Consider the following 40,554-nt stretch of genomic DNA (forward strand, 5'->3'; position numbering starts at 1 on the left):
CAAAGTTCTGCTTTCGCTACTCATGCTTGCTCGTCCGGGCCGCGATGTCATCAAACGTACGCAACTCACTTTTGAGAGTAGAAATCTGGCTGGCCTTCGTTTTATGAATCGCGACTTGTCCGGCGTTTCATTTAGACAATCCGATCTTTCGCATGGGGTATTCAGGGACTGCGATCTTCGGGGAGCGCTATTTGAGGGGACGTTTCTTCACCGCACGCGTTTCGAAGGCGATAATGATTTAAGGGATGCGCGGTTTGGGGACTCAAGCCGTGCTTTTTCCATCTTCGTTGGCTCCAAGCTCCTCGATGACCCGGGACAAATCAAGGAATGGTTGGCCGCCCGGACGGGCAGGCCGGTTCCTACTGCAGAGTCTTGTCCAACGGCATTGCAACTGCGATATCTCTTCGGCAAATACATCACGCCTCTCGGCACGCCCAAAAGAGATTATCTAAAGCACGATGCCCTGGTTGCCGGAAGACAATATCCCGGTGCCGCCAGACCGGAGGCTTGTTTAGATGAAGCGGTGAGTGAGGGATACCTTACCGGGCCGGATTTCCGCAATAGGTTCCGGCGAGCCGAAGGTGACAAATATGCCGAAATGGTTAGGCTCGTCCGCGACGGCAGCATTAGTGATCATTTGGGCCAGATCATTTCACGCGTATGCCAGCGACGCGCCTGCTTGCATGAAATTCACGCATGAGGTTGGATGTAGGCCGCTAGAGGTTTCACGAACTTGGCAGGTCGATACTACCCCTATCGGTTTAGGCCGGATCCGGCGCGTGGCGCAGCGGGGTACCGGCGTTTTTGTTCCCATCTTGCAACCTTTGGGTGGTACCACATTCGGGTGTCCATTCGAGTTGAGGGATTGGCTACACCTAGGCTACAGAACGTGGTGTCTGTGTCGCCGTGAGCAATCGCAAAGGCTTGATAAATCTGGAGCGGGAAACGGGATTCGAACCCGCGACCCTCTGCTTGGGAAGCAGATGCTCTACCACTGAGCTATTCCCGCTCGCCCTGTAGTGCCGGATACGGCGTCTTCATTATATTCCCTGCCGAAGGCGAGCGTCAAAGGGTGCGGGCCGCGAACCCCGGCCCCGCGGCCCGTTTTGGCCTCCTGAGGACATGAGTACATCGAACCGGTTTGGGGTATTATCCTAGTGCTGATTTTTGTCCCGCCGTTGTCAGATCAAGAGAAGACACTGAGAACACAAAGGAAGGTGCAGACGTGACGAGAGCCGGGTCGCTCTTGTTGACGGGGTTGATGATCGCCGCCCTTGCGGTCTTGCCGGCCGCGGCCGGGCCTGGACCGAAGGGCGCGCCGGGCACTCCGGGCGCTTCCGAAGCGCCCTCCAAAGTTGTAGTCCGTCACGCGGGGCAGCTGTTCTGTCCGACGACGCGGCTCGGCGCCGGGGGCGTCGTGATTCCGGCCGGGCAGTGCTTCATGATCTCTGTCTTGCGCGACACCGGCGGAACGTTCCTCGCGTTCGTCCCGCAGGGGACCAGGATTCCGCCGGGGCAGCTCGTGCGGCTCAACACCCCGGCCGGTCCGAAACTCAAGGGCCGCCTGTTCCTCGTCCCGTTGTCGATCACGTCGGTGCTGCTGCCGCTCAATACGATGACCCTGGTCGCCGCGACAATCCAATACCTCGCCACCCAAGTCATAATTAACGTGACGGGACTGCCGGCCCCGGTGCCGCCGATCCCCTTTCGTGACCTCCGCTGAGAGGCGCGTGCGTACGGACGCGTAGCGTGTAGGGTCCGGCACAGCCCGCCGGCGGTTTGCATCGCGCACCAAGGCCCCCGGGCCTGAGCGGGACCGGGGGCCGTTCTATTCGCGCCGGCCCGCGGGCTCGGTTCGATCGCCGAGCCGCCGTCCCAGCAGAGCGACGAGCGCGCGGGCGATCATCTCCTTGCCCTGCACGACCTGCTCCACGGTGCCGTCCGGCCGGACGAAGTGGCCCGTGTGGGTGCCGTGCTCGATGTCGCGCATGTCGTTGGCCACGACGAGATCCGCCTGCGTGCGGCGCGCCCAGTCCGCGGCGATCCCGACCAATTCGGCAGGCGACTTGGCGACCTCGAGCTTGAACCCGATGAAAAACGTCCGCGGGGCGAGATCGTGCACGAGCCCCGCCGCCTTCGGCGTGGGCACCAGGCGGACGAGCCACTCCGTTTGGTTGCTGGACACTTTCTCTTCGCGCGTCTCGGCCGGCGCGAAGTCGAGCACGGCCATCGCGTGCACGACGGCGTCGAAGCCGGTCGGCAGCTGCTGCCGGAACACCGCGACCAGTTCGTCGACGGTGTCGATCGGCAGCACGCGAAGATGATCGATGCGCCCGCCGCGGACGAGGGGCAGGGCGCTGCCCCGGCCGTAGACGAACGTGACGTCCGCGCCGGCTTCGAGCGCGGCCTCGGCGATGAGCGAACCGAGCCGGCCGGTTGACTTGTTGGAGAGAAAGCGGACGGCGTCGAGCGGCGCCCGCGTGGGGCCGGACGTGATCAGGATGCGGCGTCCCTGGAGGCTCATGGGCCCATCTTTACGCGGTCTGGACCCGTCTCCCCTCGCCGGCATCCCGCAGCGCGCCGTCGAGCTCGTCCCGCACCTCCGGATCGGGCTCATGCAGCAGCCGGTCGCGCAGGTGCCGGCGCGCGGCGTCGCCGCCGATCCGCCCCAGCGCCCACGCGGCGTGCCCACGGATCAACGCGTCGGGATCCTGGAGTGCTTCGGCGAGCGCCGGGACCGCGGCGGGGTCCCCCGCGTTGCCGAGCGCCACGGCGACGTTGCGGCGGAACCCCCGCCGCTTCGCGCGCTTCACGGGCGAGCGGCGAAACCGCCGGCGAAACTCGGCCTCGCCGATGTTGAGCAGCGGGATCAGTTCCGGCCGGGCGCCGGTGTCGGGCCGCGGCGCCAATTCGGGATGCCGCGCCGCCGCGGTCCGCGCGTTGTGGGGGCACACCGCCTGACAGATGTCGCAGCCGAAGACGTGGCCGCCGATCTGCGGCCGCAGGTCGCGCGGGATGGATCCGCGGTGTTCGATCGTCAGGTACGAGATGCAGCGCCGCGCGTCCACAGTGTACGGGGCGACGATCGCGCCGGTCGGGCAGGCGTCGAGGCAGATGCGGCAGCGGCCGCAGTCGCCCTCGGCCGCCTCATCCGGCGGGAGCGCGAGATCGGTGAGAATCTCCCCGAGAAACACCCACGAGCCGTACGCGCGCTGAGTGATGATCATCGTGTTCTTGCCGAACCAGCCGAGGCCGGCCCGCCGCGCCGCCGCCCGGTCGATGACCGGGCCGGTGTCCACGTAGTAACGTGCGATCCGCGCGCCGCGGGTGCGAAGGAACTCCGCGAGCCGCCGCAGGCGGGGTTCCATCACGAGATGATAGTCGTCGCCGTGAGCGTAGCGGCTGATCCGCCCGCGCGGCCCGGCCGCCGGCCAACAGTCGCGGCCGGCCGACAAGGGTGCCCCCGCATCGCCGTCGGTGCCGCCCGGGACGGCGTCCCCGTAGTAGAGGCCGACGACGACGAGCGATCTGGCGTCGGGGACCACGGCCGCCGGCGCCGGTGAGCGCGGGGCGTTGCGGGCCATGTAGGCCATCTCGCCGTGGTAGCCCTGCGCCACCCAATCGGTGAGCGCCCGGCCCTCCAAGGCGAACGGCGCGGCCGTTGTGATCCCGCACAGGTCGAATCCGGCGGCGCGCGCTTCGGCTTTGACGGCGGCGGCGAGCGCCGCGGGAGTGCTCACGCGCCCAGTATAGCCCGGACGCCCCGTTCGGTCCACGCACCCGGGGTCTCTCTTCCCCCTCGCCGCCTGTGCACTCGCCGTACCGGGGCTGTGAATGCCCACCGCACGGGCCGGTCTCGAGCCGCGAGTAGTTAGCCGGACCCCCAACCGCTCAACGTCAAGAACATGTCAGCCGCCCGCGGATCGAATTGCCTGCCGGCCTGCTCCCGGATGTACGCTCGAGTCTGCGCCTCCCCCCACGCGGGACGATAGAGACGATCTGAGCGCTGGGCCTCCTCGCGACGCTGCTCCGCGACCTCGTAGAAACTAAGCCCAGAAGTCAGGAAAATAGCGGTGAGCACAAGGACGATGACACGGGCGGACAATCCAAACCGCCGCGGCCGCGGATGCGCTACGCCACGGAGTCCATGACCGACGGGACGGTCCGAGCTCAAAGTCAGGGCGGTGTTTCTCGTACGGACCTCCACTGGGCCGAGAGAGGTCCTCCTCGGGCGACAGTATTGCGCTGATAAACCGCATACCCTGACAGGCCCCGATTCAGACCAAAGGGCGGCGCGACGATGTCCCGCCGCGCGTGGCGAGATCCTCAAACTGGACCTGTAACAGAACGTCACGCGCAGAGCTTTACTCCACAGACCCAAGACCAGGAACCCCGTCCACGCACCCGGGGCGGAGGACCGGTGGCCCGCGCGGCGAAGGGCTTGACGCCTCGAGCGCTGATGGCGCGAGCGCGACGGTACCCATCCGTGGGCATGGGAGGAACCGGTGCGGATCACCACCTTGGAGGCCACGCCCGTCGCCGCGCCCGATCCGCCGCTGCGCAACTCCTGGGGCGTCCACGCGCCGTACTTTCTCCGGACCATTCTCCGCCTGACGACGGACGACGGGTTCGTGGGCCTGAGCGAGACGTACGGTCCTGACAAAGTCGGTCCGCTCGCCGTCGAACGGGCCCGGCAGGTCGTGGTCGGGGAAAGCCCCTATAACGTGCAGCGGTTCATCTACCGTCTGCGCGACACCGTCCTCGCCGGCGCGATCGAAGTCGGCTGCCTCGATCTGATCGGCCGCGCCGCCGGCCGGCGCCTGTGCGATCTGCTCGGCGGACCGGTGCGCGAGCGCGTGCCGTTCAGCGCCTACCTCTTCTACAAATACGCCGACGACGATGCCTGGGGAGAGGTCGGGTCCGCGGAACAGATGGTCGGCCTGGCCGAGGCCTTCGTCGAACGGTTCGGCTTCCGCACGCTCAAGGTCAAAGGGGGCGTCCTGCCGCCGCCGGAGGAGGTCGAGACGATGCGGCTCCTCCGCGAGCGCTTCGGCCCCGGGTACGCGTTGCGCCTCGATCCCAACGCGGTGTGGTCTGTGGAGACCAGCCTCCGCGTGGCGCACGACCTGGAACGCGCCGGTGTGTGGCTTGAGTACCTCGAAGATCCGACCGAGGGCATCGAGGGCATGGCCAGGGTGCGGGAGCGCATCGCCATGCCGCTGGCGACCAACATGTGCGTGACGTCGTGGGACGAGATCGCGCCGGCGGTGTCGCGCGGCGCGGTGGACGTCGTCCTCTCCGATCACCACGCCTGGGGCGGATTGCGGGCCTGCCAGGAACTCGGCCGCGTCTGCCGGGTGTTTCACCTCGGCATCGGCATGCATTCCAACAGCCACTTCGGGATCTCGATGGCGGCCATGACGCATCTGGCCGCCGTCGTGCCGGCCATGGTGGCGGCCGCCGACACCCATTACCCCTGGCTGACCGAGGACATCGTGGCCGGCCGGCCGTTCGCGTTCGAGGACGGCACGCTCGCCGTGCCGCCGGGGCCCGGGCTGGGCGTCGATCTCGACGAAGACCGGCTCGCGGCCTGCCATGACGCGTTCCGGCGCGGTGTCGTGCGCCAGCGCGACGATACCGCCGAGCTCGTCAAGCGTGATCCGGGGTGGCTTCCGATCAAGCCGCGCTGGTAGGGCGCGTACCCGCTCCGGGGGGCCACGCCGGCCGGGGCCGGCGTGAGGGATCACAGGGGGAGGAACCGGCATGACCAGGAAGATCCCGCGACGAAAGTTTCTTCAACTCTCCGGCGTGGCCGCGGGGGCGCTCTCGGCCGCCTCCGCGTTCCGCGGACTTGCGCCGGGCGCACAGGCGAGTGCCGTGGCGGCGCCCGCAACGAAATTCCAGGAAGCCCCGATGCTCGCCACGCTGGTCCAGCAGGGCAAGCTGCCGGCGCTTGCCGAGCGCCTCCCGCATGCCGAGGACGTCCTCGTCGTCCGGCCGGTGAAGACGGCCGGCGAGTACGGCGGCACGTGGCATCGTGTCTGGAAGGGCCCTGCCGATTTTCACGCGTGGCAGCGACTAAACTACGAAGAGGTGCTGCGCTGGCCCCGGAATCCCAGGGACCCGATCCAGCAGGGGCTGGCCAAGCGCTGGACGTTCACCGACGGCGGAAAGACGCTGACCCTGTACTTCCGGCGAGGCCTCAAATGGTCCGACGGGCATCCGTGGACTGTTGATGACGTCCTGTTCTGGTGGCACGACATCGAGCTCAACAAGGAGCTGTCGGCGGCGCCGCACGCGGAGTGGGTGGTGGGCGAGAAGCTGATGGTGCCGGAGAAGGTCGACGATTATACGCTTCGGCTCTCGTTCGCCGCGGCGAACGGGATGGTCTTGCGGATGCTGGCGTTCCACGGCTGTCAGTGGCCGCTCAGCTTCGAGCGGTTCGGGTTCTACGCGCCCGCCCACTATCTCAAGCAGTTCCACCCCAAGTACAACTCCGCGGTCACGGACTACAAGCTCTTCAACCAGAAGGCGGACGACCTCAATCCGCAACGTCCGTCCATGACCCCCTGGCCGGTCTCGCAGTATACGCCCGGCAGCGCCACGCTCATCGCGGACCGCAACCCTTACTACTGGAAGGTGGACCCGGCCGGCCGGCAGCTGCCGTACATCGACCGCGTCGAGCACACCCTCGTCGAGAGCAACGAGGCCGCCGCGGGCCTCGCCCTCTCCTGCCGGATCGACATGCAGTACCGGAGCATGGACCTCAAGAAGTACCCGTTGTTTGTCGAGAAGTCCGCCGCGTGCCACTACCACGTCCTGCGGTGGGCGTCGGCGCAGGGCGGCCAGGTTGTGTTCTGGCCGAACCAGACCTATCCGCACGACCCGGTCCTGCGTAAGATCTTCCAGGACCGCAACTTCCGCATCGCGCTCTCCTACGCGATCGACCGGCAGAAGATCAACGCCGTCTCGTATCTGAACCAGGGCGTCATCAACGGCCAGCTCGTTGTGCCCGATTCCCCCTACTTCGTGCCCGACGTGAACACGCTCTACCAGCAGCACGATCCGAAGCGGGCCGGCGAATACCTGGACAAAGCCGGCCTCAAGCTCGGCCCGGACGGGAAGACCCGCCTGCGCCCGGACGGGCGGCCGCTCGAAATCACGATCGAGACGCAAATGCAGGGCGCCGACCTGGACGCGGTCCAGCTCACAGCCTCCGACTGGAACGCGGTGGGCGTCAAGGCGGTCGTCAAGACGATGTCGCGCGATCTCTACTGGCCGCGCGCCACCGGCAACGAGGTGCAGATCGCCACCTGGGGGACCGACCGCGGGATCGAGCCGTTTGTGGACCCGATCTACGTGTTCCCGTTCGATGAGCGGTCGTGGATGGCGCCGGCATTCGGCGTGTACTACAAGACCGGCGGCGCGCGCGGCGAGCGGCCGACCGGGCCGCTGGCGCGCTCGCAGCAGCTGTACGACCTGTTCAAGGTCACGGTGGATCAGGCGAAACAGGTCGACCTCGGCAAGAAACTCATCCGGATGGCCGCCGAAGAGGCGACGACCATCACCACGGTCGGCGTGGTGCCCGTGCCGGTCATCGTCAAGGACAACATGGAAAACGTCCCGGCGCACTACACGCAGGACTGGGTCATCATGTCGCCGGGGAATCTGGACCCCTGCCAGTTCTTCTTCAAGAAGGCGTAGCCGGCCGGGTTCTCGGGGACGCGGGGCATGCTCGCCTACATCGCGAGGCGGCTCGGGGCGATGATCCCGACGCTGTTCTTCGTCTCGATCGTCTGCTTCATCATCATCCAGCTGCCCCCGGGCGACTTCCTCACGTCGCTCGCGGCCAACGCCGCGAGCTCCGGGTCGGGCGCAGACGCGGCGGCGATGGCGAACCTCCGCCACCAGTACGGGCTCGACCAGCCGAAGTACGTGCGCTATGTCAAGTGGATCGCCGGCTTTCCGCGCGGCGACTTCGGCTATTCGTTCGAGTGGAAGCGGCCGGTGGCCGAGTTGATCGCGGGCCGGCTCGGGCTAACCATGGCCCTCTCGCTGCTCTCGCTGGCGCTCATGTGGGTCATCGCCGTCCCGGTCGGCATCTACTCGGCCACGCACAAGTACTCGGGCCTGGATCACCTGCTGACCTTCGTCACGTTCGGCGGCCTGTCGATTCCCGATTTCCTGCTCGGACTGGTGTATCTCTTTGTCGGCATCTTCGTCTTCGGCGCCTCGCTGAGCGGGCTCTCGGCCCCGGAGCTGGCGGAGGCGCCGTGGTCGGCCGCCAAGGTGCTCGACCTCGCGAACCGCCTGTTCTGGCCGGCCCTCATCCTCGGCGCGGGCGGCACGGCGCAACTGGTCCGGATCCTGCGCGGGAGCATGCTCGAGGTCACGGGCCAGCAGTTCGTCCGCACGGCCCGCGCGAAGGGGCTTCCGGAGCGGGTCGTGATCAACCGGCACGCCGTCCGGGTGGCAATCAACCCGCTCATCAGCGTCATGGGGATGCAGCTGCCCCAGCTGATCTCCGGCGCGACGATCCTCGGCATCGTGCTCTCCATCCCGACCACGGGCCCGATGCTCATCCGCGCGCTCACGAGCCAGGACATGTACCTTGCCGGGACGTTCCTGTTGTTCCTAAGCCTGATGCTGATGCTGGGGAACCTCCTGGCGGACGTGGCGCTGGCGTTCATGGATCCGCGCATCCGGTACCAATGAGCGCGCTCGAGGGGATGGAGGTGGAGGCCGCGCTCCCCGGCACACCGGCCGCGGTTGCCGCCGCGACGCCCGCCGCACGGTCGGGCGTGTCCCGGCGGCAGCTGGTGTGGCGGCGGTTCCTCCGCAGCCGCGCCGCGCTCGCCGGGGGGGCCGTCGTGGCGCTGTTCTACGTCATGGCCCTGTGCGCGGACTTCCTGGCGCCCTACACGGTGGATCAGCGGTTCATTCAGTATCTCTATCTCCCGCCGCAGGCCCCGCACTTCAGCCCGCGGCTCGGCTTCTACGTCGACGGCATCACGTCGAAGGTCGATCAGAACACCCTGCTCACCACGTTTGCCCCGGACGGCCGCCGCCGGATCCCGGTCCGCTTCTTCGTCCACGGCGAACCGTACCGGATGGCCGGCCTGATCGCGTCGGACGTGCACCTCTTCGGCGTCGCGGATCCGGACATGGGGGTCTTTCTCGCGGGCACGGACCGGCAGGGGCGCGACATGCTGTCGCGGCTCCTGATCGGCAGCCAGATGTCGCTCACGATCGGCCTCGTGGGCGTGGCGCTCAGCCTCGTCATCGGCTCGGTCCTGGGCGTCGTGTCCGGCTACTACGGGGGCCCGATCGACGAGCTCGTCCAACGCGGAATCGAGGTCATCCGCTCGTTTCCGGCGATCCCGCTGTGGATGGCGCTGACCGCGGCGCTCCCCCAGCACTGGCCGCCGGAGCGCGTGTACTTCGCGATCACGGTGATCCTGTCGGTGATCGGCTGGACGTGGCTGGCGCGCCAGCTCCGCGGCCGGGTGCTCGCGCTGCGGGACGAGGAGTTCGTCACGGCGGCCCGGGTGATGGGCGCGAGCGATGCGCGGATCATCTTCCGGCACCTGCTGCCCCAGGTGTTCGGGCTCATCGTGGTCATCGCCACACTTGCGATGCCCGGCATGATCCTGGCGGAGACGGCGCTGTCGTTCCTGAACCTCGGACTGCGGCCGCCGCTCACGAGCTGGGGGGTGCTGCTGCAGGAAGCGCAGAATTTGGAATCCCTGCGGCACTACCCGTGGCTGCTGAGCCCGGCCGTGTTCATCTCGATCACGGTCTTGGCGTTCAACTTCTTCGGCGACGGCCTCCGCGACGCGGCGGACCCGTACTCCGCGTAGGAGGTCGCAATGCGGATCGAAGACGTCCGGGTGATCCGGTTCCGCTACACGTCGCGCGTGGTGCGCGATGCGGAGGGCCACGGCCACCCTGGGCCCGCCCACGAGGCGGTCCAGACCCTGACCGTCGTCCAGGCCGAGAGCGGGATCGACGGCTACTGCTTTGGTGGCAGCGAGGCGCTCGCCGCCGCGGCCCGGCCGATCCTGGTGGGGCAGCATCCCCTCGACCGCGAGCGCATCTGGCAGACCCTGCGCCGCCACCAGCGTCTCGCCGGCGACGTGCTGACCGACCGCGGGATCGCCGTGCTCGACGTCGCGCTGTGGGACCTCGCCGGCCGGCTCGCGCACGTGCCGATCTCGCGGCTGCTCGGCGGCTTCCGCACCCGGGTGCCCGCGTACGCCAGCACCATGTGCGGGGATGATCTCCCCGGCGGGTTGAATTCGCCGGAGGCGTACGCGGAGTTCGCCGTGGGACTCGTCGAGCGGGGCTACCCCGCGATCAAGCTGCACACCTGGATGCCCCCGCTCGGCCCCGACCCCAAACGAGACGTCGCCGCCTGCCGGGCGGTGCGGGACCGGGTGGGCCCCGGCGTGCGTCTCATGCTCGACTGCTTCCACGACTACAGCCGGACAGAGGCGCTGTACATCGGGCGCGCGCTCGAGGAGCTCGACTTCTACTGGTTCGAGGAGCCGATGGACGAGCACAACGTCAGCTCGTACGTGTGGCTCGCGGACCAGCTCCGCATCCCGCTTGTGGGCCCGGAGACCGCCGAGGGGAAGATGTTTACCCGGGCGGAGTGGATCCTGCGCGGCGCTTCCGACATCAGCCGCTACTCCGCGAACCTCGGCGGGATTACGCCCATGCTCAAGGCGATCCACCTCTGCGAGTCGCTCGGCGTGCCGCTCGAAGTGCACGGCGGCGGCGCCGCGAATCTGCAGGTGCTCGGAGCCATGGGCTTTCCCGGCGAGTACTATGAACGGGGATTGCTGCACCCGTTTCTCGACTACGAAACCGCCACCCCGTGGCTCACCGAGGTGATCGACCCACTCGACCACGACGGCTCCGTCCGGATCTCCGAGAAACCCGGGCTCGGCCAGGACATCGACTGGGAGTACATCGAGCAACACCGCCTCGACGCGTGAGCATGCACGCCTCGCTGGCCGCCACGGACGTCGCCCGGGCGTTCGGCCGTCACCGCGTGCTGCGGGGGGTCACCTTCCGCGCGCACCCCGGCGAGATGATCGGCATCGTCGGCGAAAACGGCGCTGGCAAGACGACGCTGCTGCGCATCCTCGCCGGCCTGCTGCCGGCCTCGCACGGGCACGTGGAGGTCCACGGCCGCCTGGGGTACTGCCCCCAGGAGCCGCAGGTGCACGCCGCGCTGACGGTGGCCCAAAACCTCGAGTGGTTCGCCGCCGCGTACCGGCTCGACCGCACGGCGCCGGCCGACGCGCTTCTCGAGCGCCTGGCGTTGCAGCAATTCCGGCACGCGCTGGTGCGGGACCTGAGCGGCGGGACCCGCCAGAAGCTGAACCTCGTGCTCGCGCTGATGCACACGCCGACCGTCCTGCTGCTCGACGAGCCGTACCAAGGATTCGATTGGGAGACGTACCAGCGGTTTTGGGCGCTGGCCGAAGAATACCGCGGCGCCGGCCAGACGGTGGTGATCATCTCGCACCTCTTCTACGAGCTGGCGCGCTTCGACCGCGTGCTGCGGCTCCAGGACGGCGTGCTGACGGCGGAACGCGGCGCGTGATCGCGCAGTTTCGGGCCACGTTTCGGCTGAGCCTCATCGAGCAACGGCACAACCGGTTTGCGATCATGCTGCTGCTCGCGTATCTGCCGGCGTGGTGCGGGATTATCGCGGCCGTCTCCGAGGGCGCGATCGCCTTCAAGCTGCGCGCCTTCAACCTCTTCGTCGCCACGAGCCAGACGCGCCTCGGTCTGCTGACCGGGATGCTGAACGCGACGACGCTCATCATGGGGTTTGTGGGATTGAGCGTTATGCGGCAGTCGCAGGCCGTGGATCAGCGGCTGGTGTTGTGCGGCCACTCCCGCGCCGCGTTGGTCCTCGGCCGCCTCGTCGCGCTCGGCCTCGCATCGCTCGCCGTCGCGGCCTACGCCGCCGCGGTGCTCGGGCTGTTCTTCCCGCTGCGGCACTTCGCGGTGGTCGCCGCGGGCACGTTCGCCGCCGTCTGCGCCTACGTGGCCATCGGCATGCTGGCCGGGGTCGCCCTGGCGGGCGACCTCGAGGGCTTCTTCTTCGTCATCATGCTGAGCCTGGTGGACACGTTCCTGCAGAACCCGATCGGCAGCGCGGCGGCCAACCGCCAGGTCGTCGAATTCCTGCCGTCCTACCTGCCGATGCAGATGGTCGTCGGCGGGGCGCTGACGGAGCACGCGGCGTGGTGGCAGTTCTGGGCCGCGCTGGTGTGGGCCGCCGGCGCCGGCACCCTCGTGCTAATCGCGTTCTGGTACCGGACGCGGACGGCTCGGCCGCGCCGGTGACGGACTCGGCTCAGGCTGCGATGCCGGCGCGGAACCCGACGATGTGGAACGTGCCCAGCCGCCGGTTGGTCGTCGGCTGCCAGTCCACCCGGATCGGGGCGGCGAAGTCCGGCGCCAGGCGGCCGCGCTCGATCCAGTGCCGGGCGTGGGCGTCGTGCAGAATCGACGGGTTGGCCTTCGCCACCAGCGTGATCGGCCCGTCCACGACGTGGACTTCCGCGAGCTCGGGGAGCGCTCCGAGGGCCGCGCACAGCCGGGCCCGGATCTCCGGTCCCGGGATCGGCCGCACGTTGACGAGGCCGATGTTGCGCCCGAGCGGCCCGATGATCTTCACGTTCGCGAGGTCCGCGGCGACGCCGGCCTCTCGGAGCACCCGCAGCACCACCTCGTTGGCCCGGGCCACCGCCTGTCCGTGGTAGTCGGGCGAGACGAGCGGTTTGAGCAGATGCTTCAGTTTGCATCCCTCGCGGCCCGGGTGCTCGCCGATCCGCGGCGGCCGCACGCCCATCGCGTCGGCGAGCGCGCGGATCTCCGGCTTGCCGAGATCCAGCAGGGGTGCGTAGTAGCCGTTGCAGACCCTGAGACCCAACTGGCCCCACGTGTCGCTGCGGTTTGCCCCGGTGAGCACGAGCCGCCCGGCGGACGCGGCCTTGACCATGCCGAGTTTGATCTCGCGCGTGCAGCGATTGCACGCCGGCCCCGCGGCCTGCACGCGGTGCTGCCGGTACTGGCCGAGCAGGCACCGCTGCTGCAGCCCGAGGGACTCCGCGACCTCGAGCACGATCTCGTTGCCGCGCGCGTAGGCGTACGGCCCCATGTTGACGGTGACGAGCAGCACGTGTCCGGGGCCGAGGGCGTCGCGTGCCAGGGCTGCCGCCACGGTGCTGTCGAGGCCGCCGCTAAAGGCGACCACGACCGGCCGGCCGGCCGCGGTGGTGCGGATGTCCTCGAGCAGCCGGTTCCGGAGGCCGGAGGCGTCCGGGGCGACGGGCGTGTCCACGGGTTCAAGCCTAACGAATTCGCCGGCGGTTGTCACGCCGCGGGCGGCGGGACGAAGGAGACCCGCGGCGCCGCACTAAAGAGCACCGATGTCAGCCGGCCGTCCGCGGGGGGTCGCCGGACAGGCCGGCATCGTGGGCATCGGGGGTGACGCATGCGTAGGCGGATCTGGGGGGCGCTGGCCGCGGCGGTGCTGGTGGCCGGCCTCTGGCCGGCCGCGGTCGTCGGTCAGGGGACGGCCGCGATGACGTTCTGGAGCTGGCGGGGCGAAGACCGGGCGTTTTACGAGGGCATGATCAAGAAGTTCGAAGCGCAGAACCCCGGGGTGTCGATCCAATTCCAGACGTACAAGCCCACCGAATACGCCACGGTCCTGTCGGCGGCGATGCAGGCCGGCAAGGGCCCGGACATCGTACATCTCCGCGCGTACGGGGCGTTGCAGCCGTTCGCCCGGCCCGAGTTCCTGGTTCCGCTCGACGACAAGGTCCCCGAGCTGAAGACGTTCTCCCGCCAGTGGCTGGACGGCGCCCGCTCGCAGGCGGACCACAAGGTCTACGGCGTGCCGTTCGCCGTGCAGGCGCTCGTCATCTTCTATAACAAGAAGCTGCTGGCCCGGGCCGGCGTGCAGCCGGCGGCCTGGACGTGGGACCAGTTCCTCGGCGCCCTGCGCACGCTCCACGATAAGGGCACCACGCCGCTGGCAAACGGCGGGAAGGAAGGCTGGACGCTCGAGATCGCGATGGGCGTCGTCGCGCCGAACTTCTATGGGGGCTCGAACTTCTACGAAGCCGTGACGCGCGGGCAGACGACGTTCCGGAGCCCGCAGTTTACCGGCGCGCTCGCCAAGATGGGAGAGCTCCGGCCCTACCTGCCCCAGGGGTACATGGGCGTGTCCTACACCGACATGCAGCAGCTCTTCATCAACGAGCAGGCGGCGATGTTCGTGGGCGGGATCTGGGAGCTCGGCTACTTCCAGAGCCAGAACTCGTCACTCGACATCGGTGTGATGCCGGGGCCGGTGGCGAAGGCGGGCGACACCCCGTGGGTCAGCAGTTACGACGACGGCAACTACGGCGTGAACGCCAAGACCCCCCACATGGCGGAGGCGATCAAGTTCATCCGGTTCACCGCGGCGCGGGAGTGGGGCCAGGCGTTTACCGATCAGCTCAAGCAGATCTCGGCCGTGCCGGGCGTGCAAGTGCACGACCCCCGGCTCCAGCAGGTGGTCGTCTGGATGCGCCACGCCACGCCGTACATCATGCTCGTCGGCTTCCGCTGGAAGAACCCGACCGGGAGCGAGCTGATTCAAAACGACCTGCAGGGGATGTTCGCGGGCAAACTGACCCCGCAGCAGGTCGGGGACGACGTGACGCGGGGCCTGGCGACCTGGTTCCCGCCCTTCGCCGGACGGTGAGCGCCTGAAGGAAGGTCCGAAGCCGGCCCTCCTGCCGTACCGTACCGTCCGCGCGTTGTGGGTCGCGGCGTGCCTCGCGCCGGCGCTCCTGCTGTTCAGCGCGTTCGTCGCGTATCCCGTGCTGACGGCGATGGCGTACGCCTTCGCCCGCTGGGACGGCATCGTGCGCGTCGGTTTCGCCGGGTTCGAGAATTTCCACCGGTTGCTTGCGCAGTACCCGTACCGCGACCGGATGACCGGGGCGTTCTGGCACAACTGCTGGACTTTCGTGCTCACGATGGCCGTGCAAAACGGCCTGGCGATGCTGTTCGCGGTTCTCCTGGCCGGCCGGATCCGCGGTGCGGGCCTCTATCGCGCGATCTTTTTCATGCCGGTGGTGCTCTCGCTCGTCATCGTCGGGTTTCTCTGGCAGCTCTTCCTGAACCCGGTGTGGGGCGCCGTTGACAAGCTGCTGGCGGCGGCCGGGCTGGGGGCCCTGGCCCGGCCGTGGCTCGGAGACCCGCACACCGCCTTGGCCTCCCTGGTCCTGGTGAACGCCTGGCGGTGGGTCGGCTTTCCGACGATCGTCTTTCTCGCCGGCATTCAATCGATCCCGGAGGACTATCTCGAGGCCGCCCGCCTCGACGGCGCCGGGGCCGCGACGATCTTCCGGCGGATCGTGCTGCCGCTGCTCGCCCCGCAGGTGAACATCATCGTCATTCTCACGTTCATCGGCGCCTTCAACTGGTTCGAGCTGCCCTACGTCATGGAAGGCGTGACCGGCGAGCCGTTCCACAGCACCGACGTGCTGGGGCTGCTCTTCTACCGGTCGGCGTTCGGCGCCGTCGACACCGGCAACCCCGACGTCGGCCTCGGCTCGGCGATCGCGGTCGTCATGTTTGTGCTGATCCTCGTGACGAGCGGGCTCGGCGCCGTGTACCTGCGGCGGCGGGAAATCGAGGCGTGAGGGCGCCCGGCACGCCGGGCGGCGTCATCGTCCGCGCGGCCCCCCGTCCGGGGATCCGGGGCGCCGGTCCCGCCGCGGCCGCCGTGCTGACGCAGGCGCTGCTCGCCGCGAACGCCCTCCTGGTCGTGCTGCCGCTCGTCTTCATGGTGCTCTCCTCGCTCAAGAGCACGCGCGAGATTTTCCAGCGGCCGTTCGCCCTCCCGCTCGCCCCGCGCTGGGACAACTACACGCAGCTGTGGAGCGCCGCCCACTTCGCGCTCTACTTCCGGAACAGCGTCGTGGTGACGGTCGCGTCCATGGCGCTGATCCTGACCACGGGCACGCTCGCGGCGTTCGCGCTCGGGCGGTACCGCTTCCGCGGCAACGACCTCGTGTACCTGTTCTTCCTGAGCGGGATCATGGTGCCGATCCGGCTCGCCATTATCCCGCTGTTCATCATGATGCGCGATCTGCGACTCCTCGACACGCTCGCGTCGCTGGTGCTGGTGTACGCCGCGTCCGGGCTGCCGAGCGCCGTCTTCATTCTGACCGGGTTCTTTCGGGCGCTGCCGCAGGACCTCGACAGCGCGGCCCGCATCGACGGCGCGGGCGAAGCGGCGATTCTGCTGCGCGTCCTGCTGCCGCTCGTCCGGCCGGCGCTCGCGATCGTCACGGTGTACAATATCATCCCGATCTGGAACGACTTCTTCTTCCCGCTGGTCTTCACCCACGCCGAGCGGGTGAAGACCGTGCCCCTCGGGCTCACGGTGTTCTTCGGGGAATACGCCACCAACTGGGCCGCGCTGTTCGCCGGCCTGACCCTCTCGGCGGCCCCCGTGCTGCTGCTGTACGTCCTCATGTCGCGGCAGTTCATCAAGGGCCTGACGGCCGGCGCCGTCAAAGGGTAGCGGATCGCCCGGCGGTCAGGTGAAGCGGACGTGTGCCGCGACGTACATCCCATACAGGATGAGCAGCGCCATACCCTCGGCGCGCCCCACCCGCCCCCGCGCCAGGAAGACGGCCGCGAGCCACGTGCTCGCGACCAGGAACGGCCAATCGAGCCAGCGGGTGGAGGGGGCGATGCGAAGCGGCGCGATGAGCGTGATGAGCCCGAGATTGAACAGCACGAAGTAGAGCAGGGTGCCGATGAGGTTGCCCGCGCTGACTTCGGGATGCCCGCGTCGCGCCGGGACCGCCTGGCGGATGATCTCTTCCAATTCGATGGCGGCCGGCGTGACCACCATGCCCATCAACGCCGCGGAGACGCCGAAGACCGCAATAATCCGCGTGGCGCCGTCTATGACCAGCTTGGCGCCGATGCTGATCACGACGAGACCCAATGCTGTGAGCCGGAGTGACGAGCCGAGGGATCGCGGCTCGTCGCCGGCCGCGCGGCGTTCTGCCTGGGCCAGACCCGGGTGGCGGCGGGACGACCGCACCACATACCACATGAAGCAAACGAACGCCGCCAGCAGGACTGCGCCCACGAGCCGGGCGGCACGATCGCTCACTACGGCGAGTCCGGCCAGCAACGGCGCCGAGGCCATGGTCGCAAGGAGGCCGCCCGGCACGCGGACGTGGAGCGGGGATATGATGGCCCCGAGACCCAACGCGACGCAGACCAGGAAAATCGCCCCGCCGAACACCGTCCCGAGCGCAATGATCGGCGCGTGGCTGCCCGCGGCGGCCAGGCCGACGGCCACGTTTTCGGCTTCAAACCCCGAGAGGACCGCGCCGACGGCAAACGCGGAGAGCCGTGCGGCCCCGGCCAGTCCCACCATCCCATCGAGCAGGCGCTCGGTGGCCCACACGGCCATCCCCGCGCCGACGAGGAACATTCCGATCGCCGCGACCGGCGTCACCGGACCGGAATCCTCAGCAGGCCTTCCGGCGTGTCAGATACTTACGCCGCCGGGGAAAAGTCGGTCGCCTCGAGCAGTGCGGACGCCCTCCACGATCACGCCGCGCTCGTGGCTCTTCGCGCGCCCGGCCTGTCCGGCTTGCGCCCGGGCATGCAGCGATACACGCGAAGCTCGTACACCATCGAACGCACCTCCATTGAATGTGACCCGGCGTGTCCGCCGGTCCGCCTCGCACCGTCGCGGTTAGTTATAGTTAGGATGGCAGCGTCCGTCGCCGAACAGCAGGCGCAGGCCGCACGCCGACAGGAATATCTCCCGGTGATCGTGCCCGACGCCCGGCACGACGTGCAGCGAGTGCGTCGCGAGTACCTCCGGACCGAGCAGCATCTGGATGTACCGGAAGTAGCGCCGCCCCCGCTCGAGCCGCGTCGGCCCCTGCGCCGCGGCCGCGCACGACTTGTCGAGCGAGTCACTGTTGGGATCCGAATCCGCCTCTCCGAGCAGGTAGGCGACCTCCCGTCCACCGTACTCGCGCCCGAGCGCCTCCACCCCGGCCGGGCCCCCGCCGAGGGCGGCGAGGGCGGCGCCGACGTACTCGTTTGGCCTTTCGACCCCGTAGCGGTACCGATTGACGTCCGCGCACGTCTCCCGGGGGTACGGAGCCAGGGTCCCCGCGGCGGTCAGGCGGCGATCGTCGAAATAGAGATACGACGAGGGATTGGCGACGACGTACCGGACCGCGAGACCGGCCGCGCGCAGCGCCGCGTGCGCGCGATTCGACGCGACGTACCGGTGGACGAACTGGCCGCCCGCGGAGTGGCCGGCGACGACCACCGTGCGCAGCGCGGGGAACCGGGCGCGGTCCGGCGCGGCCGCCAGAAGCGCGTCGAGCACGGCATACGAACTCGGCCCGCGCTCCGGGTGCACGGCGCCGTCGCCGATCTTCCAGCCTTCGGTGGTCCAGTGCGGGACGTCGCCGTCGAGCGGGAACGCCTCGGCGTCCGGCGCGGCCAGAAACTGCGGCGCCGCGATGAGGACGTGCCCGGGGTCCGCACCCGCGGCTTCCGCGGCCGCGACGGCGCTCGCGAAGTAGACGTCGGCGTTGCGGAGCGTGCCGTTGATGATCACGACGAACCGCGTCACGCCGCGATGCGCGCCGAGCGGATCGCCGGTGGCGAAGAGAGGCACGCGGACGGTCACGCCGTCCGCGCTCAGCGGAAACCACCGGTCGGCGATGCGCGCGACGGGCTGGCGGGAGATACCGGCCGCTTCTTTCACGTAGGGTTTGCTACCCCGGCGTCGGGAGCGACTCCTTTGCCGGTGCGCAGGGGCCGAGTGCGTTGCGACCGTATCCCTCGGCGTGACCGCTCCGATCGTTTCCCCCGACGACATCCGCCGCGCGCGCGGGGTGATCGCCGGCCGCGTGCACCGGACGCCGCTGCTGTCGTCGGCCCAGCTCGGGGGGCGGACCCGGACGCGGCTGTTTCTCAAGGCCGAGAATTTGCAGAAGACCGGGTCCTTCAAGCCGCGCGGCGTGCTCAACAAGCTGCACCACCTCACGCCGGCGGAGAAGCGGCGCGGCCTCATCACGATCTCGGCCGGCAACCACGCGCAGGCGCTCGCCTATGGGGCGGCCGCCGAGGGCCTGCGCTGCGTCGTCGTGATGCCCGCGGGCGCGAGCGAGACGAAGATCGCGGCGAGCCGCGCCTACGGCGCCGAGGTCATCGTCGGGGGCACGATGCACGAGGCGTTCGAGAAGGTGTACGAGCTGCGCGACGCGCGCGGCCTCACGCTCGTCCACCCCTTCGACGACCCGCTCATCATCGCCGGGCAGGGCACGGTCGGGCTCGAGGTTCTCGACGACCTGCCGGAGGTGGACGTCGTCCTCGTGCCCATCGGCGGCGGCGGACTGATCTCCGGCGTCGCGGCCGCGATCAAGGGCGCGCGGCCGTCGGCCCGGGTGATCGGGGTGGAGCCGGAGGGCGCGCCGACGTTGACCGAGGCGCTGCGGGCCGGGACGCCGGTGCGCCTCGCGAGCGTGGCCACGATCGCGGACGGGCTGACGGCACCGATGGCCGGCGAGCACACGCTCGCACACGTGCGGGCGCTCGTCGACGACGTGGTCCTCGTGTCCGAGGACGACCTCGCCCGCGGCGTCGGCGCCGTGCTCCAGTTCGCCAAGCTGCTGGCGGAGCCGGCGGGGGCGGCCGGCGTGGCCGCGCTGCTGTCGGGACGCGTCGCGGTGCCTCCGGAGGCGCGGGTCGTGGCGGTGCTGAGCGGCGGCAACGTCGACCTGCCGCGGCTGCGCGACCTCCTCTGACGCCTGCCGGCCTCGCGCCGGCTGCTCGGAAATTCAGCGTGGTAGCATGAAGTCGTGGCCGCCGGCTCCCGAAGGTGGGAGGACGGGGCCGCTTATGCCTAGGAGGGGAGGATCGATGATGATGAGGCGGCTGTTCGCCCTGCTCCTTGTCGCCCTGACCGCGGCGTGGGTTCTCGCGCCGTCCCGGTCCCCGGCACGCGCGCAGGAGGCCCGGACGGTGACCGTGGCACTGTACGCCGATGCGGTCACGCTGGACCCGGAAGATACCAACGACAATCTCTCGTTCTCGATCGAGCGGAGCACCTACGACGGGCTCGTCGGCTTCACGCCCGACATGAAACTCAAGCCGGAACTGGCCACGTCGTGGGAGGCGTCGCCCGACGCCACGGTCTTTACGTTCCATCTTCGCCACGGCGTCAAATTCCAGGACGGCACGCCGTTGAACGCCCAGGCCGTGAAGATCAACTTCGATCGGGCGCGCGATGCGAACCACAAGCTCCGCCGGTACAGCCTGTATCAGAACATCGGGTCCGTCGACGCGGTCGGCGATGATACCGTGCGGTTCACGCTCAAGGAGCCGTTCGGCGCGATGCTGTACAACTTCGCCCACCCCGCCAGCCGCATCATCAGCCCGGCGGCCATCGCCCAAGGGGAGCCGTACATCGCGCGCCACATGGTTGGGACGGGTCCGTACAAGTTTGTGAGCTGGACGCCCGGCCAGCAGGTCGTGCTCGAGCGCAACCCCTCCTACTGGGAGAAGGGGCAGCCCAAGGCGGACCGGATCGTGTTCCGGTTGATCCCGGAGGACGCCAGCCGGATCGCCGCCCTGCTGAGCGGCGAGGCGCAGTTTGCCTTCCCGGTACCCGGCGTGCAGGTGGACGCGGTCTCCCACGCGCAGGGGGTGCGCGTGCAGAAGAGCTGGAGCATCTACGCGTTCTACGTCGCCATGAACACACAGCAGGATCCGTTCACCAAGCTGCAGGTCCGCCAGGCGCTCAACTACGCGGTCGACAAGAACGCCGTCATCCGCGTCGTGCTGCGCGGCTACGGCCGGCCGCTGGACGGGCCCATCACGCCGGGCGTCATCGGGTACTCGCCGGTGCAGAAAGGCGGCTGGCCGCACGACGTGACGAAGGCGAAACAACTGCTAAGCGAGGCGGGATTGCCGAACGGCTTTACCGCGACGCTCTGGCTCGGCCAGCAGACGGAGACGAACCGCGTCGCGGAGCTGATCCAGCAGAATCTGTCGCAGGTCGGGGTGAAGATCAATCTGCAGCCGATGGAGGCCGGCACCCTGTCGGCGTCCCGGTTCAAGCCGCTCAGCGACAATCAGTCCCAGTTGAACCTCGCCGGCTGGTCGCCGTCCACCGGCGACGCCGACTGGGGGCTCCGTCCGCTCTTTTACGGCGAGTCGTGGCCGCCCACGCTGTTCAATCTTTCCTTCTACAAGAATCCGCAGGTCGACGCCCTGATCGGTGCGGCGCTCACGACCGCCGACCAGCACCGCCGGGATCTCACGTATGTGCAGGTGATGAAGCTGATCTGGGCCGACGCACCCTGGATCTTCCTATACAACAGTCAGAATCTCGCGGGGATCCGGGACAACGTGAGCGGTGTCTATGCGCTGCCGGATGGAACCGTCGACGTGCGGGGGGCGGCGATCCGGTAGGCGGAAGACCGATGCTGCGGTATCTCGGCCGGCGGCTGTGGCAAATGATCCCGATTCTGTTCGGGGTCTCGCTGGGAACGTTTGTGTTCCTGCACGCAATCCCCGGAGATCCCGCACGGCTGCTGGCCGGGCCCGATGCGACGCAAGAGGATGTCGGGGCGGTCCGGGCGCGGCTGGGATTGGACCAGCCGCTTCCACTGCAGTACGTGTACTTTCTTCGCGATGCGGTCCGCGGCGATTTCGGGCGATCGTTCCGAAGCGGCGTTCCGGCGGCCGGCGTCGTCGCGGAACACTTCGCGCCGACCCTGTGGCTGTCGCTCTCCGCGACGCTGCTCGCCACGATGGCCGGGCTCGCCGTCGGGGTCCTGCAGGCCCTGCGCCGGAACTCCATGCTCGACTACGCGACCACGGTGGTCTCGGTCGCGGGCATCAGCACCCCCTCGTTTTTCCTGGGATTGCTGCTGATCTACCTGTTCTCCGTGCATTTCCGATGGTTCCCAACCGGCGGCATGGAGGCCGGCGTCCGCAGCCTCGTACTGCCCGCGGTGACCCTCGGTGCCGCTGCGGCGGCGTCGGTCGCGCGCTTCTCGCGCAGCAGTCTCCTCGAGGTGACCGGCGAGGATTTCGTGCGCACGGCCCGGGCGAAGGGCGTGCGCGAGCCGACGGTGCTGCTGCACCATACTTTGAGGAACGCGCTCATCCCCGTCGTGACGATCGTCGGCCTGCAGTTCGGATTCCTGATCAGCGGGGCGATCATCGTCGAGACCGTCTTCTCCTGGCCGGGTCTCGGCTGGCTGCTCATCCAGTCGATCGGCTTCCGGGACTACCCCGTCCTCACGGCCGAGATCCTCGTGTTTTCGCTGGAGTTCCTCGCGATCAATCTGATCGTCGACGTGCTGTACGCGGCGCTCGACCCGCGGGTCAGCTATGCCTGAGGCGGCGGTCCTGGTCGGCGCCCCGGCGGGGCGGGCCCGCGTCCGCCATCGTTCCTGGACGCGATTCCTGCGCCGGCGCACCGCGGTCGCCGGCGGCTTCCTCGCGCTGATTTTCCTCGGCGCGATGGCCGGCGCGGGATGGATCGCGCCGTATCCGCCGACAGCGGTGGACTACGACCACACGCTGGCGCCGCCGTCACCCGCCCATCCGGCCGGGACGGATGACTTCGGGCGCGACATTCTCACCCGGTTGATCTATGGATCCCGCTATTCGCTCGGGATGGGGCTCGGGGCCACGTGCATCGGCGCGGTGGCGGGCGCCTCGTGGGGCATCGCCAGCGCGTTCTACGGCGGAGTCATCGACAATGTGTCGATGCGGATCGTCGACGTGATGCTGGCCTTTCCCGGGATCTTGCTCGCCATCGCCATCGTCGCGGTGCTCGGCGTGGGCATGGTTAACGTGATCATCGCCGTCGGCGTGTACACCGTCCCGACGTTTGCGCGGCTCGTCCGCGGTCCGGTCATGGCCGCCCTCAATCAGGAGTTTGTCCACGCCGCGCGGGCGGTCGGCGCCGGCAACGCCCGGATCATGTTCCGGCATCTGCTCCCGGTCGCCCTGCCGTCGATCATCGTGTACGTCACGCTGCGGATCGGGACCGCGGTCCTGACCGCCGGCTCGCTGAGCTTCCTCGGCCTCGGGGTGCAGCCGCCGACGCCCGAATGGGGTGCGATGCTGGCCGGCGCGCGCCTGTTCCTCAATGTCGCGCCGCACATGGTCATCGCGCCGGGCGTCGCCATTTCGCTCGCCGTCCTCGGATTCAATCTGCTCGGCGACGGGATGCGGGACGCGCTCGACCCGCGGCTGCGGGACTGAGCGGTCAACGAATCTCGTACGGCGTGCGCGGCAGCGGGATGGGCCCTTTGACGGCCTGCCAGAGGATCCGGTCGAGCACCCCGGGCGGCGTCTCGTCCGCGCGGCGGAGGTCGAGGCGCGACGACGCCGCGGCGCCCGGCGCGTCCGGCGGGTTCATCGCGGTCAGGGACTGGCGCGGACGCGCGGCGGCGTACCGGTACGGGACCGGCGTGTCGGTGATCGCGCCGAGGAGCGGGGTCGCGGCCAGCTCGTACTGCGTCGTCGACGGGATCCCGAGAATCAAGTCGATCGTCCGGAGCAGCGACGCCGTGCTGTAGAAGGTGTGATCGACCGCGTGCCGGCGCACATAGGCGCCGGCCAGCAGGGCGACGGTGCGGTGCGCGTCGATATGGTCGGGACCGTCCTGCGCGTCGTCCTCCACGGCGATGATGAGGGTGTCCTTCCAGAACCGTGAGCGGCCGACGGCCTCCACGAGGCGGCCGAGTGCCAGGTCGTTGTCGGCCACCATGGCCTGCGGGGTCGGGTAGCCGCGCCGGGTGCCCGCGGTGTGGTCGTTGGGCAGGCGCATGATTGTCAACTGCGGCAGCGCGCCGCCGCGCTCGAACCCGCGGAACTCCGCGAGCCACTCGTCGATCCGGGTCTGGTCCGGCACGTGAAGGTCCCAGCCGTGGTAGGTCGGGGCGACGTGGCGCTCGAGCGCGGCCATCGTCCCGCGGCTCGGATACTGCATGAATTCCGTGAACTCTCCGTAGACCCGGTAGGTCACGCCGGCCCGCGTGGCGGCGTCCCACAGAAAGCCGCCCCGGGGGTAGGCGGCCGGCTCGCCGCCCTCGTAATCGTACCCGCGGCCCCGATTCGAATACGTCGCCGGCCAGTTCTTCTGCACGTAGTCGTTCGTCATCCCGGCGGTCGACCAGTTGTGCCCATCGGCGCTCACCTCGGCGTCCGCGTAAAAGTGGTCGAGCAAGACGAACGCCTCGGCCAGCCGATGATGGTTCGGCGCGACGTCGCGTCCGAACAGCGTGAGGCGCGCGTCGCCGTCGCCCCCGGGGAGATCGCCGAGTACCTGGTCGTACGTGCGGTTTTCCTTGATCACGTAGATCACGTGCTTGATCAACGACGGCTCGCCGACCCGCCGCGGAATGGCGTGCGCCGCCGCGGTCGCGGCGCCGCCCCCGAGCCGGGCCGCCGCCTCGTTGACGCCGTTGTTCCGCACGACGTGAGCCGTCAGGACGTCGAGGTCCGCCTGCGCGGGGACGGGCACGATCGCCACCGTGCCGGTGATCATCTGGGCGATGTATTGCTCGGAGGCCTCGGCCGGCCCGCGGGTGGGAACCGGCCCTCGCGGGTTCGGCCCGGCGCCGAGTCCCTTCGCGTTGGTGATGAACAGCGTTTGGCCGTCGTGCGAGAGCGTGACGGTCGTCGGATACCAGGCGGTGGGGATGAGGCCGAGGACCGCGGGCGCCGGCCGCGTCAGATCCACGACCGCGACGTCGTTGTTGCCGGCGTTCGCGACGAAGAGGCGCCGGCCGTCGGGGCTCACCGCGAGACCGTCCGGGACGCTCCCCTCCGGGGCGCCGCGATACGGGGCGAGCGACGGCGTCGCGATCACCCGGTCGGTGCGCGTGTCGATCACCGAGACGGTGTCGTCGTCCGTGTTCGCGACGTAGAGGCGCGCCCGGGCGGGGTCGGCGGCCAGCGCCGCCGGGTGCAGGCCGACCGCAATCGTGGCGGCGGGCGCAAGCGACGGCAGCCGCACCGCGGTCACGCTTCCCGCGCCCCAGTTGCTCACGTATGCCTTGTCGCCGAGGATGGCGACCGCGTACGGCAGCCGGCCGGTGGCGGCGGTCGCGCCGACCGCGCCGGAGGCGGGATCGACGGCCGCCAGGCGGTTCGCCAGGTTTTCCACGACGAGGAGCGTGCGGCCGTCCGCCGTCATGGCCAGCCCCGCGGGATACACTTTGGCGGATGGCTCGCCCATCATGATCGACGGCCCCTCGACGAGGAGACCGTTGCGAACGTCGTACGCCCGGACACGGTTGTTGCCGCCGGCCGAGGCAAACAGCCGCCGTCCGTCAGGGCTCCACGTGACGCCGACGAACAGCCCCTCCGGGGTATGGTAGGGGACCGTCTGCACGACCCTGCGTGATGCGGTGTCGAGGAGGGCGATCGACTGCACACCGGCGCCGTCGTTCGTCACCGCCAGGTATCCCCCGTCCGGGCTCAAGGCCGCGCCCAGCGGCCGGTCGCCGATCGGCACCTGCACGCCGGCCGGCGTCAGCGTCCAGTTGCCGGGGGTGACGCCTTCCTCCCCCCTCGGCCCCGGCGTCCGCGGCTGTCCCACCCCGAGGACGGCCAGCGCCATGACCACCGCGGCGGCGGAGGGAAGCGCCCACCGCAGCCGGCGTCTCTCGATGGCGCAACGCGGCTTCATTTCCGCGACTCCTTTCGGGGCTATGACGGCGAACACGCGGCACACAGGGCGGTGATATCGCCATTCGCGTGATCTCGCGGTCCTTCCTCCGCCCGGCGCCGGTCGCGATCGGGCGCATCTCCGATCCTGCAGGGCCGGTGTTGAAGCGACCCGTATTTGGGAAAGACGTCGTGGGTCGCACCGCGGGTCGCTTACGACCGTCGGCTCGCCGGGGCGGTCAATCGAGGCGGCAGAGGAGGCAGCAGCGTGGGCGTCGAGGAGATTCAGGTGATGCGGGCACGCGTGGCACGGGCGGAACGGCGGCTTCGCATCATGTCGCTGGGCTGGCTCGCGGCCGCCGTCGTGGCGGCCGTCCTGTGGACCGGCGCACCGCGGGCGCAATCCCAGACGGCCGTCCTGTCGGCGCGCCGGATCGCGGTGGTCGATCAGAAGGGGAAGGACCGGATCAGCCTGGCACTCGACTCCAGCAACAATCCGGCGATCTGGCTGCGGGACGACGCCGGCAAGGACCGTCTGTTCATCGGATTTGGGAAGTTGGCCGCCCGTCCGTTGATCGAGCTGAGCGACGAAACCGGCCGGGTGCGCGTCACCATGGGCCTGAGCCCGGACCGCGACACCCCGCAGGTGGTGCTCCTCGACGAGAACGGCAGGCAGCGCGGATTCCTCGGATTTTCCGCGAGCGGCACGGCCACCCCGGAGTTCGACCTGGCGGACGAACACGCGATGGACCGTATCACGTTTGGGTGGAGCCCGGCGGACAAGCCGGTGCTGATGGTGCGCGACCCGTCCGGCAAGACGATATGGTCGGCGCCGTAGGGGAGCGGCCGCCGTGCAGAGCGAGGTGCAGGCGTTGCGGCGCGAGCTCGCCCGGTTCGAGCGCCGCGCGCACGCGGTGTCGCTGGCCGGGCTCGCCGCCGTGATGATGGCCGTGGTGCTCGGGATCGGCGCACGGCAGGCTCAGTCTCAGTCCGCGTCGCTGTCGGCGCGCGGGGTCGTCCTCGTGGATGCGTCCGGCCGGCCGCGCATTGTCCTCGGGACCGATGCGAACAACCGGCCGGGCATCCGCCTGCTCGACGAGGCCGGGAAGGACCGGCTCGTCTTCGGCCTCGACGCGGGGCGCGGGTTCCCGCAGGTCTTCCTCGCCGACGAAGGCGGCCGCCGCCGGTTCGGCGCCGAGGTGAGCTTCGAGCGCGGCGGCGCAGAGATCGTCCTGTTCGATGCCGCGGGGACGTCGCGGGCGGACTTCGGCTTCGACCACCAGTTGGGGACGCCGCGATTCGCGCTCGGCGACGAGCACGGCAGGGACCGTATCTACGCGGGATGGACGAGGGACGGTACGACGCTCAATGTCTTCGACGACTCGGGCGCCGTCATCTGGAGGGTCGCTGCGCCCTGAAGCCGCCGGTCTTCGGATGGGCGTCGTGGTGGGGACCGGGCGTTCCGGTCCCCGATCACTTCCCCGGGACTCCCCGCGTCGATTCGGTCGCGGACTCCAGCGGCACGCGGCGGAACACGAGCCACAGGGCCAGGTCGTATGCCGCTTTGATGCCGCCGGCGAGGAAAAACGGCAGCCCGCTCGCGGCGGTCGCAAGCGCCGCGCCGGAGAGAATCGGGGCCAGACTCGTCGCGGCGGGCCGGATCGCGTTCGTGAGTCCCGCCGCCGCGGCGCGCTCCCCGGGCGTGACGATGGCCATCGTGTACGCCTGGCGCGTGGGGACGTCCATGCTGGCGAGCGCCTGTCGCGCGAGCAGGACCGTCGCGGCCAACGGCCACGTCGGCATCAACGGGACGAATGCCAGGAGGATGTTGGACGGCAGATGCGTGAAGACGGCCGTGTTGAGCAACCCCAGCCGGCCGGCGAGCCAGGCCGCGGGCAGGTAAGAGACCGCGGCGAGCAGGTTCGCGCCGAAGAAGAGCATGCCGAGGCTCTTCAGATCGACGCCGAACCGCTCGTGAAACCACAGGGCGACAAGGCTCTGCACGACGAGACCGCCGGCCAGCGCATCGGCGGCGAAGAGCCCCGTGAGCCCAAGGACGATCCGGCGCGACCGCCGCAACCCGCGGCCGGCGTCACGGTGCGCGGCACCGGGCGGCGCTTCGACGGCGCGCGACAGTGTCGTGTACAGGATGGCCAGCGCGGCGCCGCACCCGGCGAATGCCCAGGCGGCCGCGCGCTGCGCCGCGAGCGGCGGCCACCCCCCCGCCTCGAGAGCGGCCGGCACGAGTCCCGCGGCCAGCGCGCCGAACGCGGCGGCCAGCGTTCCGGCCAGATTGTACCAGGCGTAGGACAGCACCCGCGGCGCGCCGGTGGAGCGCGACAGGATCGCCTGCTCGATCGGCTGAAACGGCCCGACCTCCTGCCCCGTCGGGCTTAACCCTCCGAGCGCGGCGAGCGCCAGGATGACGCCGAACGAGGTCTGCGTTGCCAAACCGACGCCGGTCACGGCCATGGCGGCCGCGGCGGCCATGAGCATCCGGCGCCGTCCCCAGCGGTCGACGAGGAATGACATCGCCGTTGACGTCACCGCGCTGCCGGCGAGCGCGACCGTGAAGAGCAGGCCGATCGCGACGGACGAGTAGCCGATCGCCGAGAGGTACAGCGCGAGCCCTACGGAGAGAAACCCGAACCCAAACATCCGCACGCCGCGCGCGGAAATGAGCGCCGTCCAGTCGTGCCCCGCCATCTCGACGGTCATCCGCGCCTCCGCTGGCGGGACCGGCCCGGCGTGGGCCCGAGCGATGCGTACAAGCCTTCGAACAGCGCGACGCCGTGGGCTTCGCGCTCGGTATCCGCGAGACCGCCCCATCCGCGCAAGATGGCGTCGACCCCGGCGATCTCGGGCCGCGCGTACCGTCCGTCGCGCAGGTCGATTTCGTGGACGATCTCCCCGATCGCGCGGACGCCCGCGTCGTCCAAGTCGAAGGTGCGCGTCATCGTTTCGAACGTGCACCGGTTGCCGTGGTGTCCGAACCTTGCGCCCGGCATATCGAACGCGATCTCGTCCGGCTCCGGGGTCGCCGCGTACCGGACGATGGCGCGCGGGTTGACGAAGCGTCGAATCAGCCACACGCACGCGAGCCGATCGACGTGCGGGCGCGGCCGGGTCACCCACCGCGCGGCGCGGTAGGCTGCGATCGCGGCCGGCTCGACGCGGCCGTCGGCGCGCGCCGGCGTGAGCGTGCGCTCGAGACGGTCGAGTTTCGCGGCCACGGCCGCCGCGTCCGCCGACTCGAAGAAGTCGATCCGCGCGAGATCCGTGTGCTCGCGCCGGAGTTTCGCCAGGGCCTCGCGGGCGTCCCCGGCGGCGCCCCTGTGTCGAAGGGATCGTTGGAGCTCCGCGACGCGGGCGTCGAGCGCTTCGTAGTCCGTGCGCCGGGCCTCCTGGAACAGCGTCACGAGCGCCGCGTCCGTCATCCCCTCGAATCGGTCGACGTGCATCAGCAGCGCCTCGCCCTTCGCGTCTTCGACCTCCTGGGCCAGCCACTGGAATGCCTCCATACAATCGGGCCGGCCGGGCAGCACATAGACGCCGCCCTTCGGCGACACGGCCCCGAGGGCGCGGAGCCGCCGCCAGACGGCCACCCGGGGACTCGACCGCGCTTTCGATGGAAGCGAGTAGGAGAAGACGAGCCAGGTCACCCCGGCGCCCCTCGCGGCGGTCGCTCGCATTCGTCCAACAACCGCTTCACCCGTGCAACGATCGCGTCCCGGGCGGCCGGGAATCCGTCGCTCACCGGCGGCACGTCATCCCACCTCTCGATTGCGCGACCGGGTGGAGCGGCGGGGCCGAGGTCGCACCCGAACGACACGATCCGCCAGGCGGATTTCAATTCCTCGCGGGTGACGCTTCGCGGACGGTGCTCTCCGACCTCAAGGCCGTCCCTGCGAAGACCCTCACGGACCTGGGACGGTATCTCGGGCTCCGGTTCGATCCCGGCCGCGCGCGCGAGGATATCGAGCCCGCGTTCCGCGGAGAGCCGGTTCAAATAGGCGCCGGCGATCACGCTCTTGGCGGCGCCGTGAAGACAGACGAAGACGACTGTTCGGCCGGCTGGCATGTCCTCCAACCCCCTTCGTGTCTCACTTGACAAAGACCCACGTTGGTTTGAGCAGCTCATACCCGATCAACCCGATAACCGCCGTGACCGCCACGAGGAGCAGGTTGCTCACCTTCCAGCGCACGAGCGCGACAAGGCTCACGATCGCGACGAGGGCGGTGAGCCAATCCCCGATCGCGATTCTCGCCAACAGCAGGCCGGCGCCCAGGATCGTGCCGATCGCCGCGGCGTAGGCGCCCTTCACGAAGCCCTGGATGTCGGGGTTCTCGCGGTGGCGGATCAGAATCGGGGCCACGATGAGGACGAGGAGGAACGACGGAAGGAAGATCCCGATGGTGGAGAGCACGGACCCCCAGAAGCCCGCCACCAGATAGCCGACGAACGTCGCCGTGATGACGACCGGTCCGGGGCTCAGCATGCCCATCGCGACCGCGACGAGGAACTGCGGTGCGTTAAGCCAGCCGGTCTGCTGGACCAATCCCTTCTCGAGGAAGGGCACGATCACGAGCCCGCTCCCGAACGTGAGGCTCCCGGCCTTCAAGAAGAAGATGAGCAACCGGCCAAGGGTCGGGGCCGCCGGAGCCGCGACGGCGCCGATCTTCGCGGGAACGCCGGCGAGCAGCGGAAGGCCGGCTGCCGCCGACCGCCGGCGGAGGAGCGTTCCGTAATACGCGATGCCGATCGCGCCCGCGACGATGAACAGGACCGCGACTTCGGCCTGCACCGCAACCGTGACGATGAAACACCCCGCGGCGATGACCCACTGCAGGCGATCCTCCATGCCCAGCCTGGCCAAGCGGTGGCACGAATACAAGATGAGCGCGATCACGGCCGGGCTTACCCCGTAGAAGATCCCTCTGACCGGCGAGAGATCGCCGAAGTGAACATAGAGAGCGCCGAGCGCGGCCACGAAGAGAAAGTTGGGGAGGATGAAGGCCCAGCCTCCCGCCCACGCGCCCCAGACTCCGCCTCGAATGTAGGAAATGAAGATGCCCACCTGGATGGCGAGCGGGCCGGGCAGAGACTGGCACACGGCGACGCCCTCGCGAAATTCTTCCCGCGTCAGCCACCGCCGCTCCCCGACGAGCTCTTTCTCCATCTGGCCGACGAGGGCCACGGGTCCGCCGAAGCCGATCGCGCCGAGGCGGAGATAATATAGGACGAGATCCCGAACCGGAACTCGGCGGCCCGTGTCGCTCCGACTCATTCGCGGCTCTCCTCGTACACGGCCGCCCGGCAGCTGCCGGGAAGGAACACGTAGAGCCGCTGCCGCGTGCGGTCGAAGGCGGTCGTATGCGCGCCCGCCTCCGTGGCGATTTCTTGGCCGATCGCCATCGCTCGGGTGTCGATGACGGCGAGGATGCCCGGTTGGCCGATCGCGACATACACGCAAGACCGGTCGGCGTTGTACCAAATCGCGTCCGGTTGCCCCGGGATCACGACGCCGGCAAGTTCCCGGCCGGTCTTGAGGTCGAGCGCCAGGACGTTGCCGCCGTCGCAGGCGACGAGCGCCCGGCCGTGTTCCACGTCGAGGTCGAGACCGTGAGGACCGGGCGAGGACACCGGCCACCGCTCCCGCGTTGCCGCCGTGTCCGCATCCAGGACGGCGATGCAGGCGGGTTCCCGGATGTTGACCAGGAATCGGTCCCCGTCCGAATCGTAGACGCACCAGCGGGGTCTGCCCGGTAATTCCCCGCCGGCGACGATCGACCCCGCGCCGGGATCGACGAGCCGGGCGCGAAAGTCCTGAACGTCGGCGACCAAGAGCCGGTGGCGGCGTGGGTCCCATGCCAGGCCGTTCGGGTTCGGTCCCACGACGATTTCAGCGGTCACGGCCCCCGAAGCCGCCATCACGACGAGCACCTTCCCCGCTCCTCGGGCCGCCGCGAAGACGAGCCGCTCCGTCTGCGCGCACAGCACGCCGCTCGCCGCCGGGCAGCCCGGAATCGTGCCACGATGGATCCCGCGCTCTCCGTCGATGATTTCGACGGTTCCCGTCGCCGTATGCGCGAGGAACACCAGCCCCGTCTCGAGATGCACGTCGCCGTGATCGAAGCCCCCCGACGGATGGGACGGCAGGGGGATCGCTCCGGCCGGGGTCAGCGCCACCGCGGGCTACCGTTCCTCCGCGACTTCCCGCCGGCACCACGCGTACAAGGCGTCGTACAGCGGCGTCTCGAGGCGGATCTTCTCGTGGTCGTCATCGCCGTGAATCAGCGCAAAGCCGTGCGCGATCGCCTTGAGGCCCGCCGCCTCGGGGACGATGGCGATGTCCGCGGCGACGTCCGCCCCATGGACGATCGTGGCCAGTTTGCGCAGGGCCGGATCGTCGAGATGGTACTTGACCATGATGGATTCGAAGCTGCACCGGCCGTCGACATGGCCGAGTTCGACGCCTTTGACGTCGTAGGGAATGGCCTTCTCCCGCTCGGCCGCGGCCAGCACCTCGTCCGCGGGCGCGTAGATGAAGACGGGATCCTTGTCGACGAATTTGCGAATGAGCCACGGACAGGCGACCCGGTCGACGTTCGCGTTCTTGCGCGTGATCCACTTCACGTCCGGCACCTCCGACTGCGCGGTGGCATGGCATTTTGAACTGTGTAATAACTATTGCAAATACTAGCAACATATGATGCCCACGTCAAGCCCCGGGCGTGTGTTCGACGGCCGGAACCGCGCGCGGGGGCCGATGCTATACTGTGCGGTGGAGGGATGGCAGAGCGGCCGATTGCGGCGGTCTTGAAAACCGCTAGGGGGCGACCCCTCGGGAGTTCGAATCTCCCTCCCTCCGCCAACCGCGACGCCCTCGAATCCGTCCGGCCCCGCCGATGCGGCCGCCCCGCGATACTTGACTGAGGCAACTATCTTTGTCACGATGGTCGTCACGGGCAATCGAACGGGGGCGCGGCTATGACCGAACTGCTCTATCTCAAGGATAGCTACCGGCGCGACGCCGACGCCGTCGTGCGCGCGACCGGCGACGGCGCGGTCGTGCTCGACCGCACGGTGCTCTACCCCGGTGGCGGCGGCCAGCCGGCGGACACCGGCACGCTGTGGTGGCCCGGCGGGGAGCGCCGGATCACCGAGATGCGGCGCGACGGCGGGACCGTGTGGCACGTGCTCGACGGCCCCCCGCCGCCGGAGGGCGCCGCCGTGCGCGCGGCGCTCGACTGGGACCGCCGGTATGCGATCATGCGCCACCACTCCGCGCTGCACGTCCTCGTCGGCGCGGTCTACCGCCTCTTCAACGCGCGTGTCACCGGCGGGGCGATCTACCCCGACCGCGCCCGGATGGATTTTTCGCTCGAAGACCTCGACAGGAGCCGCGTCGCGGAGATCGAGGGGGAGACCAACCGGGTCCTCGCGGAGGACCGGCCGATCACCGTGCGGTTCGTGACGCACGAGGAGTTCGCGCGCTCGGATCTCGTGCGGCTGGCCCGGGATCTGGTCCCGCGGGACGTCGAGCGCATCCGCGTCGTCGAGATCGACGGGTACGATGCCCAGGCCGACGGCGGCACGCACGTGGCCCGCACGGCCGAGATCGGCGTCCTCCGGATCGTCAAGACCGAGAACAAAGGCAGGGCCAATCGCCGGCTGGAGATTCAGTTGACGCCCCCGCCGGCCGCAGGCGGGTGAGCGCGATGGGATACTACGTGCTGCTCTACTATGTAATCGACAACTTCGTGACGCGCCGGGCTCCATACCGCGAAGAGCACCTCGGCCTCGTCCGCGCGGCGCGCGAGCGCGGCGAGTTGGTCCTGGCCGGGGCCCTCGGGGATCCGCCCGATCGGGCGCTGCTCGTCTTTCGCGCCTCGGATCCGGCGCCGGTCGAGGCCTTCGCCCGGAGCGATCCCTACGTCCGGGAGGGGTTGGTGCGGCGGTGGGAAGTCCAACCGTGGGCCGTCGTGGTGGGCGCCCCGTGATCGCGCGGGTGTGGACGGCGCGCACCACGCCGGCGCAGGCGCCGGCCTACGCCGATCACCTGCGGGCCCGCGTGCTGCCCCAGCTGCGCGCGCTCGACGGCTACGCCGGCGCGTGGCTGCTGCGCCGGGATGCCGGCGGCGGGAGCGAGCTCATCGTGGTGACGAGATGGCGGTCGACGCAGGCGGTGCACGCGTTTGCCGGCGCCGACGTCGACGCCGCGGTCGTCGAGCCCGAGGCCGCGGCGCTCTTGAGCCGGTACGACACCCGCGTCAGACACTACGAGATCGTCGTCGACGATGGGTGAGGGCACCTTGCGGGCCCGCGTCGCGGCGGTGCGGGCGTTCAACCGATTCTACACCCGCAGAATCGGCGTGCTCCGGCGGCGCTATCTCGGCGGTCCGTTTTCGCTCACGCAGGTACGGGTACTGTATGAAATCGCGCACCGGCGCGCGACGGCGGCGGCGCTGGTGCGGGATCTCGATCTCAATCCCGGTTACCTGAGCCGCCTTCTGAGCGGCTTCGAACGGCGCGGGTTGATCCGCCGTACGCCGTCGCCGGTCGACCGTCGGCAGAGTTTCCTCGCGCTGACGCGACGCGGGTCGGCGGCGTTCGATCCCCTGGACGCTCGGTCGGAAACCGAGACGGCCGCCATGCTGCGGGCGCTGGCGCCGGCCGGGCAGGTGCGGCTGGTGGCGGCGATGCGGGCGATCGAGGCGCTCCTGGACCGCGGCGGGCGGATCAGTCGGCCCGCCGCGAGAGCGCCGTCACCGCGCTCTGCGCGCTGAACAGCGCCGCCGCGCCGAGTGGGGCACACAGCAGAAACGGCGCGGCGATGCCGAGGAGGGCCGCGGCGCCGCCGACGAGCGGTCCGACGAAGAAGCCGAGATCGCCGGAGCTGTTGTACACGCCCATCGCCGTGGTATACCGGTCGCGCGCGGTGATGCGCGCGATCAGCGTCGTGAAGCTGACCGGCACGATGCCGCCGACGAAGCCGTACACGGCGCCGACGGCGAAGAACGCGGCCGGCGCGTGCAGCGCCGGTACCAGCAGGGTGCTCGCGGCGCGGCCGACGACCGCGGGCGCGATCAGCCGCTCGGGGCCGATCCGGTCGGCGAGCCGGCCGGTCGGGATCTGACAGAGCGCGTACGTGAGACCCTGCACGGCGAACACCTCGCCGATCACCAGCACGGACAGGCCCTGTTTCGCGGCGTACAGCGGTAGAAACGTCAGCCAGATCGCGGTGATCGCATAGTGCAGATGGTTCGCCAGGCACAGGCGAAAGAAGGCCGTATCCCGCAGCACTTCCCAGGCGCGCAGGCCCGCGGCCGCGGCGGCGGGGCGCCCGCGGTCGGTGATCGAAAACACCACCGGCAGGGCGGCCAGGCTTAGAACCGTTCCCAGGTAGAACGCGGCCCGGCCGCCGTACCGCGACGCGACAAGGCCCCCGAGCGCCGGTCCGACGAGAAATCCAACGGACGTCACAAGCCAGAACGTGGCGAACGTCCGTCCCCGCGTCTGCGCCGCGGCGTCTTCCGCAACGCCGGCCATGAGCGGCGTCCACATCGTCGCGCGCGCCGTGCCGATCGCCGCGAGCGCGAGAGCGATCGCCGCGGCCGCGCGCGCTTCGGCGGCCCACACCAGAGCGGCCGCGTGCAACAGAAGCCCGCCGATCAGCGTCTGCCGCCGTCCCAGGGCGGCGGCGATCCGGCCGACCTCGAGTTCGACGGCGCCCATCGCGAGGCTGAGCACGCTGACCAGCAGGCCGATCTCCGCCGCGGTGTAGCCGATGCGGGCGAGATGCAGCGGGAGGACCGGAATGACCACCTGCCACGAAATCCCGGTGAGAAATCCGGCCGCGCCGAAGAACGCGAGCCGGGTGGGGGCCGGCATGGCGCCGGAGGCGGCCGAAACGGCCGCGTCGGTATCTGGGGATGATCGCACTTCACACTGGTTGGACGCGGGACGGCCGACTCCTGGACCGGCGGAGGAGCGCCGCGGCGGCCGACCCAGGGCCTGGACGTTGACATATCAGTTATGTATGATGTGTGGGATGACTATTCCCGACGGGAAGGGGCCTATGCGCGGCCAAACGGTAGCGACGATCGCGCGGGCGCTCGCCGATCCGATCCGGTTCAAGATTCTGGAGCGCCTCTCCGACGGACCGGCGGCCGTCTCCGAGCTCGTGCTTCTGACGGGTGAGTCGCAGTCCAACGTGTCCAATCATCTGTCGGTGCTCCGCGCGCGCGGACTCGTCGGCGCGACACGACTGGGGCGCCAGCGCGTTTACGAGGCGTCCGATTCCTCCGTGGGGCAGTTGATCGAATCGCTGGTCGTCGTCGCCGGCCGCAGGTCCGCCGGGGTGGAGATCACGCCGTCGCTGGCAAGGGCGCGTACCTGCTACGATCACCTCGCCGGGCGTCTCGGCGTTGCCATTTTCGACGCCCTCGTCGCGCGCCGCGCGCTCGATCGGCCCGCCGTGCGTTATCGCGGTCCGATCGGACTGGGTCCGGCCGGCCCCGCGGTGCTCGGACGCCTCGGGATCGACTTGGACGAGGTGCGGCGCGAGCGCCGTCAGTTCGCGACCGCGTGCGGCGACTGGACCGAGCGAAGGCCGCACCTGGGCGGCGCGCTCGGGGCGGCTCTGTGGGCGAACGCGTTGGAGCGGGGGTGGGTTGTGCGAAGACCCGGCGGCCGGGTCGTCGTACTGACGGAACGTGGCCGTCGAGGCTTCGGCCGGCACCTCGGTATCCGTCTCGATCGAGACGCCCGGCGCCCAGGGTCCCCGCACACCGCGGATCGCCGCCAGCCACCGGACCGGCGGCGGTTTTGAACCACACCGTGTCCGCCCGGCTGTCCCCTCCGTCGGCGGCCCCCGCGGAGGCGCGACGCCACGGGACGGGGATCGTCCTCGTCACCGCGTCCGCGGTCGCCTACAGCACCGCCGGGTATTTCACCCGGCTCATTCACCTGGACCCGTGGACCATTCTGTTCTGGCGGGGCGTCTTTGCGGGCGTGTTTATCGGGGCCGTGATCGTTGCGCACCACCGCCGCGGTACGCCGGCGGCCGTGCGGGCGATCGGTGTCCCCGGGCTCATCGCCGCGTCGATGTCGACCATCGCGACGATTATGTTCATCAACGCCTTTCGCCGGACATCGGTCGCGGACGTGACGATCATCTTCGCGACGGCGCCGTTCATGACCGCGGCGCTCGGATGGTGCTGGATCCGGGAACGGGAATCGTGGCCCACGCTGCTGGCCAGCGCCGTCGCGTTTGCCGGCGCCGTGGTCATGGTGGGCGGGGCGGCCACCGCGGGCCGCCTGGCCGGGGATGTGCTTGCCATCGGGATGACATTCTGCATGTCAATCATGATGCTGATCATCCGGCGGTACCGGAAGACGCCGATGCTGCCCGCCGCGTGCCTCTCGGCGTTCTTGTGCTCGCTCGCGGTGCTGCCTTTCGCCCGGCCGGCAAGCCCCGGGGTCGTGGACATGGTGTTTCTCGTGCTGTTCGGGACCACGCAGTTTGGGCTCGGTCTGTTGCTCCTCACGCTCGGGGCGCGCCTGGTGTCGGCGACCGAGTCGGCGCTGATGAACGCCCTTGAAGGGCCGCTGGCGCCGTTGTGGGTGTGGCTCGCGTTCGCGGAAGTGCCTCCGCGGACGACCCTGATCGGCGGGTCGATCGTTCTGGCCGCGGTCTTCGGCCACATCGCCGCGAGTGCGCGATCCCGGCGCGTGCTAGAATAGAGGACGCGTGGGGACGTAGCTCAGTGGGAGAGCACCTGCTTTGCAAGCAGGGGGTCGCCGGTTCGAATCCGGTCGTCTCCACCAGCTGACGCGCGAAAATCGCTAGAACCCTTGCTATTTAAGGAGGAAGGACTCGAGAAAGCAGAGGGTTACCCCGCTAACGGCTTCGAAACCGCGTGTTGTTCGTTGATCGCACTGGGGCGGGGCCGCGCAGGTCGTCAATCCGTCACTTCGACTTCGACCGCCTGCAGCGTAAGGGGCTGCACTCTCACGATGACCGATTTCTCCACGAGGTCCGGCGGCCGAGCGACGATGCTCCCGCCGACAATGAATCGTGGGTTCTCGGATAAGGTGAACGACCGGCCGTCGCCGAGCATCAAAGTTCGGTCGGTCGCCGACTCGACGCGTCCCCTCTCTTCGCGTACCAACACCTCTCCTTGCCGGATCGTCCCCCGAGGGCGCGGTCCCCCGCCAATTTCGACAACGAGTCTCACCGCGTCGCCGGAGAAGATCTGCCGGAGCTGGATCGGCTCGACGCGACTTGTGTTGAGATCGCGACGAAAGAACGCGGTGTCGGGAGCGACGGTGAACGTGCGGGTTTGGTTCCCATACCATGTGATGACGATGTCCGGCAAGCGGGCGGCGAGGTCCACGCGCAGTACGGTTCCCTCCGCGGGCCCTTGCTTGGGCGGCACCGGCTCCGCGGCCGGCGGCGAGGACGGCGGGGCCGGTCCGGGCGTGATCGACACGATGTGGAGCCCGGGATCCCACGTGACCGCCGCCCCTAACGCCTCGCCGACGAACCGCAAAGGCACGTATACCCGCCCTGCGACGATGATTGGTGCCGCGTCCAAGGTGACGGGCGAATCATTGATGAACGCCTGGCGGCTGCCGGCCATGAGCCTGACCTGCGTGCTCCGGCCTGCCGCTACATTGCGAGAGACGATGACGGCATGTGTCGCCGGGTTTTCCCAAGCAAGCGTAGCGCCCAGTTGTTCAAATAGTCCTCGCACGGGCACAAACACGCGGCCGTCAATGATCAGAGGGGGACGCTCGAGTGTTATCTCGTGTCCGGTAATCACCACACGAAGCGCCGAATCCGCCGGAGCCGGGAGCGCCGCGCTCAAGACAATCGCAAGCGCGGGGAGCGAAGCCAAAAGGCTTCCTCTCACGTGTTTCGCACCTACGCCTCCCGGCCCCACACGTTTGCCCAAGCCGTCAGCCTATGGCGACGTCACCTGCCATTTATAGTTCGGCGCCAGCACCTGAAGGCTGTACTTGGGGGCGTTCGTAAAGCACCACCCGATCGCCCACGCATACGAGTTCGACGAGTTCGCGTACGTCCAGGCTCCTCCCATAAGTACCTGAATTTGATCCGCGGTTATCGGTGGGAGGGACGGACAAACATTCGCCTGCTGCATATCGTTTTCGTGGACCGACCAGCCGCCGGAGGTGTCCGGCAGTTGAGGTGTGCTGACCTCATACGCGAGATCCCACGCGTTGGTGTTGAAATTGTAGATCATCGCATCGTATGTGACGGACGTCGAGCCGTCTGGGATGGCGCTCTGGACGAGCTCCACCCAAAAGACATTGGCGCCGTTATAGTACGTCAGATAATTGCTGATGAATGTCGAATCCATCGGAATAGAAGTGCCTATACCCTGGGCGACGCAATGGTCCCATACCCAGACCGCCCGCAAGGTTTGGGTGTCGCCGGGATACCGTGTGTACGCCGTCGTCCATTCCAGGCACGAGTTGGCGTTCATGCCTGTCGGCGCGTAAAGAAAGGCCGGCGCTTGCACCGGACCGAGTTCAAGGTCCGGAGAGGCAGCGTGCGCCGCGTAATATCCTAGTGCTGTGCCCACCGTCGTATCGATACCGATATCGGTGCCCGCATTGCCGTCCCCCAGCGCCGGCCTAGGTGGTGTGCCGCGCTTGGGAAACCGGCGTTTCGGTCGACTTGCAAAATGCGGCCGCTTCACCGTCAGCCGGTGCGCGGTCTTTCGATATTGTGCCTGGTTCGTGACCGGCCGGGGTGGACTGGTAATGGCTCGCGCCGCGCGAGGCGCCCCCGCCACTTCGGAAACCGGGCTTACCGCTCCAAGCATTGTCAGACTCAGGGTGAGACTCAGGAGAGCCCTAATCGGCCATCTCGTCAACGCAATCACCGTCCCCTTTTGCCCCCTAAATTGTATTTTGCCCAGCGTGCACGGGCCGGCAAAACTCAACGGGGGTAGTGACCCGGCGCGGGGCCCACAAGTCTTCGTCCAGGGGGCAAGCCCACACGCCTTTGAGCACCACTGGTAACTTGGGTACGCAGCTCATGATAAGCTGGTTGGACGCCGGGCTGTTGACTCCTCGATGGTACGGGGGAGCGGACATCCACAACGCGAAGATCGGCAGACGTTAGCGAGCGGTCTGTTGCGGCGGAGGGCGACACATGCGGTTTGCGATCTCGATTTCCCAGCACGCTGCCGACGGCACGTTTCACCCAGCCGCTTTCCGCGCCTACCTGGCCGTGCCGAGGCGCTCGGGTTCGAGAGCATCTGGACGCTGGAGCAGGTGTTGGGCTCGGTACCCCACATGGGACCGATCGAGACGATGACCTACGCGGCGGCGTGCAACGAACGTCTGCGCCTGGGCTGCGCCGTGCGGGATCTCGAGTCCGTTCCCGTCTTCGGCCCGCCGCGGGCGTGCGTGGACGGGCTCCACGAGATGATCGAGGCGGGCGCGGAGATGATTCTGCTCAATCCGCTCTTCGACGAGGCGGAGCAGATGGAGCGCCTCGCCGCCGACGTGATGCCGCGCATGCTAGAATAAATTGCCAGGCGTGGGGACGTAGCTCAGTGGGAGAGCACCTGCTTTGCAAGCAGGGGGTCGCCGGTTCGAATCCGGTCGTCTCCACCAGCCCTTGAATGCCAAGGCTTTGCGGGCTCTAAGGCCCCCGGGAAACGGCCTGGAAAAGCAGGGGCCCATCCCGGGTCACAACCGAGACCGTTGCGAGGCGCGCACAAGTCCCTCATCCTCGC

General features: G+C 69.0%; 40 protein-coding genes and 4 tRNA genes. 28 read left to right on the forward strand and 16 right to left on the reverse strand.

The window, feature by feature from the left end:
• Positions 1–700: pentapeptide repeat-containing protein (locus VGZ23_04635; protein HEV2356885.1), on the forward strand; the 700-nt coding region annotated here is incomplete at its 5' end.
• Between the two features lie 234 nt (positions 701–934).
• Here VGZ23_04635 and VGZ23_04640 read toward each other — a convergent pair.
• A tRNA-Gly gene (locus VGZ23_04640) sits at positions 935–1,009 on the reverse strand.
• Positions 1,010–1,225: 216 nt separating this feature from the next.
• Here VGZ23_04640 and VGZ23_04645 point away from each other — a divergent pair.
• Positions 1,226–1,723, forward strand: coding sequence for a hypothetical protein (locus VGZ23_04645; protein HEV2356886.1), 498 nt, complete (start codon positions 1,226–1,228; stop codon positions 1,721–1,723).
• A 105-nt stretch (positions 1,724–1,828) separates the two neighbouring features.
• Here the strand turns inward: VGZ23_04645 and VGZ23_04650 are convergent, their stop codons facing one another.
• Together VGZ23_04650 and queG are read right to left on the reverse strand one after the other, a co-directional pair.
• On the reverse strand, positions 1,829–2,524 hold the full coding sequence (locus VGZ23_04650; GenBank protein HEV2356887.1) for a phosphopantothenoylcysteine decarboxylase: 696 nt from the start codon (positions 2,522–2,524) through the stop codon (positions 1,829–1,831).
• Between the two features lie 10 nt (positions 2,525–2,534).
• Positions 2,535–3,740: a tRNA epoxyqueuosine(34) reductase QueG gene (gene queG, locus VGZ23_04655; protein HEV2356888.1), complete on the reverse strand. Its 1,206-nt coding sequence runs from the start codon at positions 3,738–3,740 to the stop codon at positions 2,535–2,537.
• 765 nt (positions 3,741–4,505) lie between these two features.
• Here queG and VGZ23_04660 point away from each other — a divergent pair.
• The 7 genes from VGZ23_04660 (at position 4,506) to VGZ23_04690 (ending at position 12,366) form a co-directional block, all read left to right on the forward strand.
• The gene (locus VGZ23_04660; GenBank protein ID HEV2356889.1) at positions 4,506–5,693 is read left to right on the forward strand and encodes an enolase C-terminal domain-like protein; all 1,188 of its coding nucleotides are present in this window, start codon (positions 4,506–4,508) and stop codon (positions 5,691–5,693) included.
• A 70-nt stretch (positions 5,694–5,763) separates the two neighbouring features.
• Positions 5,764–7,704 carry an ABC transporter substrate-binding protein gene (locus VGZ23_04665; protein ID HEV2356890.1) on the forward strand — a complete coding sequence of 647 codons (1,941 nt, stop codon included), beginning with the start codon at positions 5,764–5,766 and terminating at the stop codon, positions 7,702–7,704.
• A gap of 27 nt (positions 7,705–7,731) precedes the next feature.
• Entirely contained in the window at positions 7,732–8,715 is a 984-nt protein-coding gene (locus VGZ23_04670; GenBank protein HEV2356891.1) for an ABC transporter permease, read from the forward strand.
• Complete coding sequence (locus tag VGZ23_04675) at positions 8,712–9,860, forward strand: ABC transporter permease (protein ID HEV2356892.1); 1,149 nt, start codon at positions 8,712–8,714, stop codon at positions 9,858–9,860. The genes VGZ23_04670 and VGZ23_04675 overlap by 4 nt, the downstream gene beginning before the upstream one ends.
• A gap of 9 nt (positions 9,861–9,869) precedes the next feature.
• On the forward strand, positions 9,870–11,000 hold the full coding sequence (locus VGZ23_04680) for an enolase C-terminal domain-like protein (GenBank protein ID HEV2356893.1): 1,131 nt from the start codon (positions 9,870–9,872) through the stop codon (positions 10,998–11,000).
• A 2-nt stretch (positions 11,001–11,002) separates the two neighbouring features.
• Positions 11,003–11,614 (forward strand): ABC transporter ATP-binding protein, encoded by a 612-nt coding sequence (locus VGZ23_04685; GenBank protein ID HEV2356894.1) that lies wholly within the window; start codon positions 11,003–11,005, stop codon positions 11,612–11,614.
• Positions 11,611–12,366, forward strand: coding sequence for a hypothetical protein (locus tag VGZ23_04690; protein HEV2356895.1), 756 nt, complete (start codon positions 11,611–11,613; stop codon positions 12,364–12,366). Before VGZ23_04685 ends, VGZ23_04690 begins: the two co-directional genes overlap by 4 nt.
• Before the next feature lie 10 nt (positions 12,367–12,376).
• Here the strand turns inward: VGZ23_04690 and VGZ23_04695 are convergent, their stop codons facing one another.
• Entirely contained in the window at positions 12,377–13,366 is a 990-nt protein-coding gene (locus VGZ23_04695) for an ExsB family protein (protein ID HEV2356896.1), read from the reverse strand.
• Positions 13,367–13,519: 153 nt separating this feature from the next.
• Here VGZ23_04695 and VGZ23_04700 point away from each other — a divergent pair, with 153 nt between their 5' ends.
• The 3 genes from VGZ23_04700 to VGZ23_04710 are packed head-to-tail and all read left to right on the forward strand — an operon-like array spanning position 13,520 to position 16,612.
• Positions 13,520–14,779, forward strand: coding sequence for an extracellular solute-binding protein (locus VGZ23_04700; GenBank protein ID HEV2356897.1), 1,260 nt, complete (start codon positions 13,520–13,522; stop codon positions 14,777–14,779).
• 55 nt (positions 14,780–14,834) lie between these two features.
• On the forward strand, positions 14,835–15,725 hold the full coding sequence (locus VGZ23_04705; GenBank protein ID HEV2356898.1) for a sugar ABC transporter permease: 891 nt from the start codon (positions 14,835–14,837) through the stop codon (positions 15,723–15,725).
• Positions 15,722–16,612 carry a carbohydrate ABC transporter permease gene (locus VGZ23_04710; protein HEV2356899.1) on the forward strand — a complete coding sequence of 297 codons (891 nt, stop codon included), beginning with the start codon at positions 15,722–15,724 and terminating at the stop codon, positions 16,610–16,612. The genes VGZ23_04705 and VGZ23_04710 overlap by 4 nt, the downstream gene beginning before the upstream one ends.
• 15 nt (positions 16,613–16,627) lie before the next feature.
• Here the strand turns inward: VGZ23_04710 and VGZ23_04715 are convergent, their stop codons facing one another.
• Positions 16,628–17,566: a hypothetical protein gene (locus VGZ23_04715; protein HEV2356900.1), complete on the reverse strand. Its 939-nt coding sequence runs from the start codon at positions 17,564–17,566 to the stop codon at positions 16,628–16,630.
• Between the two features lie 243 nt (positions 17,567–17,809).
• Positions 17,810–18,844 (reverse strand): alpha/beta hydrolase, encoded by a 1,035-nt coding sequence (locus VGZ23_04720; protein HEV2356901.1) that lies wholly within the window; start codon positions 18,842–18,844, stop codon positions 17,810–17,812.
• Positions 18,845–18,926: 82 nt separating this feature from the next.
• On the opposite strand from VGZ23_04720, the gene VGZ23_04725 reads away from it, so the two are divergent.
• The 4 genes from VGZ23_04725 to VGZ23_04740 all read left to right on the forward strand — a co-directional run bounded on the left by VGZ23_04725 (position 18,927) and on the right by VGZ23_04740 (position 23,364).
• Positions 18,927–19,886, forward strand: coding sequence for a threonine/serine dehydratase (locus tag VGZ23_04725; protein ID HEV2356902.1), 960 nt, complete (start codon positions 18,927–18,929; stop codon positions 19,884–19,886).
• Between the two features lie 115 nt (positions 19,887–20,001).
• Positions 20,002–21,555: a glutathione ABC transporter substrate-binding protein gene (locus VGZ23_04730; GenBank protein HEV2356903.1), complete on the forward strand. Its 1,554-nt coding sequence runs from the start codon at positions 20,002–20,004 to the stop codon at positions 21,553–21,555.
• A gap of 11 nt (positions 21,556–21,566) precedes the next feature.
• The gene (locus VGZ23_04735) at positions 21,567–22,490 is read left to right on the forward strand and encodes an ABC transporter permease (GenBank protein HEV2356904.1); all 924 of its coding nucleotides are present in this window, start codon (positions 21,567–21,569) and stop codon (positions 22,488–22,490) included.
• Positions 22,483–23,364 carry an ABC transporter permease gene (locus tag VGZ23_04740; protein ID HEV2356905.1) on the forward strand — a complete coding sequence of 294 codons (882 nt, stop codon included), beginning with the start codon at positions 22,483–22,485 and terminating at the stop codon, positions 23,362–23,364. Before VGZ23_04735 ends, VGZ23_04740 begins: the two co-directional genes overlap by 8 nt.
• A gap of 4 nt (positions 23,365–23,368) precedes the next feature.
• Here the strand turns inward: VGZ23_04740 and VGZ23_04745 are convergent, their stop codons facing one another.
• The gene (locus VGZ23_04745) at positions 23,369–25,798 is read right to left on the reverse strand and encodes a bifunctional YncE family protein/alkaline phosphatase family protein (GenBank protein HEV2356906.1); all 2,430 of its coding nucleotides are present in this window, start codon (positions 25,796–25,798) and stop codon (positions 23,369–23,371) included.
• A 246-nt stretch (positions 25,799–26,044) separates the two neighbouring features.
• Here VGZ23_04745 and VGZ23_04750 point away from each other — a divergent pair, with 246 nt between their 5' ends.
• Together VGZ23_04750 and VGZ23_04755 are read left to right on the forward strand one after the other, a co-directional pair.
• Positions 26,045–26,614, forward strand: a complete 570-nt coding sequence (locus tag VGZ23_04750; protein ID HEV2356907.1) for a hypothetical protein — start codon at positions 26,045–26,047, stop codon at positions 26,612–26,614.
• Positions 26,615–26,627: 13 nt separating this feature from the next.
• Positions 26,628–27,194 (forward strand): hypothetical protein, encoded by a 567-nt coding sequence (locus tag VGZ23_04755; GenBank protein HEV2356908.1) that lies wholly within the window; start codon positions 26,628–26,630, stop codon positions 27,192–27,194.
• Between the two features lie 55 nt (positions 27,195–27,249).
• On the opposite strand, the gene VGZ23_04760 is transcribed toward VGZ23_04755, so the two are convergent.
• The 6 genes from VGZ23_04760 to VGZ23_04785 are packed head-to-tail and all read right to left on the reverse strand — an operon-like array spanning position 27,250 to position 32,413.
• The gene (locus VGZ23_04760) at positions 27,250–28,494 is read right to left on the reverse strand and encodes an MFS transporter (protein ID HEV2356909.1); all 1,245 of its coding nucleotides are present in this window, start codon (positions 28,492–28,494) and stop codon (positions 27,250–27,252) included.
• Positions 28,491–29,438, reverse strand: coding sequence for a chromate resistance protein ChrB domain-containing protein (locus tag VGZ23_04765; protein ID HEV2356910.1), 948 nt, complete (start codon positions 29,436–29,438; stop codon positions 28,491–28,493). Before VGZ23_04765 ends, VGZ23_04760 begins: the two co-directional genes overlap by 4 nt.
• Positions 29,435–29,857: a hypothetical protein gene (locus tag VGZ23_04770; GenBank protein ID HEV2356911.1), complete on the reverse strand. Its 423-nt coding sequence runs from the start codon at positions 29,855–29,857 to the stop codon at positions 29,435–29,437. Before VGZ23_04770 ends, VGZ23_04765 begins: the two co-directional genes overlap by 4 nt.
• A gap of 22 nt (positions 29,858–29,879) precedes the next feature.
• Complete coding sequence (gene chrA, locus VGZ23_04775) at positions 29,880–31,064, reverse strand: chromate efflux transporter (protein ID HEV2356912.1); 1,185 nt, start codon at positions 31,062–31,064, stop codon at positions 29,880–29,882.
• A complete protein-coding gene (locus tag VGZ23_04780) occupies positions 31,061–31,966 on the reverse strand; it encodes a YncE family protein (GenBank protein ID HEV2356913.1) in 906 nt (301 codons plus the stop codon). Before VGZ23_04780 ends, chrA begins: the two co-directional genes overlap by 4 nt.
• Positions 31,967–31,972: 6 nt before the next feature.
• A complete protein-coding gene (locus VGZ23_04785) occupies positions 31,973–32,413 on the reverse strand; it encodes a chromate resistance protein ChrB domain-containing protein (GenBank protein ID HEV2356914.1) in 441 nt (146 codons plus the stop codon).
• Positions 32,414–32,563: 150 nt separating this feature from the next.
• On the opposite strand from VGZ23_04785, the gene VGZ23_04790 reads away from it, so the two are divergent.
• From VGZ23_04790 to VGZ23_04810, 5 genes are all read left to right on the forward strand, one after another.
• Positions 32,564–32,651 (forward strand) — tRNA-Ser (locus VGZ23_04790).
• A 116-nt stretch (positions 32,652–32,767) separates the two neighbouring features.
• Positions 32,768–33,493, forward strand: a complete 726-nt coding sequence (locus VGZ23_04795) for an alanyl-tRNA editing protein (protein ID HEV2356915.1) — start codon at positions 32,768–32,770, stop codon at positions 33,491–33,493.
• Positions 33,494–33,498: 5 nt separating this feature from the next.
• Positions 33,499–33,780, forward strand: coding sequence for a YciI-like protein (locus VGZ23_04800; GenBank protein ID HEV2356916.1), 282 nt, complete (start codon positions 33,499–33,501; stop codon positions 33,778–33,780).
• Positions 33,777–34,085 carry an antibiotic biosynthesis monooxygenase gene (locus VGZ23_04805; GenBank protein ID HEV2356917.1) on the forward strand — a complete coding sequence of 103 codons (309 nt, stop codon included), beginning with the start codon at positions 33,777–33,779 and terminating at the stop codon, positions 34,083–34,085. Before VGZ23_04800 ends, VGZ23_04805 begins: the two co-directional genes overlap by 4 nt.
• Positions 34,078–34,566 (forward strand): MarR family transcriptional regulator, encoded by a 489-nt coding sequence (locus VGZ23_04810; GenBank protein HEV2356918.1) that lies wholly within the window; start codon positions 34,078–34,080, stop codon positions 34,564–34,566. Before VGZ23_04805 ends, VGZ23_04810 begins: the two co-directional genes overlap by 8 nt.
• Here the strand turns inward: VGZ23_04810 and VGZ23_04815 are convergent.
• A complete protein-coding gene (locus tag VGZ23_04815) occupies positions 34,520–35,671 on the reverse strand; it encodes an MFS transporter (protein HEV2356919.1) in 1,152 nt (383 codons plus the stop codon). The two genes, VGZ23_04810 and VGZ23_04815, sit on opposite strands and share 47 nt — an antisense overlap.
• A gap of 187 nt (positions 35,672–35,858) precedes the next feature.
• On the opposite strand from VGZ23_04815, the gene VGZ23_04820 reads away from it, so the two are divergent.
• From VGZ23_04820 to VGZ23_04830, 3 genes are all read left to right on the forward strand, one after another.
• The gene (locus VGZ23_04820; protein ID HEV2356920.1) at positions 35,859–36,611 is read left to right on the forward strand and encodes a metalloregulator ArsR/SmtB family transcription factor; all 753 of its coding nucleotides are present in this window, start codon (positions 35,859–35,861) and stop codon (positions 36,609–36,611) included.
• On the forward strand, positions 36,608–37,525 hold the full coding sequence (locus VGZ23_04825) for a DMT family transporter (GenBank protein HEV2356921.1): 918 nt from the start codon (positions 36,608–36,610) through the stop codon (positions 37,523–37,525). Before VGZ23_04820 ends, VGZ23_04825 begins: the two co-directional genes overlap by 4 nt.
• Positions 37,526–37,534: 9 nt before the next feature.
• A tRNA-Ala gene (locus tag VGZ23_04830) sits at positions 37,535–37,609 on the forward strand.
• A 134-nt stretch (positions 37,610–37,743) separates the two neighbouring features.
• On the opposite strand, the gene VGZ23_04835 is transcribed toward VGZ23_04830, so the two are convergent.
• A complete protein-coding gene (locus tag VGZ23_04835; GenBank protein HEV2356922.1) occupies positions 37,744–38,424 on the reverse strand; it encodes a copper amine oxidase N-terminal domain-containing protein in 681 nt (226 codons plus the stop codon).
• Between the two features lie 324 nt (positions 38,425–38,748).
• Positions 38,749–39,633: a hypothetical protein gene (locus VGZ23_04840; GenBank protein HEV2356923.1), complete on the reverse strand. Its 885-nt coding sequence runs from the start codon at positions 39,631–39,633 to the stop codon at positions 38,749–38,751.
• Between the two features lie 475 nt (positions 39,634–40,108).
• Between VGZ23_04840 and VGZ23_04845 the strand changes: the two genes are divergently transcribed.
• Both VGZ23_04845 and VGZ23_04850 read left to right on the forward strand, forming a co-directional pair.
• Positions 40,109–40,345 (forward strand): hypothetical protein, encoded by a 237-nt coding sequence (locus VGZ23_04845; protein ID HEV2356924.1) that lies wholly within the window; start codon positions 40,109–40,111, stop codon positions 40,343–40,345.
• 12 nt (positions 40,346–40,357) lie between these two features.
• Positions 40,358–40,432: transfer RNA gene (locus VGZ23_04850), tRNA-Ala, on the forward strand.
• Positions 40,433–40,554: the final 122 nt, after the last annotated feature.

Source organism: bacterium (genome assembly GCA_035945995.1).
Taxonomy (GTDB): domain Bacteria; phylum Sysuimicrobiota; class Sysuimicrobiia; order Sysuimicrobiales; family Segetimicrobiaceae; genus DASSJF01.

Excerpts from the sequence above, each read along its gene's own strand:
- VGZ23_04650 (HEV2356887.1), bottom strand. The coding sequence starts at position 2,524 with ATGAGCCTCCAGGGACGCCGCATCCTGATCACGTCCGGCCCCACGCGG.
- VGZ23_04665 (HEV2356890.1), top strand. The coding sequence starts at position 5,764 with ATGACCAGGAAGATCCCGCGACGAAAGTTTCTTCAACTCTCCGGCGTG.
- VGZ23_04670 (HEV2356891.1), top strand. The coding sequence starts at position 7,732 with ATGCTCGCCTACATCGCGAGGCGGCTCGGGGCGATGATCCCGACGCTG.
- VGZ23_04675 (HEV2356892.1), top strand. The coding sequence starts at position 8,712 with ATGAGCGCGCTCGAGGGGATGGAGGTGGAGGCCGCGCTCCCCGGCACA.
- VGZ23_04680 (HEV2356893.1), top strand. The coding sequence starts at position 9,870 with ATGCGGATCGAAGACGTCCGGGTGATCCGGTTCCGCTACACGTCGCGC.
- VGZ23_04685 (HEV2356894.1), top strand. The coding sequence starts at position 11,003 with ATGCACGCCTCGCTGGCCGCCACGGACGTCGCCCGGGCGTTCGGCCGT.
- VGZ23_04700 (HEV2356897.1), top strand. The coding sequence starts at position 13,520 with ATGCGTAGGCGGATCTGGGGGGCGCTGGCCGCGGCGGTGCTGGTGGCC.
- VGZ23_04730 (HEV2356903.1), top strand. The coding sequence starts at position 20,002 with ATGATGATGAGGCGGCTGTTCGCCCTGCTCCTTGTCGCCCTGACCGCG.
- VGZ23_04735 (HEV2356904.1), top strand. The coding sequence starts at position 21,567 with ATGCTGCGGTATCTCGGCCGGCGGCTGTGGCAAATGATCCCGATTCTG.
- VGZ23_04740 (HEV2356905.1), top strand. The coding sequence starts at position 22,483 with ATGCCTGAGGCGGCGGTCCTGGTCGGCGCCCCGGCGGGGCGGGCCCGC.
- VGZ23_04745 (HEV2356906.1), bottom strand. The coding sequence starts at position 25,798 with ATGAAGCCGCGTTGCGCCATCGAGAGACGCCGGCTGCGGTGGGCGCTT.
- VGZ23_04760 (HEV2356909.1), bottom strand. The coding sequence starts at position 28,494 with ATGACCGTCGAGATGGCGGGGCACGACTGGACGGCGCTCATTTCCGCG.
- VGZ23_04770 (HEV2356911.1), bottom strand. The coding sequence starts at position 29,857 with ATGCCAGCCGGCCGAACAGTCGTCTTCGTCTGTCTTCACGGCGCCGCC.
- chrA (HEV2356912.1), bottom strand. The coding sequence starts at position 31,064 with ATGAGTCGGAGCGACACGGGCCGCCGAGTTCCGGTTCGGGATCTCGTC.
- VGZ23_04795 (HEV2356915.1), top strand. The coding sequence starts at position 32,768 with ATGACCGAACTGCTCTATCTCAAGGATAGCTACCGGCGCGACGCCGAC.
- VGZ23_04800 (HEV2356916.1), top strand. The coding sequence starts at position 33,499 with ATGGGATACTACGTGCTGCTCTACTATGTAATCGACAACTTCGTGACG.
- VGZ23_04810 (HEV2356918.1), top strand. The coding sequence starts at position 34,078 with ATGGGTGAGGGCACCTTGCGGGCCCGCGTCGCGGCGGTGCGGGCGTTC.
- VGZ23_04815 (HEV2356919.1), bottom strand. The coding sequence starts at position 35,671 with ATGCCGGCCCCCACCCGGCTCGCGTTCTTCGGCGCGGCCGGATTTCTC.
- VGZ23_04820 (HEV2356920.1), top strand. The coding sequence starts at position 35,859 with ATGCGCGGCCAAACGGTAGCGACGATCGCGCGGGCGCTCGCCGATCCG.
- VGZ23_04835 (HEV2356922.1), bottom strand. The coding sequence starts at position 38,424 with ATGGCCGGCAGCCGCCAGGCGTTCATCAATGATTCGCCCGTCACCTTG.
- VGZ23_04840 (HEV2356923.1), bottom strand. The coding sequence starts at position 39,633 with ATGCTTGGAGCGGTAAGCCCGGTTTCCGAAGTGGCGGGGGCGCCTCGC.
- VGZ23_04845 (HEV2356924.1), top strand. The coding sequence starts at position 40,109 with ATGGGACCGATCGAGACGATGACCTACGCGGCGGCGTGCAACGAACGT.